Origin of the sequence: Algibacter miyuki, assembly GCF_030409805.1 — a bacterium.
Classification (GTDB): domain Bacteria; phylum Bacteroidota; class Bacteroidia; order Flavobacteriales; family Flavobacteriaceae; genus Algibacter; species Algibacter miyuki.
Map to the genome: position 1 here is coordinate 1252229 of NZ_JAUFQP010000013.1, position 57671 is coordinate 1309899.

The following is a 57671-nucleotide window of genomic DNA, read 5'->3' on the forward strand; positions in this document are numbered from 1 at the left end:
TATGTTCCCTAAATTAATTTTACCATTCTCTTCTGAATAAATATAATCGGACATGCGACCTAGAATTTGTTTAATCAAAGGGTTGTTATTACCACAACTACAAGTTTCTTCTTGAGGTAGTAATTCAATTTCGTCACCAATATCATATCTAATCAAAGGAGTACCATGGGTATTGAAAGCTGTAACTATTAGGCGGCCTTTTGTACAAGGCTCATCTTGATTATCTAAAACCTCAAACACTCCACTTTGCAACTCTAAATGCAGTTTTTTATTTTTACACTCAAAAATAAAAGGTGCCCCTTCGGAAGAAGCATATTGATTATATAGATTGGTTTTAAAGTAACTTTCTAAGATAACTCTAATATCTTCCGTAATGGTTTCTGCCGTGGGGAAAATAGCTTTTATTGTGTTTGAAGGGAAGTCAATGTTATTAGCAATACCAAATTTTGCAATTTCATATATTGTAGAAGGAAAACCAACAATGTATTCGGGTTTATATTTAATTAAGTTATTCAGATAATGCTTTAAATATTTACTGTGAATATGAAATGTGGAGTAATACCTTACATTGTAAAGTTTATCTGTTTTCCAAAATCTATTTTGTTTGATATCTCTCGAGTTTAACAAATTTTTTCCGCTAAACCAAGCTGTTTTTTTTCCTAATTCATACCCAAACCAATTTCTAAAGTTATCTAAAAGCGCAAACCTTTCTTGTAAATCGTTTGGAGTATAAAGCACTTCTAACGATTTTCCTGTGGTTCCTCCTGTTTTACTTAGTGTACCTTTTTCTTTTGAAATTGTATAAACGTCGTTAATATTATTTCTTAAATCTTCTTTATTTATTATTGGAAGTGTTCGTAAGTCGTTTAGACTAGAAATATCGTTTATATTAGCATCTTTGAATATCTTTTTGTAATAAGATGAGTTTGTGTTCGCATAGTCTAAGAATATTTTCAATTTTTCTAACTGGATATCTTGTAATTGAGAGCGCGTTAATCCATTATTAGATTTGTAATGGTTAAGAAAGGATTTATAGGCACCGCCGTACCGTGTTTTATAGGCACGATAATTGAAAAAACTAATCATAGATTCTTGCAGGAAAAGTGGGCTCTTTTCAAATATATTTTCGAGTATAGAATTCATTCTTTATTAAATTAGAAATATTAATGTAACAGCTAAACAAGTCTTTATTTATCTTGGTTCATGAGTTTAGCACTTAAAGAAGTCATAGTTTCACTTTCAAAACCATATTTTTTATGCAATTCTTGATAGTGAGTATATATTGCGGTTAAAATTTCTAGATTTTTATTTAAATCACTTCCAAAATTATGAGGGTGCCACCATAAATGGTATAATTCATTATGTTTAGCAGCATAAGTCATAGCTTTTTTAATTCTGCGTAATTTTAAAGGTTCTAAAAAAGAAAGCTTTTTTTTGTAGGGTCTTAGAAATCTTGAAGAAGGAAGATTTACGCAGTGTTTAAAATTATTTTTTAACTTTTGAATATTATAGGTGTGGTTGCCAAAAATTTTAAAGTAGCTATCTAAGAGTCTAAAAGCTGGTGCTAATTTATTAAAATTGGTATTTTTAAAAGGCCATGCGTTTTCTGTACCTCTATATGATGTAATTCCGTGTTTAGCACAAACATCTAAGTATTTATTGTTTACTTCATTTCTTGGAAAAATAATACTTTTGCAATCAATATCTAGTGCTGCACTAACCTTTACAGCAGTTTCAATGTCGGAATCAAATTGATCTATTGTTTGACCTGATGCTAAGCAATAGTAATGGCTATAAGTATGCGTGCCAATTTCGTGTAATTTGTTTTGTGCTATTTTTTCAATAATAGGTCTTGCAAAGTAGTATGGAGAAAGCGTTTTATAATTTTTATCAATAGTCTCAATTAAAGGGTATGGGTTAAAATTACTATTAGCGTAAGTCGGAAGATGTTCAGGGGTGTTTGCCTTTAGATCTATATTGTTTTTATTAAACAGAAATCCAACTATAGAAAAGGTTAACCTTACATTATATTGATCACTTAGTTTAAGTATTTTAGAAATGGCTTTTGGTGTATTTTGAAGATTGGTTTTATAGTCTTCTATGGATTTGGCGTCAAAAAGCCCCCAATGAAGCTCAAAATCTAATGATATTACAAATTTACCATTCATAGTAGGTGTTTTATATTTTAAAGGTTAGGACTGAGCTATGTGTATTGTGCTTAAAGTTTAATTCCTTAAATTCTTGTTTTATTTCGTATTGATAATTATTTGTGAAATCGCGTTTTTTCAAGCTCAAACCAGAAGTAAGGAGGGGCAATAAGACAAAATTAAGGAAAAAAATGAAAAAAGTAAATAAAGTCGCCATTTGTAATTTTTTCTTAGGAAAAGAGCTATTTATAATACTAAAAAACAATAGAGGTATTGCAATCCAACTATAACCACCAATCCTATCTGAATAAGGAATATTAAAGTTAAAAAAGAAAATTATCGATGCTAGTATATAGTATTTAAGATAAAATAGGTCTTGAGGACTTTTTTTAGGACTGAATTTAATCGCAAGGACCAGGAAGATCGTATTATATAAAACGAAATCAGGACGAAAGCCAACACGATACGTGGTTTCACCAACAGATGATAAACGCTCTAAATCATCACCACCCATACTCGCTAAAAAAGTAAGCTTATCGAAACCGAAGCCGGCGGCGGCGGCTAGTATACCTAAGGCATAAAGTGCTATAAAATATTTTAAATCAATATTCTTAGATTTTATGGCAAAAAAGACGCAGGCAATTGGAATAATAGCCGTGCGGTGAGATAAAAAAGCTAGTAAAAAAAACAATAATGTGTAATTTGTTTTCTTTATCATTAAATAGTAAATGCCAAAAAATATGTAAGGAATTGCTAATCCATTTCGAATGGTATTTGTTTGATGCGTAAAAAAAACAAAATTACAAGCGATTAACAAAAAAAGTAATAAACTACTGCCGTTACGACCATAGTTAGTATATTTTCTAACAAAAACATACAACATAGCGTTCATTATTGTGGCTACTATTACTAAAAATACTGTAAAATCCTTAAACATGAAGGCGAAGTAAATAAGAATCTCAAATAGTATATCGGTTTCAAAGAAGCTAAAAAATTCATAAACGTTCGAAATTCTAATTCCAGGATTAAAGTAAAAAACACGGTAATTGTAAGTATCTGTCCCAATTTTAAATCCTCGAGTTCCAAATAAAAAAATAATGAATACTACAAAAATTATTAATAAATTACGATCGGTTCTTAAATACTTATTGGTGTTCGTTTCTACATAACGCAAATTTAAAGAGCCAATAAGAATAAAAAGAAAAAGACCCCATGAAAATATCGTGGAATAATCAGATGTTGTGAAGTGTTCAAAGAGGAATCTCATATATTACAACTAGCTGTTTGTGTTATCTGAAATAATTGATTTAATTATTGATTGATGAAAATTAATATCTGTAGCTTTCATTTCTTCAGACCTTTTCTTAACGATTATAGGCATTAACCCAGTGTAATTAAATACAATATAAACCAAAAATTTCAATACTTTCTTAACAGAAATAATAAAGGTGTTTATCCCTCCTATAATGGATTTGTTTTTCCAGTATAAACGTAAAGCTTGTTTTGTTGATACAATATATTTTTTAAGAGATAAAGCACTTTCTTCTCTGTAATAAATTCCTAAATACTGCATTTTTGTAAAGGTACTTTGTCCAATAGTTCTAACCCATAAATCAAAATCTTCCGTTCTTGTAAGCTGTTCATCATATTGATGTTCTTTAAACCAGGATGCTTTTCCCATGATCGTTGGGTGAACGCACCATCCTTTATGAATTAAATCATGAATGGTATATTTCTTATTATCATTCGTTGTCCCTTTTCTAATTCCAATAATATTATTGTCTTTGTCTATTGCAACAAGTCCTGTGCCGACTAGATCGACTTCGGGATTCTTCAAAAGATATTCCAACTGTGTTTCAATTCTTTCGGGGCGCATTAAGTCATCCCCATCCATTCTAGCATAGAACTGACCATTGGCAAGCTGTGATAATTGGTTTAATCGCGTAGGTAAACCCTTATTAACTCCATCATTATGTAGTGTAATACGGCTATCACTGTTAGCAAATTCCTCGGCAATAGCTACTGAATTATCAGTGCTGCCGTCATTCATTAAAATAAGTTCCCAATTGGTATAGCTTTGTTTTAAAACGGATAAAATAGCGAGTTTTAAATATTTTTCTGTATTATAAAAAGGAATACCTATAGAAACTAAAATGTTATCGTTATATGTTTTCATAAAAGTGTTGTAATTTTTTAATGCTTAATTCAATATTGTAACCAGCTTGAGATAAGACATCATATCGTTTTTGGGGCGTTGGTAATTTTATGGTTCGAATTTCTTTTATTTTATCAAACCATATGCTTAAATCGTCTTCTAAGTCACAAAAATGAATAAGTCCAAGTCCCATATCAACTTCTTTTGAAATACTTGAGGATATTAAAGCAGGAATACCGCTGACTTGCGATTCAACAAGAACCACAGGAAAACCTTCAAAGTAAGAGGGCATAAGCATTAAATTGGCATTAGCAAGCACCGTTTCAATATCACTTCTAACCCCTGTAAATGTAATACAGTCCGTGAGTTTTAAGTCGGACACTTGTGCTTTTATTTTAGTTTCAAGAGGCCCGCCACCCACTATAATTAACTGAAAATCAATACCTTTTTTCTTAAGGAATTGTGCTAATTTAACAGAAAATTCATGATTTTTCACTTCGTTTAACCTTCCGATTTGACAGATAACAAATGTTTCATTTGTTATAGAAGGATTATTAAAAACCTGTCCAGCATTTGCTTTTGGGCTATTTAAAAACTTATCTAAGTTTACGGCGTTTGGCAATAACATGACATTTTCAACATTGGGAAACAAAAATTTACCCGCAGCATCGCCACACGCTATAAAATGTGTGCTATATTTTTTTATTAAAAGCTTAGATAAGCTGTGGTATATTTTACCTATGAGTTTGTCGCTATTGGCGTCACTGGTGTTGTGCGAATGTGAAATTCTCATTTTAACACCTGCATAATTAGCTGCTATTAAGTGTAAACCATTACTAAACATTTGATGGCATTGTACGGCATGAAAGGGCGCTTCTTTTTTGAGTAAGGTGTACAACGCCTTTGTTCTTGTAATAGGATTGCTACCTGAAACTCTAAATATACGTCCCCCTAAAGTCTCAATTTCTTGATCGTAATCACAGGTTTCATTAGTAAAATAAATAAAGTCAAACTGAAACTTCGTTCTATCTAATTTACGATATAAATTCATGATCATGGTTTCAGCACCAGCACGATTCATTTTTCCAACAATATGTAAAATTCTATTCATTTGGTTTTAGTTTTGCAGATAGGGTATAGGCATTTTTATAAAACAAGTGATACGCTTTTAAACTCAGTTGTACTAATTTAAAATCACGAGAGTTACTAGCTTGATACTGTTGTTTTTTTATTTTTTTTAATAAATTATGCGCTAGAGGCGTTAGTTTTAGCTTGCCACGTGCACTCATTTTTATGGTAGATAAATAGCCGTCGACAATAATAGGTTGTAATGCCTTAGCGTATTTTTCTGAAACCTCATCTGATGTTTCTAAATCTAAAATATTACTTAAAATTAAAAGACGGTCATTAATGGTTTTATCTTTTATATTTCCAATATTAGCAATGCTTCCAGATCGTATTAAGTAGTTGTAAAATACCTTTGGTATGGTGATGCAACTTGCAGCTTTATGCAGTGCACGTGGGGTAAATTCTAAATCTTCGTAAAGTACACCTTCTTTAAATTCTAATTGGTTTTCTGTAAGATAACTTCGTTTGTATATAAATTTCCAAATGTAAAACAACTGGTTGAGATGATCGCTTAAAAACGTTTCTCCCGAAATGGGGCTGTTTATCACTTGAGGTATGTATTGGTTAACCGACGCTTCGTTAAAAATAACATCGTGACCTATCCAGAAAAAATCTACAGCGTAGGTATTAATGGATTCAAAAATAGAGACTAAACAATCCGGTTCTAACCAGTCATCAGAATCTACAAACCAAACATATTTCCCTGTTGCCTGTTTCAACCCTGTATTTCGGGCACCACTTAGGCCTTTATTTTTTTGAGTTATAATTTTTAAATCTTGAAACTCGTGTTGTAAGTTTTCGCAAATCTCTAAACTGTTATCCGTAGAACCATCGTTTACAATTATAATTTCAAAACTATCGGATGGAACGTTTTGGTTGTAACAGCTACGAATACATTTTTCAACGTATTGAGAAACGTTATAAACCGGAACCACAATGCTTAACAGGAGATTGTTCATTATTTGTTATTTGGATTTATAGATTTTAATACATCCTTATAAAATGGCAGTAAGTTTTCTTTTGGACTCTTATTTTCTTTAAGTTTTAAAAAGGCTATTGAAGCTTTAATTTTTTCTTCAGAAAAATCCTCTATAAGGTGAATGTGCTTTGCTGTTTTTACCCAGTGAAAAGACGATTTAATTTTGTGGTTATTATTTAAGAAAACAAGGGCAGGGGTATTGGTGATGTAGCAAAATATCATACCATGCAACCTATCCGTGATTACCAGTTCGGCTGAACGGAAATCGCTCCATATAGAGTCTAATGCTTTTGTTCTTTTAAGTAATGGGAGTTGCTCGCCACCGATGTGCGTGTCTCTATTTGTTTTTTTGCTAAAATTACTATCGATAATGTTTAGTAAACTCTCTTCTTGGTTGGCATTAAGCTTTTTCTCTTTATCATTTCTTAAACAAATGATAACCCCAGAACGCTCGTGTATTGGTTTGGTTTTGTCTAGAGTTAATACTATATCGGGCACTAAAAAAGCCGTATTGGCTTTAAAATGTGTTTTAAAGAAATCAAATGTCTTTTTTTCTCTTGCGAGTAATATTAAATTAGGGTGATTGCTATAAACGCGAATGGCATTTTGTAAAGCTTTATTACCCGCAGTGCTATCTGTAAAGTCGACAGTTTGCGGAAAACAAATAACTTTATTGTTTTTAAAGTTACTTATAACGTGTTGCCTAAACGATTCGATCATTGGGTATAGATCACCCATATTTCCACCGCCTACAGTGGTGATGATATCGTGCTTTGAAATCACTTTTTTCAACAAAGCAATACCTTCTATAGTTTCACTTATAGGGATTTGTTGTACAACATGATTTGGAAAGTTATTCTGTAAAAATTTATGTTGTGCATAAGTAATAGCAACATCTCCTAAGTTACCATAATCTGCAGCTAAAAATATAAATACACGCTTATTAGTCGTGTTGTCTATTTTTAAAGAAAAATCTTCTATTTTTTTAAATTGAGATAAAAAAAGGCGAGCCTTTATTTTATGGTCAATAGAAACTATACTTTTAAGTTGAGAAATCATGAAAATTATTTTATATTTTTAACTCTATTATTTTACACCATTGAATATTCTATGTTTTAAATAGAACCAAATGGTTGGGTGTGTCCAGATTTTACTCTCAAGATTGTTTTTTATTGTTTTAGGACCATCATTAAGAATATCTGTAATTACTAATTTCATTAATTCACAACCTTTAGCCATTTGTAAATAGGTGTATGTGATAAAATTGTCTTTTGTTGTAGTCTCTATTAATCCCTGACGAAGTATGCCTCCAGTATCGATACCCTGATCTACTAAATGCACACTAACGCCACAATGTTCATCCTTATTTACTTTAGACCAATATCCACCATGAACACCTCGATATAAAGGTGTAATTCCCATATGTGTGTTAATAAATATTCCGGATATAGAATTAAGTACTTTTTTTGAAATTATTCGGGTACCATTTACAATTACAATATCTGGATTTATTTGTTGTAAATATTTTATACATTCTTCTGAATTTACCGAAGGGACATTTATTTTTTTGTCCAAGTCAAAATCTTCAAATTGTAACTGGTGTGTTTCTGTAATTTCATGCACCCTTTGTTTCGATTCCCATTTTAAAAAGGGTAATAAAAGCTTAGAGAAAAGAATTTGGCCAAATACTCGTATATACCCTAAACGCTTCACTCGTTTTTTTAGAAATGTTTTTATACTACCAGAACCTTCTACTATAACATGAGAAATATCAAAGTCGTTTTTTAGACCATTATACATGTTATATGATGATGGTCCATTACTGGTGAGCATTATTATTTTTTTTTTACTAATATTATCCATAAGTTTAAATATAGATTAATTGTTTTGAAATTTCTTCATGAAAGGTATTTTAAAAAAAACTGATTTTGTCAATGTTTTTTCATATTGTGTCATGACTAACACACAACAAAAACCGTAACAAACAGTATATATTAGACCTAGTATTAGATTACCTATTAAATTATCTTCAAATAAAAAAGAATCTAAAAGCAGGCAAGTGGAGGTTAATAAAAGACAACATATAAAAAGAGGAAGTATTTCTTTATAGTATCTATACATATCTAAGTTTGTTTTTTTTTGGTAATAAAAAAACATGACAACTCTTTCTATTAACATAAAAATTACCACAGAAAAAATCATTTCCATAACACCAAATGCTTTTAGTAAAAAATAACCTAATATAGTCCCTGTAATAGTTAATGATAACATTATTACACCTCTATATGCCAGTAAGTTTTTTGCTTCAAGTATATTATTCGCAAAGCCTTGAGATAAAATAGGAGTAAGGCCAATCATAATAACAACAGCATAGTAATACGCCATTTCAAAACCATTTCCTACCCATATATGAACAAAGTATTGACCACAAATGACAAATCCTCCAAAGATATATAGTAATACGATAAGGATGATTCTGGAAATTTTAATAAATGTGTTGGTTAATTCTTTTTTAGGCACATTTTGTACAGTCATTTTTATTGCTTTCGGTAAGAAAACAGAAGATATTGCACTCGAAAAAGCACCGTAATAATTTCCTAACGTTGACCCAATTGCATATACAGCAACAATAGATGTGGAATAAAACATACCTATCAAAAATTGACCGAATCTCCACCGAAGCTGATTAACAAGAGCAAAAACGAATAGCCATAACGAAAAACCTAAAATACTTATAAATAAACTTTTATTTATGTTGTGAAGACGGATACGAACTTTCAACACTTTAAAAACAATGTAGATATTTATTCCAATTACAACTATATTCATTATTGTGTCTAGTACTACTAAGCCTACAGAGTCTGCCCCGTATAATAAAATGACTAAAACTAAAATACTCCTAATAATATATTTTATAATGTTGGTTATTTTGGGTAAAATGAATTCTTCGTACCCAAAACAAATACCGCTAAAAGCTCCCCCTGGAAGAGAAATTGCTAAATTAAAGGTGAGGATTAACATCATCAGTTTAGCCTTTTCTATTTGTTCAAAGCTTAATGAATTTCTATAGAAATCATCTAGATTATAATACAAAATTACACCAAGAATGGTTACAAGTATAGAAATGCAAAAATAAATAATGAAACTATGTGCTAAAAAGTTTTCTTCACCATGTTTATCGTCTTCTAGTTTGTATTTTGCAACATATCTAATAATAGTATTATTTAATCCAAAATCTAAAACACTCATGTAGCCAACAAGAGCTCCAATCATGGTATATAAACCATATTCCGACTGACCAAGAGAACGTATTATAAAAGGGGTAAGTAGTAACCCAACAATATTCGTTAAAAATATAGTCACATAGGATAATGCGGCTCCTCCTTTAAGTTGGCTAATTTTCATTAAAGTCTTGTCCAGTTGCTGTCCTTAATAACTCCTTTAACATCATATAAAATACCACCTGGTTTTAATAAGCTTTTTAAATCTTCTTTTAAAAACTCATTATGAGCCACAGTTAAAATAATAGCATCATATTTTTCGGTAGGTAAGTCTTTTTGAGTGTCTAAACCGTATTCATGTCTCACTTCTTCAGGGTTAGCCCATGGATCGTAAATAGTAACTTCTGTTCCAAAACTTTTTAATTGATTGATAACATCTACCGCTTTGGTATTTCTAACATCAGGACAGTTTTCTTTAAATGTGATTCCTAAGTTTAATACTTTGGCATGTTTGATTTTAATATCATTACGTACCATAAGTTTGATGATTTCAGAAGCTACATATTGCCCCATACTATCGTTAACGCGACGTCCTGCTAAAATAATTTCAGGGTGATAGCCCACTTCTTGCGCTTTTTGAGCTAAATAATACGGATCGACACCAATACAATGTCCACCAACTAAACCGGGTTTAAATGGAAGGAAATTCCATTTTGTACCTGCAGCCTCTAAAACGGCATGCGTATCAATATCCATAAGGTTGAATATTTTAGCTAGCTCGTTCACAAAGGCAATATTAATGTCACGTTGTGAGTTTTCTATAACTTTTGCAGCTTCGGCTACTTTGATAGTAGGAGCGAGGTGTGTACCTGCGGTAATGATACTCGCGTACAAGGCGTCCACTTTTTTACCAATTTCAGGTGTAGAACCTGCAGTCACTTTTAAAATTTTATCTACGGTGTGTAATTTATCGCCCGGATTAATACGTTCTGGAGAATAACCTGCAAAAAAGTCTTGATTGAATTTTAAACCACTTATTTTTTCAAGAACAGGAACACACTCATCTTCAGTAACACCAGGGTACACGGTAGATTCGTAAATAACGATATCTCCTTTTTTAAGAACCTTGGCAACTGTTTCACTCGATTTATATAAAGGAGTTAAATCGGGTCTATTATTTTTATCAATAGGAGTAGGCACAGTAACTATATAATAGTTACAGTCTGCAATAGCATCTAACTGAGATGAAAACACTAAACCATTTTCATCATTTTGAGATGTTTTTAGAACTGCTTTTAAAACACTTTCTTCAACTTCTAATGTAGCATCATGACCTTGAGCTAATTCGTTAATTCGTTTTTCATTAATATCAAAACCAACAACGTTAAATTTAGTGGCAAATAATCGTGCTAATGGTAAGCCTACATATCCTAATCCTATAACTGCAATTTTATCTTTTTTCATAATTATTTATTGTCCAATTGAATAATATTCGAACCCTATGTGTTCCATGTTTGTTTTATCTAAAATATTTCTTCCGTCAAAAATGAAAGCTGGTTTTTTCATGTTTGCGTAGATTTTATGCCAATCGTAACCTTTAAACTCGTCCCACTCGGTCATAATAGCAATGGCGTGTGCCTCCTTTGTTGCTTCATACGGCGAATCTACACTTATAACACCTGCTTCATTTTCAGCTTCTGTACGTGTGTTTAAATAATTTAAATCGGTTTGCACTTTAGCATGCGGTACTTTGGGATCGAAAACCGAAATGTTGGCTTGTTCATTCAGTAAATGATCAGCCACATAAATAGCTGCTGATTCTCGTGTATCGTTGGTATCTTTTTTGAAAGCCCAGCCTAAAAGCGCTATTTTTTTTCCGGAAACGGTATTATAAAGTGTTTTTATTAAACGATCGGAAAAGCGTCTTTTTTGATGATCGTTCATAATGATCACTTGCTCCCAGTAATCGGCAACTTCATTTAAATTGTAACTTCGTGCAATATAAACCAAGTTTAAAATGTCTTTTTGAAAACAAGACCCTCCAAACCCAACAGAGGCTTTAAGAAATTTTGATCCTATACGAGAATCCATTCCAATAGCTTTGGCTACTTCATTCACATTAGCTCCGGTAAGTTCACATAATTCTGAAATAGAATTAATAGAAGATATACGCTGTGCTAAAAACGCATTAGCGGTTAATTTTGATAATTCTGACGACCATAAATTGGTACGTAGAATTTTATCGTCGTTAACCCAACTGCTATATACATTAGCTAGTGCTTCAATAGCTTCTTCGGATTCTCCTCCAATTAAAACACGATCTGGATTTAATAAATCTTCAATAGCTGTACCTTCCGCTAAAAACTCAGGGTTCGATAAAATATGAAAATTGATATTGTTCCCCGTGTTGTGTAAAATACTTTTAATGGCTTCGGCTGTTCTAACCGGTAAGGTCGATTTTTCTACGACTATTTTGTCTGTTTTGGCAACTTCAGCAATATGGCGTGCGCATAATTCTATGTATTTTAAATCAGCTGCCATCCCTTTTCCTTTTCCGTAGGTTTTGGTAGGTGTATTTACTGAGATAAATATCATTTCGGATGCATCGATAGCTTGATCAATATCGGTAGAGAAAAATAGATTTTTTCCACGAGTTTCCTTTATAATATCAGCTAAACCAGGTTCGTAAATAGGAAGTTTAGATAGATCGTCATTATTCCAAGCATCAATACGGTCTTGGTTAATATCTACAATAGTAATTTTTAAATGGGGATTGTTTTTTGCGATGACCGCCATAGTAGGGCCGCCAACATAACCGGCACCTATACAGCAAATATTTTTAATCAACATAATTTTATAGGTTTTCCCAATACCAAGAAACGGCTTCTTTTAGGCCGGTTTTAATATCGAATTTGGGGTCGTAATTTAATAATTCTTTTGCTTTATTTATTGAGGCCAGGGAGTGAGGGATGTCTCCAGCTCTGTTTTCTCTGTATTTTATTTCAACACTATTAATTTTTTCATCGTACTCTGATAAGTATGTTTTTAATAATGTTGTAAGTTCAGTTAACGTAGTGCGTTCGCCAAAAGCGACATTGTACACCGTATTTAGGGCTTCTTTATTGGTGGTTGTAAGAGCTCTTAAATTCATTTGAACCACGTTGTCAATATACGTAAAATCTCGAGAATAACTACCATCTCCATTTATAACTGGCGATTCGTGACTTACAAATTGTTGTACAAATTTAGGGATTACAGCGGCATAAGCACCATCTGGATCTTGGCGTCTTCCAAAGACATTAAAATAACGAAGACCAACAACATCTAAATTATAAGTGGTGTGAAAAATATCAGCATATAACTCATTTACATATTTAGTGATAGCATAAGGCGATAGTGGTTTTCCTATGGTTTCTTCTACCTTAGGAAGTGCTTCATGATCGCCATAAGTTGAAGAACTAGCGGCGTAAACAAAACGTTTAACTCCGGCATCTCTTGCCGCGACTAGCATGTTTAAAAAACCAGAAACGTTAACATCATTAGTCGTTATTGGATCATTTATTGAACGTGGTACAGATCCTAATGCTGCTTGATGTAAAACGAAGTCTATTCCGTCGCATGCTTTATGGCAATCTTCTAACTGTCTAATATCGCCTTCAATTAAATTGAAATTAGAATCAGATAAAAAAGGTTTTATGTTTTCTCTTTTGCCTGTAGCAAAGTTGTCTAGGCAGGTTACTTTAATGTTTTGGTTTAATAAAACTTCACATAAATTAGAGCCAATAAACCCAGCGCCACCTGTTACTAAAATGTGTTTATTTTTTAAAGTTTCAATGAAATCTAAGGTCATATAATTTTTGCTTTTTGTTTAGTAAGCGACAAATAAATAAAAAATTAATTTAAGTAGACCTGTAAACTATACTAAGGTTGTCTTTTTTCCGATTAAAGTCAGGAATATGTCAAAAAAGCCGATTAAATAGATTTTTTAATTTTGATTAAAGTTTTTAACGGAAATCAAAAATATCGGTGTTATTGGCTTTAATATACGTGTATATACTTACGTTTTAGATAGCAAAAACAACTTAGGAAAGAGTGGGTTAATCGACAAGCTACAAAGAATGCCTGTGAATTTATATGCTCCTTGTATTTAACCGATTTTAATAAAGGTTTTGGCGAAATATGTAAGAAGTCGCATTCCTACTTAAAAACTATTAGTAAATTTACAAAGTGAAAAACATACAAATTGGATTGATTAATAGCGAGTTAATTTAATATGTAAAAATATTTTTAAAATACTCTCAACGGTCTTTTTTAGAAATGTTTTATTAATAACGAGACGCAAAACTAGTCACTCGATATTTAATGTTGTTAAACGAAAAATGTAAATGCTAACAAAAACTAAAATTTATCTATCTTCACCTCACATGGGGGGAACCGAACAAAAGTTTGTAAATGAGGCTTTTGAAACAAATTGGATTGCACCTTTGGGGCCAAATGTTAATGGTTTTGAAGATGATATTAAAAGGGCTTTAGGTGGAAATCACGAAGTTGCTGTTTTAAGTTCAGGTACTGCTTCAATTCATTTAGCACTAGAGATCATTGGTGTATCCCAAGGCGATGAAGTACTGTGTCAAAGCTTTACGTTTTCGGCATCTGCAAATCCAATTCTTTATTTGGGAGGAACACCGGTTTTTATTGACAGTGAAAGAGATACGTGGAACATGTCTCCGGAATTGTTAGAAATTGCGATTTTAGATAGAATAGAAAAATATAAAAAACCTAAAGCCATTATTGCTGTACATTTATACGGTATGCCATATAAGGCTAACGAAATAAATGCTATTGCTGAAAAGTATGGTATTCCTGTTGTGGAAGATAGTGCTGAAGCTTTAGGTAGTAAATATAAAGGTAAAGCCTGCGGAGCACTTTCCGATTTTGGTATTTTGTCTTTTAATGGAAATAAAATAATAACAACTTCTGGCGGGGGTGCTTTAATTACAAAAACGAAAGGTTTAAAGGATAAAGCCGTGTTTTTATCAACCCAAGCCAGAGACGACGCGCCGCATTATCAACATTCTCAAGTAGGTTATAATTACCGAATGAGTAATGTTTTAGCAGGAATTGGACGTGGACAAATGGAAGTGCTTGATGCTAGAGTGGCGGCAAGACGTGCTAATTATGAATTTTATAAAGCACACTTAGCACAACTTGATACTATTGAATTCCTTGAAGAACCTACAGGCAGTTTATCTAATAGATGGATTTCATGTGTGAAAACAGATTCGTTTGAAACTCGTGAAAAAATTAGAATGGCCTTATTTGAGGATGATATAGAGTCTAGACCACTTTGGAAGCCTATGCACCAACAACCTGTGTTTAAAGATTGTTTACATTTTACAGATGGAACATCGGAAGACCTTTTTGAAAAAGGGCTTTGTTTGCCAAGTGGCTCTAATTTAACGGAAACTGACTTACAACGAATAGTGACCATAATTTTAAATACCCCAAACTCATGATTATAAACTACTTTGCTAAACATTCGCAGAAATATGCCTCTAAATGGCTTGTTTTTGCTATTGACCTATTAATAGTAATGGCTACTTTTTTTATAGCTTACTTTATTAGGTTTAACTTTTCATTCAATTTTAACGTTGGTCAATTTTGGTTACAAGTTCCTTTTATCTTTACGATTTCAGTAGCGAGTTTCTTAATTGTTGGATCGTTTAAAAGTGTAATTAGACATACCGGCTTTACCGATGTGGTTAACTTATTTAAATCTGTGGTATTAATTGCTGGAATTACAGGTTTATTGGTAACACTGAATAATAAATTTGGAGTAGTTTCTAACTTTACTGTTCCGGCAACTATAATTGCTTTTCATGCTATTATGAGTTTTACCGTGTTAAGTGCTAGCCGTCTTGTTTTTAAAATGGCTTTCAAGCATTTGCAATGTAAATTATTAGCAAGCAAACGTATTTTAATATACGGATCAGGTGATGAAGGGATTGTAACTTATAATGCCTTAGTGAATAATACCACGTTAAGTTACGTTGTTGTTGGTTTTATAGATGATAACACAAAAAAGAAAGGTAAGAATATTAATGGTGTGCCCATTATGTCTTTTGGTCAAGTTACACCTATTTTCGCGGCAAACAATGGTATTGATGAAATTGTGGTAGCTTCGGAAAGTGTTAGTTCTGGTAAATTAATTGCTTTGATAGAAAATTTATCTGTAGCAAATGTTAAAATAACAAAAGTACCACCTATTGATAATTGGATTAATGGAGAGCTAAGTTCTAAGCAAATAAAACAAGTACAAATCGAAGATTTGTTAGGTAGAGCGCCTATAGAAATTAATTCGCCTACCTTACAAAATGAATTTAGTGGGGAAACAGTTTTAGTTACTGGAGCTGCTGGTTCTATAGGTAGTGAGTTGGTAAGACAATTGGCTGAGTTTGATGTGAAACATTTAATTTTAGTGGATCAAGCGGAATCGCCTTTATATGATGTAGAACAAGATTTAAAAAGAGCAGGAAAGACAGATTATACTGCAATAGTTGCGGATATTAGAGATGGTTTAAGAATAGATAGTATTTTTCAGGAATATAAACCAACGATGGTTTTTCATGCTGCAGCCTACAAGCATGTGCCATTAATGGAAAAAACACCTTATGAAGCTATTAAGATCAACGTAAACGGAACAAAGCTACTTGCTGATACATCGTCACGATATAATGTTAAGAAATTTGTATTTGTTTCTACCGATAAGGCTGTTAACCCAACTAGTGTGATGGGAGCAACGAAACGTATGGCAGAAATGTATATTACATGTTTGCAAAAAGAAAGTAAAACAAAGTTTATTACAACAAGATTTGGTAATGTTTTAGGTTCTAATGGTTCTGTAATTCCTTTATTCAAGAAACAAATTGAAAATGGCGGACCATTAACGGTAACAGACAGCGAAATCACAAGATATTTTATGACTATTCCAGAAGCGTCTCAATTAGTATTAGAGGCAGGAAGTATGGGGAAAGGTGGTGAAATATTTATATTCGATATGGGTGAATCTGTTAAGATATTTGATTTAGCTAAAAACATGATTAAATTATCAGGTTTACGCTACCCTGAGGATATTGACATTAAGATTACGGGTTTAAGACCAGGAGAAAAACTATATGAAGAATTATTGGCTAATGGTGAAAACACTTTAGCTACCTACAGTAAGAAAATTCTAATTAGTAAAACACGTGAGTTAGATTATGAGCGCATTAAGGCTTCTATTGAAGAGTTGTGCATCACAAATCGTTTTCAGAATAATAATATCGTTCTAAAGATGAAACGCTTAATTCCTGAGTACAAATCAAATAATTCAGACTATGAAAGATTTGATAAGCGTGTACAAACTTATAAGAAAGTTAAAGGTATAGTTGACAATAAAGTGGATAAAAATATTGTTAACCGCTAATTGTCTTTAATATTTAATACCTTACTCCCAAATTTCTATTTTAATGATAACATCTTTTTTTAAAGGCAAATTTGTTTTTGCCACTATTGTTATGTCGTTTCTTTGTTTAACTTCTTGTCAAACAAAGAAAGATATTGTTTACTTTCAAAATGCTAAGAATTTTGAAACCATAGTAGATACAGATACGTTTAAAGCCAAACTAAAGTATGGTGATATCTTAAGTATTTATGTTTCAACGTTGGATTTGACAGTTACAAAACCGTACAATTTAGTTATGGAATCTGGTAGTCAAGGACAGTTTATAACTTACCTAATTGATACCGAAGGAAATATTGATTATCCCGTGCTTGGTAAAGTTAAATTGGTGGGCTTAACCATTGAAGAAGCAAAGGAATTATTTAAGAAAAAATTTGAAGAAGGCCAGCTTCTTAAAGATCCAGTCGTTATAATTACGTTTACAAATTTTAGAATTACAGTGGCTGGAGCTGTTAATAGTCCAGGAGTATATCCTGTATCTGGAGAGCGCATATCTATTTTAGAGGCATTGGGATTGGCTGGTGATTTAAATATAAAAGGTAGACGAGATAATATTTTGGTCATTAGAGATTTTAATGGGTCTAAAACTTACACAAGGGTAGATTTAACTAGTAAAGAAGTGTTTAATTCTCCTGTGTTCTATTTAACGCAAAATGATTATATTTACGTTGAGCCAAATAACTCTGCTGTAAGTGGAGCTTCCGGAGATAGTAGAATTGGAACTATTATTAGTATAACCTCTTTTGTGTTGACAACAGCACTTATTTTTGTAACTAGAAATTAGGCCTTTTTATATGATTTCAAATGAGAACAGATTAGATTCGGAACACGCAAGTTCGAATCATTTTAATTTAAAAAAAACAATAGGTTTATATACCAAACATTGGATTTGGTTTGTAATTAGCATATTGTTTTTTGGTGTTTTAGCTTATTTTCAAATAAGAACTACCATACCAAAGTATGGAGCTACGGCTAAAATTATGCTTCTTGGTGATAATGACGGTACGGGAGGGGCAAACGCATTGAAAGAATTATCTCTTTTTTCTGAAAATGAAGCTGCAGAAGTAGATGATGAAATTCAAGTAATGACTTCTAGAACATTCATGAAGGACATTGTTAAAAAATTGAATTTAAATATACAATATTTTGCAGCAGGTAGGGTGAATGAATATGAGTTATATAAAAGCAATCCATTTCATGTCAATTTTATTCTTTCTGATTCTATTGTTGATAATATAGATTTCAATTTTTATGTGGATGTTATTTCGGCAACAGAATTTAATTATAGAGTGTTAGAGGATGATGTTCCACAAAAAATGACTTTTGGAAAAAACATATCTACAATATATGGTAGTTTGGTTCTAATGCCTAGAGATGGTTATCAGGGGGTTTACACTACAACAATTAGAGTTAAAGTAACTCCTGTTATGACTGTGGCTACATTTCTTAATAATAACGTTTCGGTTTCTCCAATTGCGAAATCATCGAAAGTTTTATCTATTTATTATGAAGATAACGTGTTACAGAAAGCTAAAGACGTTATTAATACCGTTATAGAAACTTATAACAAAACAACTTTAGAGAAAAAAAATATACGATCAGAGAACACGGTTAAGTTTATTGAAAAAAGAATTGATTCTATAACTTACGACTTGGTTAATGTTGATAATAATATTGTTAGGTATAAAACCGTTAATAAAATTACAGATGTAGCCTCTGAAGCGGGGCAATTTTTAGCGTCAAGCACACTAAATGAACAACAAATTGATGGGGCTAAAACAGAATTAAGGAAACTTAATTATATGACAGAATCTTTAGGTGATGATAGTACATTTGCTCCAATTCCTTCTAATTTAGGATTGGGTGATGCTTCAATTAGTACACTGTCTTCTAAATATAATGAACTTTTAAGAGAGCGTGACAGTAAGCTGCAAAGTGCAGGTGAAAGAAATCCTATCGTATTAGAGTTAAATGAAACTTTAAAAGGGATAAAGAGTAATTTAAATAATAATATAAAGAATTCTAAACAAGCGTTAGATATACAAATTAATAGTCTTCAAAATCAATCTACGAGATTGAGTTCTAAAATTTATGCCGTACCAGGACAAGAGAGTAAACTTCGCTCTATTGAAAGGAAACAAGGTATTAAGGAACAAATTTATTTGTTTTTATTAGAGAAAAGAGAGGAAGCAGCTATTACGTTAACAGCAACTACACCTAATTTAAAAATTATTGATGATGCCTATTCCTATGGAGAGGTTACCATGGATGGTAAAGTGCTTTACATTGGTGCCTTATTTTTTGGTTTTCTAATACCGTTTGGATTTATCTACGCTAGAGATTTACTAGATACAAAAATCCACAATAGAGAGGATTTGCATAACGCTATTAAAAATATAACAATTCTAGGGGAAGTACCTAGGTTGGCTAAAAGTGATAAAAAATTAGTAGAACGTAATGATCGATCAGTATTATCAGAGTCTTTTAGAATTATAAGAACTAATTTTGATTTTGTTAGAAGAGGACGATCGGCAGAAAGTTACAATAATGTCATGTTTGTAACATCGACTATTAATGGAGAAGGTAAGTCTTTTTTCAGTATGAATATGGCTTTAACTTTAGCAAGTACAAATAAAAAAGTTTTACTTATTGGAGGAGATATTAGAAATCCGCAAATTTTCTCAACCATTAGGGATATTGAAGGAAAAGAAGAATCGAATGTAGGTTTTACCGAATTTATTGCTGATGAATCAATTCAATTAAATAATACCATTAGTGAACATGCCGTTAATGATATTAAAATAGATTTAATGTTTTCAGGTAAAATTCCACCAAACCCTGCTGAATTATTGATGAGTGATCGTGTTAAGGAATTGTTTGACACTGTTTCTTCAGATTATGATTATGTAATCGTTGATACGGCACCTTCTATGCTGGTTACTGATACTTTATTAATTAGTAAATACGCTGCTCATACATTTTACATTACTAGAGCAGGTTATACTGAAAAAGAAATTTTAAACTTTACCAAGGAAATTCATGCCGATGAAAAATTAAACGGAATGATGCTTGTTGTAAATGATGTTGATCAATCTAACTTCGGTTATGGTGCCAAGTATGGTTATTATGGTGCACCAAAGAAAAAGGGATGGTTTAGAAAAAACAAGGCATAATTAACCTTAAGATTTGTATTCTTAATTTATATTTTAAACAAAAAAACTTGTTTTAGTTGATTAGACTAAAACAAGTTTTTTTTTGTTACTTATTTTCTACTTTTGTAGAAAGGAGAATAATGTATATCAGAAATTAATTGGCGTAGAATTCAAAGGCATCCATAATTACGGTATCATCAACTAAACAGTCGATTTTAGTAACGCCAATAGCCTCAAGTAATACGAAGTTAATATTACCATGATTATTTTTCTTATCGTACTTGAGAAGATCTATAATCTCAGGTAGCTCACTTTTATCAATGGTTATTTTGCCATAATAGCTTACAAATAAATCTTTGATTTTTAAAGTTGTTTCTTTTGGAAATCCAGTAAGTTCAGTAGAAATATAGCAAGCTAAAATCATTCCTACAACAACAGCTTCGCCATGTAATAACGTGGTTTTTTTGGGGTGACTTAAAAAATAAGATTCAATGGCGTGCCCAAGGGTATGTCCAAAATTAAGTGTTTTTCTCAAACCATTTTCAAAAGGATCTTCTTCAACAACATTCTTTTTAATTAAAACGGACTCATAAATTAATCCGTCTAAATCATCGAGTGATAGTTTAGATAAATCTTCAAATTTACTCCAATAAGTTTCGCCGGTTATTAACCCATGTTTTAACATTTCTGCCAAACCCGAACGCATTTGGTTCGTTGCTAATGTATCCAGATATTTTGTGTCAATTAACACTAAATCGGGGTTGCTAATAACACCAACTTGGTTTTTTAAATGTCCTAAATCAACGCCGGTTTTTCCTCCAACAGAAGCATCAACCATAGAAAGTAAAGTGGTTGGAACATTAATGTATGAAATTCCACGCTTAAAGGTGCAAGCCACAAAACCACCTAAATCGGTAATAACACCACCGCCAATATTTATCAGTAAACTTTTACGGTCGGCATTTAATTCCGATAAGGTATTCCAAACGCCTACACAGGTATCTATAGTTTTATTTATTTCACCAGACTCAATTTCAATAATTTCGATTACAGCTTCAGTTTCAATTTGAGGAAGTAGTATAGGTAAACAATGCTCATGAGTATTTTCATCTACTAAAATAAAAATTTTAGAAAAATTGTTTTCTAAAAGATGTTTATTTAATGATGAATAACAAGTGTTATTAAAGTGTATTGTACAGTTTTTTGTGCTAATAGAATCCATAAAATATTTAAACTTTTTAAGAATGTGAAATTAAGGAGATTTTATATAAAATGATAACTTAGCTATAATTATATTTGCAAAAAAAAGGGCAAATGAATACGAATTTGATATTTAATAACACTAAAGTCGCATTTTCTTTAAAAAGTGATTCGGAACTTGAAAGAGCTTACTTTTTATTTAAGATGATTTCAATAGAACCCTTGGTGCGCATTGGAACAGTGGCAACTAATTTTGCTTTAAAAGCACATTTGCCTATTGAAGGATTAATTCGTTCTACAGTCTTCGATCATTTTTGTGGAGGTGTAAACGAAGACGACTGCTTACCTGTTATTGAGAAGATGTATGACAAGGGGGTGAGTTCGGTTTTAGATTATTCTGTTGAAGGAAAAGAAAGTGAAAAGGAGTTTGACGCGGCCTTAAATAAGTTATTAAAAATTATCGAATTCGCAAAAAACTTGCAAGCCATTCCTATTGCCGTTTTTAAACCGTCAGCCTTTGGTCGTTTTTATTTATATGAGAAATTATCGAAAAATGGAACTTTAACAATTGTTGAACAGGAAGAATGGGATAGAATTGTGAGCCGATTTGATCAGGTTTGTGCAAAAGCTAAGGCTTATGATGTCGCTGTTTTAATTGATGCCGAAGAAAGCTGGATGCAGGATGCAGCCGATAATTTAATAACCAAAATGATGGTTAAATATAATACGGAAAAGCCAATTGTTTATAATACGTTGCAAATGTATCGGCATGATCGTATGGCGTTTTTAACGTCTGAACATGCCAAAGCCAAAGCTGCTGGATATTTTCTGGGTTTTAAATTGGTACGTGGTGCCTATATGGAAAAAGAAAATGATAGAGCAGAAACTAAAGGGTATCCATCACCAATTTGTATTAGTAAAGCTGCTACGGATGCTAATTTTAATAAGGCTTTAAATTATATGTTAGAAAACATCAAGGACATGTCGGTTTTTGCTGGAACTCATAATGAGGATAGTTCGTATTTACTCATGGAACTTATGGATAAATTAGGGATTAAAAATAATGACGAACGTGTTTGGTTTGGCCAATTATACGGCATGAGCGATCATATTAGTTATAATTTGGCCCACGAAGGTTATAATGTGGCTAAGTATATGCCGTTTGGTCCGGTAAAAGATGTGATGCCGTATTTGATTAGACGCGCTGAAGAAAACACCTCTGTAGCAGGGCAAACAGGACGAGAACTCGCTCTTTTAAAGCAAGAAAAAACGAGACGAAAAGCAGAATAAATTAAAGGTAACTCATTAATATCTCCTTAACCTTTACTTGAGGAGTAAAAGCAGAAACTTTATTTAAGCGATCGAAAATTTTTGAATTAAATGGAGTAGAATTGTTTTTCTGAACAAGGAAAATTTGTTCATCCTCGGTGGCGAGAAGAGTTTCATTATTGGAGACTAAATGTTCATGAATTTTTTCGCCGTCTCTTAATTTTGAAAATCGAATATCAACAGATTCTATTTTACAAAATATCTGAAGCCGTTCAACTAAATGTTTTATTTTGATTGGTTTTCCCATGTTAAATGTAAAAAGGGCACTTGTATGGCTATCGTTGTTGGCTATTTTTAAAATGAGCTGACACGCCTTTTGCTTATTGATAAAATATCTTGAAATTTCTTTATGTGTTATAGTAAGCGTTCTATTGGTTTCAATATGTTTTTTGAATAAAGGAACCACCGAACCGTTAGAGCCAAAAACATTTCCGAAGCGTGTTGTTAAAAAAATACTAGGACTTGTTTTAGATAAAAAAGCGATATAATCTTCAGAAATACGTTTTGAAATCCCCATAACACTAATAGGATCTACGGCTTTATCTGTGGAAATAAAAATGAATTTTTTGACTTCAAAAGTTAAAGATAAATCGGTTAATAGTTTAGTCGCAAAAATATTGACTTTTATAGATTCAAAAGGATTAGCCTCCATTAAAGGAACATGTTTATAGGCCGCAGTATGAAAAACTATAGTAGGCTGGAAGGTTGAAAAAAGGTGCTGTAATGAATCTTTTTGGGTGATATTTAGTATTTGAAAATGAATGTTATGTTTATTCTCAAACTCCGACGCATTCATTAAATCGAACAACGGAGATTCGGCAATATCTATAAGAATTAATTTTTTAAAACGACAATTTGTGAGTTGTTTAGAAAGTTCGCTGCCAATAGAGCCAGCAGCACCTGTTATTAAAATGGTTTCTTCTGAAAAATTGAAGTTTACAATATTTTGGTGTGATGGTTTAACATCAGGGAACAGTCCAGAATTTATTAATAACTCATCTATATGTGCGGAAATTTCAGCTTTCATCTAGGTATAACGTCTTTATTTAAAGATTGTTTTGTTGCTATAATTTAAATGAAAAACAGTGAAAATTATAGCGGAATAAAGAGAAGGTATAGGGAAAGCGAAAATAGTTATTTTGTAATAACCTTGATCACGGTTAAGGCTATTAATTTTAGGTCGAAAAAGAAATTTCTATTCTTAATATATGCCTTATTGTATTTTAATTTATCAGGAATGATTGTTTTTATAAATAGTTCCTCAGGATTTTCGGCGGCTTCTAATAATTCTACTTCATTTCTATATTTTAAAGATGCAAGCCCTGTAATACCTGGACGAACTTTGAATATTTTCATATCGTCTTCCGTATAGAAATTAACGTAATAGCGTAATTCTGGCCTAGGCCCAACAAAACTCATGTCGCCTTTTAAAATATTAATAAGCTGTGGGAATTCATCAATTTTAAACCGCCTTAACAAATAGCCGACTTTGGTTATTCGCGCATCATGATTGCCTAAAGTTAGTAAGCCGCTTTTTTGCGATTTCTCGCGCATGGTTCTAAACTTATAAATATTGAAATCCCGATTATTTTTGCCAACGCGACCCTGAATAAATAGCACAGGACCTTTAGAATCTATTTTAATGATAATGGCAAGAATAAGGAGAAATGGAAAAAGAAAAATTAAACCAATTAAAGAAAAAAGAACATCAAAAGTGCGCTTTATCATGGCATCTTTTCAATTTTTAAATTGGTAATAGTTGCAATGCTATCGCAGTTTTCAACCGTTAAAACAACTTCTCTTTCATCTAATTCACCTTCAACAAAATAAACACCACAAGGTTTACGTCTGGTATCACTATCCGAGAAATTAATGTCGCCTTTTTTTAAAACGGTTCTAATTTCAGTAGAATCAATAATGTTTTTCGATATAAAATCGTTGATTACGGCATTATAAACAATGTTTTTTGAGTTAATGTTTTTTAAAACTCGGGCTTCCGGACCATAACTACAGGACGCTTTTTTTCCGTTTAAAAAGAATGTTAAAATAATTAACCCGATGGAAAATCCGCCAAGGTAATAGCCAATACGCTGAATAAGTTTCATTTAAATAATTTTGAGGTCGTTTTGGAGATGCTTCTTAAAAGATGAGCAAATTAATATCGCTATAATCTAAACCAAACCATTCTCCCACAGATTTACTAGTTAAAATACCGTGGTAAAAGTACAACCCATTTTTTAAACCGCGATCAAAACGTAAGGAATTTTCTAATCCGCCATCTTCGGCAATTTTCAATAAATATGGCGTAAAAATATTGCTTATAGACACAGATGAAGTTCTGGAATACCGTGCCGGAATATTAGGTACACAATAATGTACCACATTATGTTTTATAAAGGTAGGGTGTTTGTGTGATGTTACCTCGCTAGTTTCAAAACAGCCTCCCATATCTATGCTAACATCGATAATTATGGCACCTTTTTTCATGTGTTGCACCATATTTTCAGAAACCACAATAGGCGCTCTATTAGTGCCGCGAATGGCGCCAATAACAACATCGCAACGTTTTAAGGCTTTAGTTAAATTTTTAGGTTGAATAGTCGATGTGTAAACCGGACGCCCCAGATGGCTTTGTATGCGTCTTAATTTGGTTAATGAATTATCAAATATTTTAACATTTGCGCCAAGACCAATAGCGCTACGACTAGCAAATTCGCCAACAGTACCAGCGCCAAGAATAACAACCTCAATAGGAGGTACGCCACTAATGTTGCCAAACATGAGGCCGTTGCCTGTTTCAGAACTTGAAAGTAATTCTGATGCAATTAATACAGATGCCGTTCCAGCAATTTCGCTTAACGATTTTACCGCAGGGTAAGCATTATCAGAATCTCTAATAAACTCGAAAGCCAATGCGGTAATACGTTTAGACGCTAAAGTCTCGAAGTATTTTTTATGTTGTGTTTTTAATTGTAACGCAGAAATTAGTATGGTTTGCGGGTTTATAAGCTTAATTTGCTCTAAACTTGGCGGTTCCACTTTTAAAATCATTGGGCATGCAAAAACCTTTTCGGTGTCTTTTGTTATTTCTGCGCCAGCTTCACTATAATCTTTGTCGCTAAAATTGGCACCTTCTCCCGCGCCAGATTCTAATAAAACGCGGTGCCCGTTATTCACTAAAGCATAAACGGCATCGGGAGTTAAACAAACTCGTTTTTCCTGAAAAGCTGTTTCTTTAGGTATTCCTATAAATAATTCGCCTTTTTTCTTAAATATTTCAAGTGTTTCTTCTTGAGGTAGAAGTTGTTGCTTTGTAAAAGGTGAAAGTGGTTTGCTCATGCATTTTATTATTTTAATAAAAAATCAAATTACAAATAAATTTTGAAACTCAATTAAAAATAGGTCATCATTTTAACTTGTGCGAATAGTTTTCATAAATTTTAAGGTTAGACCGCAAAACGTATTCAATTATTTACTTTAGTTTTGCGTTAACTTAACAAATATGATTAAACAATTAGTATTAATTTTTATTTTACTTTTTTCTTTACATAGTCTTTCTCAAAGTATAGAAGTTACTGGAGAAATTGAAGACGCAAACAATAAACCTATAGCTTTTGCTAATATTTTAATTACGAGTAGTAAAGAGTATTCAAGCCCTGTTGGTACAACAACAGATGAATATGGAGTTTTTAAAATATCAAATTTAGAAGCGGGTTCTTGTGTTTTAAACATTAGTTATTTAGGATATAAAACTCAGATAATAAATCTAGTTTTAAATGAAAGTAAAACGCTTGATAAAATTATACTTGAAGACGAGCACCAAGAACTTGATGGTATTTTTATTGTTAGTAAGAAGCCAACGGTGAAGCGATTGGTAGATCGATTGGTGTTTAATGTTGAAAATTCTACGCTTTCTAATAATAATATGGCCGATGTTTTAAAACATACGCCAGGTGTTTTGGTTAATAATGATGAGATCACCGTTAAGCAATCTAGCCCAACCATATATATAAATGACAAAAAAGTACATTTATCTACAGCTGAAATTTTACAACTTTTAGAAAGTATGCCTGCTAATAATATTAAGGCTATAGAGGTTATTACGTCACCGCCAGCAAAATACGAAGCAGAAGGCGGAGCTGTGCTAAACTTTATCACTTCTAAAAATATTGTCTCAGGTTATAATGGAAGTGTTTTTGGTAATTTTGAACAAGGCTATAAATTTCCTAAATATTCGGTAGGGACGAGTCATTTTTTTAAGGGTAAAAAAATAAGTGCTTATATTAATTACAACATTAGCCCAAGGAAAGATTACAGACATAACGAGGAATTTGTTAATTTCTCTAACAGTAACGTTCCTATTTCTAGTTGGGAAACCGACTATAAACGCGTTCAAGAATCAACAAATCAAAATGTAAATAGTAACATAGATTATGAGATAAATGCAAATAATACGCTTAGTTTTTCGGCAAATTTATTGTTTTTGCCTCATTCTGGTAATGATAGAGATATCAATTCCTTTACAGAAGTTTTTGGTGCTACAGGAGTTTTAGATTCTACATTTAATACTCAAAATAACGTTATCGATAAGAAGACCAATTTGGCTTTTACGCTCGATTATATTCATAAATTCAAACAAGACGGCGAACAGGTTTCGTTTAGTGTACATCACACCAATTACGATTTTTCTAGTAATCAAGATGTGAATACCACTTATTTGTTTCCAGATGAATCCCTCATTAGAAATAATAGGTTTCAATCTTTTACCGGACAAAATATTGAGTTGTACACAGGGCAAATAGATTATGAACTCCCAATTTCTGATTCTGAATTTTTAGAAGCCGGGGTAAAAGCATCGTTTATTAATTCGGAAAGTTTACTTGATAGATATGTCTATGATAGCGGAAATAGGGAAGAAGATTTAGAGAATTCTGACGTGTTTTTGTATGATGAAACAAACTTAGCCATTTACGGAAGTTATTCTAAAGACTGGAATCGTTGGAGTTTGAAAACAGGAGTAAGAGTAGAGCACACCAATATTAAAGGGAATTCATTATCAACAAATGAAACGAATAAATCCGATTATATTAAATTGTTTCCAACCTTTCATTTATTACATGTCATAAATGAAAACAATGAAGTTTACGCCAGTTATAATAAACGTATCAGTAGGCCTCGATATGAGCAACTCAATCCTTTTAAATTGTATTTAAGTGATAACTCTTATACTACAGGAGATCCAAATTTAAAACCGGAAATAGACGATAATTTTATCTTGGGTTACACCTTGAAAGGTAAATATACGTTTGAAGTTTATTACAGAAATGAAAAAAATCCGTCGACTGAAATATGGTTTCAAGACAATGATTCTAAGCTGTTGAAAAACATTAATACAAATCTTGATAAAGGCGTTTCTTATGGTTTAGATTTTATGACGTATACTCCTGTTATTTCTAATTGGAATGTATACGCTTTATCTTCTTTGTTTTATTATGAAAATCATTTCTCTGCCTTAGAAAGTAATAATGCTTTATATACCACGGATAAATGGTCTCTGTATTTACAAATTGTAAATTACTTTTCTTTTCTAAAGGATAGAAGTTTAACAGCCGATGTGATGTTAAATTATATTTCGCCAATAGTTGATGGTCCTCGTGAAATTAGTAATAGAACAGGTTTAGATATTAATTTTAGAAAAACCTTTTGGGATAACCGCGCATCTCTAAGTGTAGGTGTTAGCGATATTTTTAACACCCAGAATTTTACTCAAACTACTAAATATTTAAATCAAGACATTCTATTGAATTCTAAAATGGAGAACAGATTGTTTACCGTTGGCTTTAATTATAAGTTTGGCAATTTTAGGTTAACTAATAACCAAAAAGACAAAGAGGTCGAGGAGCAATTAAGATTGGAGCAAAACACGAATTAGACGCTAGTTTTAAATAGGTTTTCTACCAAGTAACTGTGTTAGTTAGTTAGTTAGTTAGTTAGTTAGTTAGTTAGTTAGTTAGTTAGTTAGTTAGTTAGTTAGTTAGTTAGTTAGTTCGCCTGTAGAGGCTTTCTAATCGTTTTAGGAGACTTTATCAACTCGAAAACACTTTCCTTGCCTAAATGAAAAAACACCATAAAAAACGGTTAAGTTTAATATGATGTTCATTACACCTTAAATATATTTATTTTTAAATCTAACCGATTTAAAAGTATTCTTTTATTTTATCCCAACCTTTTCTTGGAGTTACTTTGAATTCGTCTTCTAATTCTTGTAATGATTTATTGGCGTTGTTAACTTTGTTGAAAATTTGAGCTCTAATAAGATAGATAGATGGAATTATAATACCCATTATAGGTAGTAGGTAAAATAATTGATTCGTATCTATAAACATAGTATCCTCATTTATAGTTGTGAAAATCTGGTAGATGTACATCGAGATTGGCACAAGTAGCGTATGATACCACCAATGACGACAAGTGAAAAACCAAATAAACAATAATAGTAGTGGTGTAGTTTTTCCCATAAGGGTCCAAACTAAAGTTTTCATACTACCATAGTAGGTACTGTCATATCTGAAAATAAAATTGTCCCAAACTGGTGTATGTGGGACAATTTCATATAAGTAAAATAAATAAGGGGTAGAAGCAATTATAGTGGCTATGATAGTCCCTATAATTAAACTTTTTCTATCCATGAGTGGGAATTTTAATTCTCCATTTTTCAATTTTTGCAGTTTGTTGCTCATCTTGGTTGATTGTATTAGCTGCATAAACTGTAACTGCCATTCCTCCGAAAATCGCAATAGCGATTAAATACTTTTTTGCTTTCATTCTATAGGGGTTTTTAATTATAATCCAAATTTAGATAAAGACTAAATTTAAAATCAAGCTCAAATGTTAAAATTATGTTAAAAACAATGTTTTTAAAAATTTCCCTTGAGGGTTTCCCGTAAAACTAATTTTATTTGATAAGTATTCGTGTTTTTGGCATGCTTATGAACTAATAATGTTAGGGTTGGTTGGTTTAATTTGCTACTAATTGTCGTGTGTTTTCTGATAATAGTTCTATGCTTATTATGTTTTCAGTTCCTGAGTATAGGGGTTCAAGAATTTCTGGCCATTCAATAATAATCCAATTATCAGAATCCAAATAATCTTCAATTCCAAAATTGTAAGCTTCCTCTAAATCGTTAATTCTATACAAATCGAAATGATATATTTTTTTATCATTCAATTGGTATTCATTAACAATAGAAAAGGTAGGACTGCTAACGTCGTCATGACTACCTAAAACCTTAATTATAGCACTAATTAGGGTTGTTTTTCCAACACCCATCTCGCCACGGAATAACAAGGTTTTAGACTTAACATTCTCAATGAGTTGTTTAGCAATACGTTCTACGTCTTTAAGTTGGTAAGTAACTTTCAATTTTAAAAATTTAATAACACAATAATAGTAAATAATTTTTAATTCCTACAAATAACAGCCACCCTAAAGCGCCTTTAGACTCAGTATTAACAATTACTTCGGATTAAATACGACAAATGGAATAACCATCTCCTCTAAAGAAACGCCACCGTGTTGATACGTGTTTCTAAAATAACTTACATAATGATTATAGTTGTTTGGGTAGGCGAAGAACAAGTCGTTTTTAGCAAAAATAAATGAACTGCTCATACTGATAGATGGTAAATGAATTTCTTTTGGGTTTTTAAACGCAACAACTTCTTTGTCTTCATAAGTTAAGCTACGCCCTGTTTTGTAACGTAAATTTAAACTGGTATCCCGATCGCCAATAACTTTCGATGGGTTTTTTACATTAATAGTCCCGTGGTCTGTGGTTAAAATTAGCTTAAAGCCAAGTTGTTGCGCTTGTTGAATCATTTCTAAAAGCGGTGAGTTTTTAAACCAACTGTGGGTTAAAGAACGATAAGCTTTATCATTAGAAGCCAATTCTTTTACAACTTCCATTTCTGTTTTTGAGTGCGAAAGCATATCTACAAAATTGTAAACTACAACGCTTAAATCATTTTTCTTTAAGCTTTTAAAATTGTCTACTAATTTTTTTCCTGCCTTTAAGTTTGTAATCTTGAAATATTCGTGTTCTAAATGGCTAAGGCCTAAACGTTTTAATTGCGTTTCTAGAAATTCTGCTTCAAAAAGATTTTTTCCACCTTCATCGGTATCATTTTTCCAGTATTTAGGAAATAATTTCTCCATATCACTAGGCATTAACCCAGAGAAAATAGCGTTTCTAGCGTATTGTGTAGCCGTTGGAAGGATGCTGAAAAAAGCATCTTCTGTTTCTTTTTTATAATAGTTATTAATAATAGGTTCGAACACTTTCCATTGATCGTAACGTAAATTATCAATAACCACAAGCAGTGTTGGCTGTTCTTTGCTTAGTTCTGGTGCAATTTTTTCTTTGAATAGCGTATGCGACATTATTGGAGCCTCAGTGTTTGGCTCAAACCAATCGGCATAGTTTTTTTCTATAAATTTACCAAAGTGCGTGTTGGCTTCATTTTTTTGAGATTCTAAAATTTCAAACATTCCGGCATCTTCAATATCTTCCAATTGGATTTCCCAATACACTAATTTTTGGTACAGGCTAACCCATTCTTCATAAGTGTTTACCATAGACAAGTCCATTGCAATTTTCCGGAACTCTTGTTGGTAATTAGATGTCGTTTTTTCAGAAATCAATCGGGAATGATCCAGATTTTTCTTTAAACTCAACAAAATTTGGTTTGGGTTTACGGGTTTTATTAGGTAATCGGCTATTTTATTGCCAATAGCTTCCTCCATTATATATTCTTCCTCACTTTTGGTGATCATCACCACCGGAAGGTTGTCTTTTTTCTCTTTAATTTCGTGTAACGTTTCTAAACCGCTAAGGCCTGGCATGTTTTCATCTAAAAACACGATATCGAAATTTTCTTCATCTAAAATATCGATCGCTTCTGAGCCACTATTGCATTTGGTAACTAAGTAATTTTTCTTCTCAAGAAATAAAATATGAGGTTTTAATAAATCAATTTCATCATCTACCCAAAGTATTTTTATTTTATTCATATGTATGTTTTTGTAAAGATTTTAAAGTTAAAATGAAGCGAAAAATGACAGCCTTTAAAATGTTAGTTAGGCTCATTTCATATCGCTATATTTGTAATATAATGTAAAAACTTAAAGTTTGAACAAACTTAAAATATTAAACGACCCAATTTACGGTTTTATTACTATTCCAAATTCGTTAGTTTTCGATTTAATACAACATAAATATTTTCAACGTTTACGCCGAATTACCCAAATGGGACTCTCATATATGGTATATCCGGGCGCACACCACACGCGGTTTCATCATGCTATTGGTTGCGTGCATTTAATGCAGCAAGCCGTGAATGTGCTTCGTTTTAAAGGGGTTATCATTTCTGAAGCAGAAGAAGAAGCGCTCTATATTGCCATATTATTGCATGATATTGGGCATGGTCCATTTTCGCATGCCATGGAACATAGTATTGTAGATAATGTATCTCACGAGGAAATTTCAATGCTTTTTATGGAGCGTTTGAATGTTGAATTTAACGGAAGTTTAACGCTAGCCATTGAAATTTTCAAAGGAAATTACCATCGAAAGTTCATGTATCAGCTTATTTCGGGTCAGTTTGATATGGATCGGGCCGATTATTTAAAACGTGATAGTTTTTACACAGGTGTAGCCGAAGGCAATATTAATAGCGAACGTTTAATTACTATGTTAAATGCTGTTGATGATGAATTGGTGGTTGAAGAAAAAGGCATTTATAGTGTTGAAAAATTCATTATTGCCCGCCGATTAATGTATTGGCAAGTGTATTTACATAAAACAGGTTTGGTTGCCGAGCAGTTACTAATTCGGGTTTTAAAACGCGCGAAAGAGTTAACCTTGAAAGGCGAAAAGTTGGAAGCTAGCAAACCGCTTCAGTTTTTTCTGAATAATGAAATTTCGATCAATGATTTTTCTGATGAAACCTTAAATATCTTTTCACAATTGGATGATTATGATATTATTTCGGCCATGAAAGCTTGGCAATTTCACGACGATTTTGTGTTAAGGCATTTGTGTGAAATGATTATTAACCGAAACTTATTAAAAATTAAGCTAAAGAATAAGCCAATAAAAAAACAAAATTTAGAAAAGCAAATTGAAATTTTTATTGGGCATCATAAAATTACTAGGGCAGAGGCTGAGTATTTTGTGTTCACCGGAAGCATTGCAAACCAGGCATATCAACTAAAACAGCAAGGAATTAACATTTTACATAAGTCTGGAAAAATTGAAGATATTGTAAAAGCATCCGATCAACTTAATTTAAAAGCGCTCTCAAAACCGGTAACCAAATATTATATATGTTACCCTAAGGTTAAAGTTTAACACATTTTTCCTATTTTTGCCTGAATCGAACAAAAAAACAATAAATCTTTAGTGTGAAGTTTACTGCACAACAAATAGCGGGTATTTTAGAAGGTGATGTCATTGGTAACCCCGATGTAGAAGTATCAAAGCTATCTAAAATTGAAGAAGGGTTTGAAGGGTCTTTGACCTTTTTAGCCAATCCTAAATACACCGCACATATATATAAAACAAAAGCGTCTGTAACTATTGTTAACAAGACGTTTAAGCCCGAAAAAGAATTAAATACAACACTTATTAAAGTGGAAGATGCCTATGTGGCATTTTCTAAAATACTAGAATATTACAATTCGGTAAAACTTAATAAAGTAGGTGTAGAGCAACCTTCGTTTATATCAGAATCTGCTAAATATGGTGATAATGTATATATAGGAGCCTTTAGCTATATTTCAGATAATGTGAGTATTGGTGAAAATGTAAAAATTTTCCCCAACAGTTATATTGGAGAGAATGTGGTTTTAGGCGATAACACGATCATTTTTGCAGGTGCTAAAATTTATTCTGAAACCATTATAGGTAAAAGCTGTGTGGTTAATTCTGGAGCTATTATTGGCGCAGACGGATTTGGGTTTGCTCCAAACGAAAATGGAGGCTATAATAAGATACCACAAACAGGAAATGTAATTATTGAAGATTATGTTGATGTTGGTGCTGGTACCACAATAGATAGAGCCACTTTAGGCTCTACCATTATTAGAAGAGGTGTTAAGTTGGATAATCAAATTCAAATAGCGCACAATGTCGAAATTGGTAAAAACACAGTTATTGCAGCACAATCAGGCGTTGCAGGATCTACTAAAATTGGCGAAAATTGCCAAATTGGAGGGCAAGTTGGTGTTGCAGGTCATATTACTATCGGTAATAACGTAAAAATACAAGCACAATCTGGTATTGCCAGACATGTAAAAGATAATGAAGTACTCCAAGGCTCCCCAGCTTTGGCTATTAGCGATTATAACAAATCGTATGTTCATTTTAAAAATCTACCAAGGATTGTTAAAAATATAAATGATTTAGAAAAAATAAATGGGAATAGTTAACACTGAAATCAAGCAAAAAACCATTCTAAAAGATGTTACTCTAACCGGAGTTGGTTTACACACAGGAAAAAATGTAACCTTAACTTTTAAACCAGCACCAGCCAATTCAGGCTTGTCTTTTAAACGTGTAGATTTAGAGGGAACACCTGTAATTGAAGCCGATGCCAATTATGTAACCAGTACACAACGTGGCACTTGTTTGGAGAAAAATGGGGTAACCATTCAAACGTCAGAGCATGTTTTAGCTGCATTTGTAGGTTTAGATGTCGATAATGTTATAATTGAATTAGATGCTGCCGAACCTCCAATTATGGACGGATCGTCTAAGTTTTTTGTTGAAGCTATCGAAAAAGCAGAAATTGTAGAATTAGATGCTTTTAGAGAAGTGTATGAAGTAACAGATGTTATTTCTTATGTTGATGAAGAATCGGGTAGCGAAATTTTAGTGATGCCAGCTAAAGAGTATCAAGTTACCACTATGGTCGATTTTGGAACTAAAGTTTTAGGTACTCAAAATGCAACATTAAACCAAGTTTCAGATTTTAAAGAAGAAATTTCAAACTCTAGAACTTTCAGTTTTTTACATGAAATTGAAATGCTTTTAGAGCATGGTTTAATTAAAGGAGGCGATTTAAATAATGCCATTGTTTATGTTGATAAAGAATTATCACCAGAAACCATGAAAAAATTAAGAGTTGCATTTAATAAAGAAAACATAGCCGTTAAACCAAACGGTATTTTAGATAACTTAACATTACATTATCCAAACGAAGCGGCACGCCATAAACTTTTAGATGTTATTGGTGATTTAGCTTTAATTGGTACGCACATTCGCGGAAAAGTAATTGCTAATAAACCTGGGCATTATATCAATACGCAGTTTGCTAAAAAATTATCTAAACTTATAAAAATAGAACGTCGTAATAATGTTCCAAATATAGATTTGAATCAAGCACCTTTAATGGATGTGAATCAAATTATGGATATGTTACCACACCGTCAACCTTTTTTATTAATAGATAAGGTTTTTGAGCTTTCTGAAAGTCATGTTATAGCCCAAAAAAACGTAACCATGAACGAGGAGTTTTTTAAAGGTCATTTTCCAGGAGCACCAGTAATGCCAGGCGTTTTAATAGTAGAAGCTATGGCGCAAACAGGTGGTGTTTTGGTATTAAACACAGTGCCAGATCCGGAAAATTATTTAACATTTTTCATGAAAATGGATAAAGTTAAATTTAAACAAAAAGTGGTACCAGGTGATACGTTAATCTTTAAATGTTCGTTAATCACACCTATTCGTCGTGGTATTTGTCACATGCAAGGGTATGCCTATGCCAACGGGAAACTTTGTGCAGAAGCCGAATTAATGGCGCAAATATCAAAAGTAAAGTAAATGGTGAATAGTTATAAATAACTAACATTCGCTTTAAGATTAAACTAAAAACTAAAAAATGAATCAACCATTAGCATATGTGCATCCAGGTGCCAAAATTGCAAAAAATGTGGTCATAGAGCCTTTTACTACCATTCATAATAATGTGATTATTGGTGAAGGCACGTGGATAGGAAGTAACGTAACCATCATGGAAGGTGCGCGTATTGGTAAAAATTGTAATATTTTTCCTGGTGCTGTTATTTCTGCAGTGCCACAAGATTTAAAATATAATGATGAAGATACCACTACTGAAATTGGCGACAATGTTACCATCAGAGAGTGTGTAACTATTAATAGAGGGACTACTGATAAAATGAAAACCGTAATTGGTAACAATTGTCTAATTATGGCGTATTGCCATATTGCACATGATTGTATTGTTGGTAATAACTGTATTTTTTCAAACAATAGTACGCTTGCAGGGCACATTACTGTTGGCGATTATGTGGTTTTAGCAGGTATGACGGCGGTTCATCAATTTGTATCCATAGGAAACCATGCCTTTGTAACCGGCGGATCGTTAGTTAGAAAAGATGTGCCTCCTTTTGTAAAAGCAGCTAGGGAACCTCTTTCTTATGTCGGGATTAACTCGGTTGGGTTAAGACGCCGTGGTTATACAACAGAAAAAATTAGAGAAATTCAAGATATTTTCAGAATCCTTTATCAGAAGAATTTTAATAATGCACAAGCTGCCGAAATTATTGAAGCAGAAATGGAGGCTACTCCAGAACGTGACGAAATTCTTCAATTTATCAAGAATTCACATCGTGGTATCATGAAAGGATACTTTAAATCAAATTAAATCGAGCTAGTCTTTTACAAAAAGGGCTAAAATCAAATATTAAATTACAAAATAAATTATGGTAACTACAAGTGATATTAGAAATGGCTTATGCCTTCGATATAACAACGATATATATAAAATCATTGAATTCTTACACGTAAAGCCAGGTAAGGGGCCGGCGTTTGTTAGAACCAAAATGAAAAGTGTAACAACTGGAAAAGTATTAGATAATACATTTTCTGCAGGACATAAATTAGAAGATGTTCGTGTTGAAACGCACAAATTTCAGTATTTATATAATGATGGTGAATTTTATCATTTTATGAATGAAGCTGATTATACTCAAATTCGTTTATTAGAAGCAGCTTTAGATAATCCAGGATTAATGAAAGAAGGCGAAGTAGTAACAGTATTAATTAATACTGAAGACAACTCACCACTTTCGGTAGATTTACCAGCAAGTGTTATTTTAGAAATAACAGCAACAGAGCCTGGCGTTAAGGGAAATACAGCAACAAATGCTACAAAACCGGCAACCGTAGAAACTGGAGCTACTGTTAATGTACCATTGTTTATTAACGAAGGTGATAAAATTAAAGTTGAAACAGCTAAGGGAACTTATAAAGAACGTGTAAAGGAGTAAACAACTTAACTGTATTCAATAAGTTACCTTAATATATGAAATTTCCAAAACCACATACTTTAGAACAAATAGCCACTTTAATTAGTAGCGAATTTGTTGGTGATGCGCATTATCCTGTTTTAGGGATGAACGAAATTCATGTTGTAGAACCTGGAGATATTGTTTTTGTAGATCATCCAAAATATTACGATAAAGCCTTAAATTCTGCAGCAACCATTATTTTAATAAATAAAGAAGTAGATTGCCCAGAAGGAAAAGTGTTATTGGTTAGCGACGATCCGTTTCGCGACTTTAATACATTAACCAATCACTTTAAACCATTTCAATCGGCCAATAGTGCTATTTCAGCAACGGCTAAAATTGGAAAAAACACGGTTATTCAACCCAATTGTTTTATTGGTCATAATGTTGAAATAGGAGATAATTGTATCATTCATGCTAATGTTAGTATTTATGATGATGCTGTAATTGGCAATAATGTCACCATTCATTCCGGAACTGTTTTAGGGGCTAATGCATTCTATTACAAAAAACGTCCTGAAGGTTATGATCGATTAAAATCTGGTGGACGTGTGGTTATTGAAGATCATGTCGATATTGGAGCAGCGTGCACCATTGATAGAGGTGTTACCGCAGATACACGTATAGGTTATGGTTCTAAATTGGATAATCAAATTCAAATTGGACACGATACTACATTGGGAAAACATTGTTTAATTGCTTCGCAAACAGGTATTGCTGGTTGTGTCGTGGTTGAAGATAATGTGGTAATCTGGGGGCAAGTAGGCGTAAAAAGTGGTATTACCATTGCCAAAGGCACCGAGATTTATGCACAGTCTGGTTTAGGACATTCTACGGATGAAAATAAAACATATTTTGGTTCGCCATCAGTAGAAGCTAGAGATAAATTCAAGGAAATGGCTTATATCCGGAAAATTCCGGAAATATTAGCTGAACTTAAAAAAAACAACAAAAAGTAATTCAGTTTTTACTTTAAAAATAGAATTCAAAAAATTACTTTTGTTAAGTAAATATAATAACGATAAAAAATCTTCTATGAGCGTTTTAGTAAACAAAGATTCAAAAATAATAGTTCAAGGTTTTACAGGTAGTGAAGGAACTTTTCACGCCAGCCAAATGATAGAATACGGAACCAACCTAGTTGGTGGTGTAACACCAGGTAAAGGTGGTCAAACCCATTTAGATAAACCTGTTTTTAATACAGTTTTAGAGGCTGTTCAACAAGTTGGAGCAGACACAACCATCATTTTTGTACCGCCAGCTTTTGCTGCCGATGCTATTATGGAAGCTGCCGATGCAGGTATTAAAGTTATTATTACTATTACTGAAGGTATTCCTGTTGCTGATATGATTACGGCAGCGAGTTACATTAAAAATAAAGATTGTCGTTTAATCGGCCCTAACTGTCCAGGTGTTATTACACCAGGTGAAGCTAAAGTTGGTATTATGCCAGGTTTCGTTTTCAAAAAAGGTACCGTTGGTATTGTTTCTAAATCAGGAACATTAACCTACGAAGCTGCTGACCAAGTTGTAAAACAAGGTTTAGGCATAACTACAGCTATTGGTATTGGTGGAGATCCAATTATTGGAACAACAACTAAAGAAGCTGTTGAATTATTAATCAATGACCCAGAAACTGAAGCTGTTGTAATGATAGGTGAAATTGGAGGTCAATTAGAAGCTGATGCTGCTAACTGGTACAAAGCAAGTGGTAGTAAAAAACCAGTTGTAGGTTTTATCGCTGGTGAAACTGCGCCTGCAGGTCGTACTATGGGACACGCTGGAGCTATTGTTGGAGGAAGTGATGATACTGCCCAAGCTAAGAAAGAAATTATGAGAGCTTGTGGTATTCACGTTGTAGATTCTCCTGCTGAAATTGGAAAGAAAATTGCTGAAGTTTTAGCAAAATAATGTGTTAAATCACAAATAGAATTACATAAAATTAATTCGTTAGCTTATTTTAGTTAACGAATTTTTTTTGCAATAATATTAAATTTAATTCGGCTATAAATTGAGGGAATCATTAAAATTGTTCTTTTAAAACAACATTAAACGATCGTAAGATAGAGCCCGAATTTTTATGCTGAATTTTAACTATAATTATTATCTTTGATTTTCGTTGCTTACCCAAGCAATCACAAGTTAAATTAAAAATTAAACCATAATAACGAATGATGTGAGACTTACCATATTGATGTTTTAATCATTTATGATTTAGATAAAAATAGTACTCATAAAGTCATTATAAAATAATAAAGTGAACAAATGAAATTATTAGAAGGAAAAACAGCCATAATCACTGGTGCCAGTAGAGGGATAGGAAAGGGTATTGCGGAAGTTTTCGCACAACAAGGCGCAAACGTAGCATTTACATATAGTTCTTCAGTAGAAGCAGCCAACGCTCTTGAGAAAGAATTAAATGCATTGGGTGTAAAAGCTAAAGGTTACCAAAGTAATGCCGCAAATTTTGAAGATGCTCAAAAATTAGCAGCAGAAGTTGCAGCAGAATTTGGAAGCATTGATATTTTGGTAAACAACGCTGGTATTACAAAAGATAACTTACTAATGCGTATTTCAGAAGAAGATTTTGATACCGTTATAGAAGTAAACTTAAAGTCTGTTTTTAATATGACCAAAGCCGTACAACGTACCATGTTAAAGCAACGCAAAGGTTCTATAATTAACATGAGTTCTGTGGTTGGTGTTAAAGGAAACGCAGGACAAACTAATTATGCAGCCTCGAAAGCGGGTATCATTGGTTTTTCAAAATCTGTAGCTTTAGAATTAGGTTCTAGAAATATTAGAAGCAACGTCGTGGCTCCAGGTTTTATTGAAACTGAAATGACTGCAAAATTAGATGAAGAAGTGGTTAAAGGATGGCGCGCAGGCATTCCATTAAAACGTGGCGGAACTCCAGAAGATATCGCTAATGTTTGTGTGTTTTTAGCGAGTGATATGTCGGCTTACATTACAGGGCAAACCTTAAATGTAGATGGCGGTATGCTAACTTAATTTTTAATTTCCATCACTTTGGAAAACTTATTAAAAATGGATTTAAAAGCTTAAATGCAAACAGACACATTAATTTACATTATACTAGCTGGAATAGTAGCGCTTTTGTTAGCTCTTTTTCAGTATATCAATAAAACGAAAAGCATGTCGAAAACGAACATGCTTTTCGCTTTTTTACGTTTTATTAGTCTGTTTTCGGTGTTTTTATTACTAATAAACCCGAAATTCGATCAAGTAACATTAACCGACGAGAGACCAAACTTAGTGATTGCGGTTGATAATTCTAATTCGGTAGCACACCTAAATCAAACTGAAAAAGCCAAGAGTTTAGTTGAAGCCCTTTCGGGGAATGATGCCTTAAAAGAAAAATTCAATTTAGAATTTTATACTTTTGGAGAACGCTTTAAGAATTCGGACTCGTTAAGCTTTGCAGAAAAACAGACCAATATTGATGAGGCTTTTTCTCAATTAGCTCAAATTTATAAAGGGCATACAGCTCCAACACTACTTATAACAGACGGTAATCAAACCTATGGAAACGATTACGAATTTGCGTTTTCAAAATACAAGCAACCCATTTATCCTATTATTTTAGGGGATACTATTACGTATACCGATTTAAAAATTCAGCAATTAAACGTCAATAAATACGCTTATTTAAAAAATAAATTTCCAGTTGAAACTTTTTTGGTTTATAACGGAAGTCAAAATATCACTTCTAAATTTGTGGTTAAAAAGGGAAATACAGTTGTGTTTTCAGAAACGATAAGCTTTTCAAAAGAAAACAATTCTAAGCTTTTAAACTTCAATTTACCAGCAGATCGTGTTGGCGTAAATACCTATCAGGCAACTTTATTACCGTTGGAAAATGAGAAAAATAAAGTTAATAATACCTATAATTTTGCCGTTGAAGTCATTGACCAGAAAACCAAAATAGCTTTAGTTTCTAGTTTTTACCATCCTGATTTAGGCGCGCTTAAAAGAAGTGTTGAAAGCAACGAAAGACGTGAGGTTTCTATTTTAAAACCAGAAGAGTTATTAGGTAAATTAAATGATTTTCAATTAGTTATACTGTATCAACCCAATGACAACTTCAAAAATGTATTAGCTGAATTAAATAAAGAAAACAAGAATAGATTCATTATTGAAGGCACAAAAACGGATTTAATTTTTCTAAATGAAAACAATAAAAGTTTCGACCATGAAATAACCGATGATTATGAAAATTATCAAGGGACTTTAAATACTAATTTTTCACCATTTTTAATGGATGATATTAATTTTGAATCTTTTCCGCCTCTAGAATCAAATTACGGATCTGTTATTTTTGCTGTGCCATTTCAAACCATATTGTATAAAACCGTGAATGGCATTTCAACAAACCAACCTTTGTTAGCCACTTTAGAAACTAATGGTAGGCGAGAAGCTGTTTTGTTTGGTGAGAACATTTGGCAATGGCGTTCACAGAGTTATTTAAATACAAAAGCCTTTAATCAATTTGATGATTTTATAGGGAAATTGGTGCAATATTTAGCGTCTAATAAAAAGCGAAATCGTTTGAATATTGATTATCAATCGTTTTACAATGGTAACGGAAATATCATTGTAAAGGCCGAGCTTTTCGATAAAAATTATGTTTTTGATGCTCGTGAAACGCTTCAAATTACGGTTACTGATAATCTTTCAAAAACATCTAAAACGTACCCTTTAATTCTGAAAAACAATAATTATCAGGTTGATTTAAGTCATTTATCGCCTTCAGAATATAGTTTTAAAGTAAGCTCAGGAAAGGAGAATTTATCAAAATCAGGACATTTTCAAATTTTAGAATACAACGTAGAACAGCAGTTTTTAAATGCTAATGTTGGTAAATTAGAACAGCTAGCTTCTAATAGTGAGGGAGATAGCTATTTCATTGATAATACAACGAGTTTGGTTGATGATTTGTTAGGTGATAATCGCTACAAAACCATTCAGAAAAGCCATAAAAATAGCCTACCTTTGATTGATTGGAAGTACTTACTGGCCATTATCGCATTGAGTTTATCTGCCGAGTGGTTTTTAAGAAAGTATAAGGGATTAATTTAATAGCTTCTCAATTTTATCATTACAGTATTAGCGCTTTTATTAGCTTTATTCACATGTGAAAATTGGAATAATTCAATATGAGATGTATGAATTTGTGTAAAATATGGAAAGAATAGAAACCATATATAAAAACTATGTTGATGATTTGTATGCTTACGGATTACATCTAGGTTTTAGCGCGAGTTCGGTTATGGACGCGATTCATAATGTGTTTCAAAAACTCCTTTTAAATAAAAACTTAAGTTACGCAGATAATGCAAAACCTTATTTACTGAAAAGTGTTAGAAATGAACTTTTAGATGAATATAAACGCAGTAAGAAGTTTTTAACTTATGAAATAGGTAATGAAGCATTACCCTTTAATTTAGATGTTAATGTTGAAGATGTTTTGCTCGAAAAAGAATCTAAATCTTTTTTAAAAACTAAAATTGATACCGCACTAAAAAGTTTAACGCCTAGGCAACGTGAGATTATTTACTTGCGTTATACACAGGATTATAATTACCAACAAATCTCCGAAATACTTAATATAACAGTACCTGCCTGTAGAAACCTCATTCTAAAAGCGCTTAAATATTTACGCCAAAATAACGCTGGAGAATTCTACTTGTTTCTATCCTGTAGCTCTAGCTAATATCTTTATTTTGTTACTTTAACATAATATTAACATTTAAGGCGGTGATACTTTTAGTGCTCCACAGTCTTGTAAGTGTATAAACTTTTTATGAAAGTTTAATTTTTAAATCACTTAGCTATTAAAATGACTGTAAAAGATTTTTTAGAGAATGATTATTTTATGTTACTCATGCTTATTAAGGATGATGAAACTAAAAAATATTGGGAATTATATCTTGATAAACACCCTGGCGACCGTGCCAATTTTGAAGCTGCCAAGGTTGAGTTTAGCAACGTAAAATTTAATTCTGAACGCTTATCATCAGATAATCGCGAACTTTTACACCAACGTATTTTTGAGAATTCAAATAAAGTTGTAAGAACGCATAAACTCCGAAAGTTTTATTACGTAGCTGCGGCTTGTGCTTTAATTTTCGTGTTTTTAGGGATTTATTCTACTTCAGATGAATTAGAAGTTCAGCAAATTATAGTTGAAAAAGCGACAACTGATACTTCCATTCAGTTAATTACAAAAGATAAAACTTTTTCACTACCCAATAACGAAGTGCTTACCGTTAGCGAAACAGGAATAACAAATGCGGAAGGTGAAAATTTAGAAACCAATACTGAAAATAGTTTTAACACGCTTAAAGTGCCTTTCGGAAAACGCTCTGAGTTAGTCCTAGCCGATGGTTCTAAATTATGGGTAAATTCAGGATCTACCGTACGGTTTCCTTCCAAATTCAATACAGATAATAGAACTATTCATGTTGAAGGTGAAATTTATATCGAAGTATTTAAAGATAAGACGAAACCTTTTAAAGTAGAAACATCGCGCTTTGATGTGAATGTTTATGGAACAACGTTCGATGTAAAAGCTTATGAAAACAGTAACGATCAAAGGGTTGTTTTGGTTGAAGGATCAGTGGGGGTTTCTACAATAGACAATATGGAGGCTGATATGGTTCCAAATGAATCGTTAGATATTTCATCATCACAATTGGTTAAGAAAAACGTGGATACCGAAATGTACACTTCTTGGAAAAACGGGTATTTAATATTCGATGACACTCCTATAGAATCCATTTTACTAGAATTATCTAGGTATTACAATGTTTCATTTTCGAATGTTGAAAATGATCTTAAAGGAGAAAGCTGCACAGGGAAAATTTATTTATCATCAAACTTAGAAGATGTACTAGAAACCTTATCGACACTTTCTAATAATACATTTAAAATTCAAAATAACGATACTAATTAGGCCGTATAATAACATCAATAGATCTCATTTACAATGAAAAAAACACTTTCAGAAAAACTCAAGCTGTATAATATGCCAAGCGTGAACAAAAAGCTTATAAGTATTTTAACTTTTCAATTACTAACTATATTGGCGAGTTTACATGCGACAACAGCAAATTCTCAAATAGGAAACATAACCTTAAATTTTGAAAACATTTCGATTAAAGAAGTGATTTCAAAAATTGAGAAAAAATCGGATTATGTTTTTATTCAATCAGGCTTAAATGATGCGGATTTAAACACCAAAGTAAGTTTAAATGTTGTTGATAAGGATATCAAAGAGGTATTCAAACTTATTTTAAGCGATACCAACATAAAATATAGGGTTATAAACAAACAGGTGGTGCTTTATAAAGAGAAAGAAAAGGCCTCTAAAAGTATTTTAAGTCAGTTATTGCAGAACTTATTAGACATATCTGGAGTTGTATCAGATGAGTCGGGCCAGCCCATAGCAAGCGTAACTTTAGTTTTAAAAAACGATCCAACCAAATGGTCTATTACAGATTTTGACGGAAACTTTTCTATTGAAGGAATTCCGGAAGGAAGTATTGTAAAAATTTCAAGTATGGGTTTTTTAGATCAAGAATTGGTGGTAACAACATCTTGGTTTAAAAATATTGTTTTAAAAGAAGATATTCAATCTTTAGATGAAGTTATTGTAACTAGTAATTATGGTACTACACAAAAGAAATCGAATTTAGTATCGAGTGCGTACCAAATAAAATCTAAGGATATTGCTAATTTACCACAGCAACGTGTAGATAAGCTTTTGGAAGGTATTATTCCGGGTTTAGAGCTTAATCCACAAAGTAACGGAGCTACAAGTTCAAGACCAAGATATTCGGTTACCATTAGAGGTAAAGCATCATTAACAGCTTCAAACGAGCCATTGTGGATTGTGGATGGAGTGCCTATTAATACTGGAGGTAAAACAAATTTAATTTCAGGAATACAAACAAGCGTAAGTCCGTTATCATTTATAAATCCAGATGATATTGAATCTATGACTGTGTTAAAAGATGCTTCAGCAACCACTATTTATGGTGCTGATGGGGCCAATGGAGTAATTTTAGTAACCTTAAAAAAGGGTAAAGCGAATAAACCACAATTAAATTTATCATTACGTTCAGGAGTGTCATTTATTAATAATAGTACAAAATTTAAGGTACTTGACGGGCAAGATTATTTAACCTTGGCAAAAGAAGCTTTTGTAAATGCTGGAAACGATTTAGCTCTATTTCCTTTTACAGATAATCCTATGAATAGTTACTCAACAACCAATACAGATTGGTATGATGAGTTTTTTGACATAGGATCGACCTCACAAATTAATTTATCGGCATCGGGTGGAAGCGAAAAATCGACTTACCGAATTTCGGGTTCGTATTTTGAAAACAACATGGCGTTGCAAGGCAATAAGCAACAACGTATGTCTTTGCGTTCTAATAATAATGTAAAGCTTTCTAATAAATTAAATTTAAATTTTTCTTTATCAGGATCTTATAACATCAACAGCACATTTTCGCCAGGAGATGAATACCATAGTAATATTCCTATTATCTCGCCTTACAATGCCGATGGCACGCTTAGGCAACTATATTCTATTATTGAAGGAACTAATACGGATGGCTCACCAAGATGGATAGAGAAAAAGTTTTTCAATAGTATTTCAGAACGTGAGCAAAATGATAACGGTCAAAACGCTTTTGCTTTTCAAGGATCGGTGCAGTTAAAATATGACATAAACGATATGTTTTCTTTTAGTTCTCAATTTGGGATAGATTATAATAATTATCAAGAAGATATATATCAATCCATGAAAAACTGGTCTGGTACTAGTTTAGAAGGCGTTCCAGAAGGTTATGCTTACGCAACGAGTGCTAACTTTTTAAACTGGAATACTATTCACAGATTAAATTTTAATAAAACCATGGGATTACACCAAGTTTCTGGTGTTGTTGGTTTAGAGTTGGGCTCTAATACATCTAAAACAATAAGCGCTAATGGATCTGGTTTTGTAAACGACCATATCCGATTGGTTGGTTTGGCATCATTTTCTGATGGAACTAACAGTGAATACATCACAAGGAAGGCGTCTGTTTTAGGGCAAATATCTTATAGTTATGATAATCGTTACAACTTATCTTTAAACGCTAGAAATGATGGAAATTCTAACTTCGGAAAAAATGTACGTCGTGCAAATTTCTTGTCTGCTGGTGCTTCTTGGAATATTCATAAGGAAGATTTTTTCAATAGTGATTTAATCAATGTTTTAAGTTTGAAAGGAAGTTACGGAACCAATGGGAATTCAAGGTTTGGTACTCAAGATCCGGAAGGGGTTTATGTTATTAATAGTTCTTATCAATACGGCGATTCATTAGGCGCAGGAATATCAACAGGAGCAAATCCAGATTTAAGTTGGGAAACTACGTATATGGCGAATTTTGGTTTACGTATAGCTTTACTAAATAATCGATTAGATATTTTAACTGAAGTTTACCGAAATAAAACCGAAAATTTAATTAGTGATTTAGATGCTTCTCGTACTACAGGAGTAACTACAATTGTAAGAAATGTTGGTGAAATTGAAAATAAAGGTATAGAAGTAACTATTGAATCTCAAAATATTGTTACTAAAAACTTCAATTGGCAAACGCGTTTGATAGCGTCTCACAATCAGAATAAATTATTAGAACTTTATAATGATCTTCCAAAGAATTTAGGAAAGAAACGTTTAGAAGTTGGTAAAAGTACAGATACTTATTATTTAGTAAGATGGGCTGGTGTAGACCCTAGAGATGGAAGTCCAATGTGGTATGATACCGAAGGTAATATCACTAAAGAATATAGTATTGATAATAGAGTTGCCGAAAAAGCATCAAATCCTGATGTATTTGGAAGTATGACTAATACGTTTTCTTATAAAAATAAATTCAATTTTAGCATAACAACAGGTTATACTGTGGGCGGATACAGTTTCAGCACCTTTGCTAGAAATGTAAATTCAGATGGTTTAAATATCAATAGTGATAACCAATCTGTAAATCAATTAGACCGTTGGCAATCCGAAGGCGATTTAGCTTTAGCTCCAAAACCTGTTTGGGGTGTTAGTACAGGATCTACTAGAGATTCTACAAGATTCCTATTCAGTAAAACCAATATTAAAATACAAAACGCCTCTTTTAGTTATGTTTTTGACGACCAATTAACAAAATCATTAGGTCTACAATCTATGGGACTTTCGCTTATAGGAAACAATTTATATGTGTGGACTCCGCATGATATAGACGGCAGAAACTCTTACAAAAGTAACATTGGTGGTTATCCTATTGAAACCGAAATTTCATTAGGATTAAACGTAACATTTTAAATAGAAAAGACATGAAATATATAAAAACAATAATTACTGTATTCAGTTTTATTTTGGTCACAAACTGCGATAGTTTTTTAGAAGTAGATCAAATTGGAAAATCGTCTATTCCTGTTTTCTTTTCAGATATGGATGGTATTCGTGGTGCTTTACCTGGCGCTTACAGTTCGGTTTATAAATACTATGGCGAAGAGTTGGTATTGTATCCCGATGTTGCCGGAGACATGCTTCAATTAGTTTCTGTTGGAGATAACCCAATGCTTTCTCAGTATAATTACAATTCGAATCCTCAGGATGAATTAACGGCCGTTGGAGGGATTTGGACCGATGCTAATGAAGCGTTAGTTAACGTGAATAATATTCTAGAATATCAGCCAGAGTTACTTGACGCATTTCCTGAAAGTGCCGATGAATTACGCATTATTAAAGCTGAAGCCTTGTTTTTACGCGCATTAATTCATTTCGATTTGGTTCGTGTTTATGCTCAACCTTATAATTTTACAGCAGATGCCAGCCATATTGGAGTTCCAGTAATTTTAAAAACACCGAGTTCAGACGATAATGTTGCTAGAAACACAGTAAAAGAAGTTTACACACAAATTATAAAAGATTTAAAAGAGTCTGAAACACTTTACGGAGACGAAACAGGTTCTGAATCGAGTTACTACGCTTCTAAAAGAGCTGTTTATGGCTTGTTAGCGCGTGCTTTTCTATACACAGAAAACTGGACAGAAGCTGTCAGCTATTCAACATTAGCTATTAATAGTACGCCATTAGCAGAAGGACAAGATTATTTAGATATGTTTTTAGAAGTTGAAGATGATGATGAATCACTTTTCAAATTAAACGGAAAATTAAAATCTCCAGAATTAATAAGTTTCTATAATTTACAAAGTCCGTTAGGTTATGCCAGTGAAAAACTAATGAATCTTTTAGATGAAAATCCAGACGATTTACGATTACAACTTTTAGAATTTAACTCCGGAGCTAATACCTATGGTACTTTAAAATATTTAAAAGAATCACTTCCTATTGCTGAAAAATATTACAACATTATCGTATTGCGAACTTCTGAAATGTATTTAATTCGAGCAGAAGCTAATAATAATTTAGACGCTTTGACTGAAGCTATCACCGACGTGAAAACCTTGTTGGCAAGAAACTATCAAAAAGACGTTAGTGAAATTACCATTACAGAAAACACGAAAGAAGCCGTAGCTGCTTTAATAGATGTTGAACGTACTAAAGAACTTTGTTTTGAAGGTCACCGTTTATACGATTTAACAAGAACCAAACAAGATATGGTTCGCGATGCAAGTACATCTTCTAATATTAAAGAAGTTTTGTACCCAAATAGCATGTTTATTTTACCAATTCCTCAAAAAGAAATGGATGTAAACACCGGAATGATACAAAATGAAGATTATTAAAACTTTTAGGTACACTCTAATTTTAAAGCACAAATCATGAAAAAAATAATATTGCCATTATTGGTTTTAATCATCACGCTAAGCTCTTGTAACAAAGAGGAAATTGATGTTTTCGACGAACCTTTTGTTCATCTAAATTTTAACGGACTCTCAACGGTAAATATCAATTCCAACAGAAAGGATATTGTTTCTTATTACATCTATTTAAGTTCTAAGCCGTTAGAAAAAGATATGCTTCTAGATTATTCTGTAATTATTGGAGATGGTTTACAAGCTGGTGTCGATTTTAATATTTTAACTACAGAATATCCACTGATTTTTCCAACAGGTATTTACAGACGACCAATTCAAATTCAATGGTTAGATCATGTTTTAGATTCAGAAAAAGATAACACCTTAACCATTAAGTTAGATTCTAACAATTTGGATATTCAAGTCGGGTTACCTGGACCCGACGGCAATCAAAGTGAATTAGTTTTACAAAAAATAAACAATTAATTAATGCGCATAACAATCTATTTTATATTGTTTTTTATGAGTCTGTCAAGCTTTTCGCAAAGTTTGGTTCAAGATTCGAGGCTTATAAAAAAGCAACTTGAAAATGGCTTAACTTATTATATTTATCCTACCGATAAAGTCGAAGGGCAGGCCTATTTTAGGTTATTTGTAAAGGTGGGGTCGTTGCAGGAAACTAAAAAACAACGTGGTTTAGCTCATTTTTTAGAGCATATGGCTTTTAATGGGATTGAACATTTTAAAGCGAATGAGTTAATTGCGTTTTTAGAAAAAAAGGGTTCTAAATTTGGACATGATTTAAATGCGCATACGTCTTTTGAAGAAACCATTTATAAGTTAAAAGTACCAACGAAAGAAGCTACTGTGGTCGATTCTACATTAACCATCATGTCGGATTGGGTTGATGGGATGCTTTTGGATCCTTTAGAGGTTGAAAAAGAACGCGGTGTTGTTTTGTCGGAATGGCTTTCTAAACAATCACCAAAAAATCAAAGCGGGCAAATATTTTTAAACACTTTATTAAATAATTCGAGATATTCTCAACGCACCGTGATAGGGGATACCGTTAGTTTAAAACACTTTAAGCATGAAGAATTAAAAGCATTTTATCAAAAATGGTATGATCCTTCTTTAATGGCAGTCGCTGTTTCTGGCGATGTAAATGCGGAAGATGTAGAACGTGCTATTATTGAAAAATTCGGAAACATTCCATCGAAATTTCCTGTGGCGACTTTAGGTGAAATTCCAAATTACACTAAAGATAGTTTGATTGTTTACAGTGATAAATGGACTAAAAAAACACAGCTCAATTACATTCAATTACAAGATGTTTTTAAGGATGTAGATAATGAAGCGGCCTATCAAAAATATTTAAAACGGAGTGTTTTAAATAAATTAACATCGGCACGATTGGCAAAATTGTCGTTTAATGATACCAAATATAATAAAGCAAGTATTAGTGTTGGGAATTTTTTAAAATCTAAAGGGGCTTTGGTGGCTACTATTGATTTAAAACCTGAAAATGCTTTAGAAGGTGTTAACGAATTCAACCGTTATTTTCAGCAAATTGCGCAGTATGGTTTTACTCCGCAGGAAATAGATAAGGTAAAGAAAACGATGCTTGGTGCTTTTAAGCGAGATTTAAACGATGACAAACCGGTGTCGGGATCTGGAATGATCAATCAGATGTATCAAGATTTCTTTTACGGAAACATGATTATTTCATTAAAAGATGAATATAAATTGATGGAAGATTGCTTTGCGGCATTAGATTCTATTCAAATTCTTAAAGCTGTAAAGGAAAATAGTAACACTAAAAATCCTTTTCATTATTTGCTAACCACGAATAATGAAGATGCAAGTCGTTTACCAAATAAAGAAGCGTTATTAGAAGCTGCTAAAAGTTTGAAATATCAAGAAGTAGTACCTTATGAAAATGATATTGATATTCCCAAAAAGTTATTAAGCACATCACCTAAGCCAGGAACGGTTACTAAAATTGTGGAGCTACCTAAAATTGATGCGCACGAAATTCATTTAAGTAATGGGGCTAAAGTGGTTTACAAAAAATCGATACTAGAAGGCGATAATGTGTTACTCGCAGGTTTTAGAAAAGGTGGTTTTTACGCGGTAGATAGTACGAACTACATCAACGCTCAGTATGCGGCAACTACGGTTTCTATGAGCGGTTATGGTGATTTTTCTAGAGAAGCTTTAAGTCATTTTTTAGCAGGGAATAGTGCGAAAATTCAATTCCTTATAGATAAAACGCGCTCCGGATTTTTTGGAAGTGCCGATGGTACTGATATAAAAACACTGTTTGAGTTATTCTACTTAAAGGCGACGCAACCAAAAGTAGATTCTTTGTTGTTTGATCAGTTAAAAGAAGCGGCTATTGAAAATATTTCAGAAAAACCAAAAACTAAGACAGAAAAATTTCAAGAGGAATTTAAATTTTTGGTTCGCGGAAAGGATTACACAAGCCTAAGACGAACAAAAGCATCGATAGAAAACGGATTAGATAAAGCAGCACTACTGCCCATTTATAATGATTTTTTCGGAGGCGCGAATCATTATGTGTTTACTATAATTTCAGATAAGGAATTAAACGAAATTTTACCTTTTATTAAAAGCTATATTGGTGCACTTCCGAAGGGGGATTTTGATAATTCATATCAATATAAACCACAACCTATTAATAAGAAACCTGTTGATTTTATAAAAGCGGGTGGCGATTCTCCAAAAGCGAGCTTCTCATTAGTTTTTCAACAAGACGCTCCAATAAAAAATGTGGCTAGTTTAGAGATTAAAAATGAAATTTTAGAGGCTATATTAAAATTAGAATTAAACAAGCGTTTAAGAGAAGATTTAGGTGTTGTTTATGGTGTAAGTGTTTCTGTAAGCGCAACGAAGCATCCAACATCATTAGGACGACAAACTATAGGTTTGGTTTGTAAACCATCGGATGTTGATCAAATTGCATCAGAAATTAAAACCATTTTAAATGGCTTAGCATCTGGTGAAATTAATTTCTCTGAAGATTTAGAAAAGGTGAAAACCAACCTTAATAATACTTTCAACATAAATAAACAGAAGAATTCATTTTGGACTAAGAGTATCCGAAATTATTACTTCAATCATTATAAAAACTGGGATTTTGTAACCGATTTCGAAAGTATGGTGAATAAAATTTCAAAGAAAGATATAGAAAAATTAGCAAAAAAATATTTTATAAAAACACCGCAAATAAAAGCGGTCTTATATCCCGAAAATTATTAATTAGAAACCTTTAATTTAAATTAGAATTATTATGAAAACAACTCTCAAATTTTTATTTGCTTTAACAGCAATTTTTTCACTAGCAGCGAGCTGTAGTAGTGATGACTCGGCTACAGAGCCAGAAGTACCTGCCGAAGTAGGTATAACCAGTTTTGGTTTTTATGCCGAAGATAATACAGGAACAATTTTTAACGATTATGTGGTTGAAACTGTAACAGGAACAGATATTAGTTTATCGGTGCCAAGTGAAACAGATTTAACAGCTTTAGTAGCGCGTTTTACTACAACAGAAGGCGATGCAGTGAAAATTGGTGCTGTAGTGCAAGTTAGCGGAACAACGGCTAATAACTATTCTGCAGCTGTAGAATATTTAGTAACAGAAGGTGTTACAAATAAAATTTACACGGTAACAGTGGGTAAATTAGCAAGTTCAGTTTGGAGCTTATTAAGTACTTATTCTGAAGATGCTATAACAGAAATCGCATTACAAATAAACCCAACTAACTCAATGCCTTATATTGCTTACATTAGCGATAGAGATAGTTCTAGCGATCAAAAAATGAACTTAATTAGTTATGATGGTACAACTTGGAATAGAACAGGAGCTACAGATTTTTCAGATTACAGAGCAAACTCTGTGGATTTAAAATTTAGCCAAACTGGAGTACCTTATATTAGCTTTTTAGAATACACAGATATTAGACAAGCATCTATTATGAGTTATGAGAATAGTGCCTGGAGCTATGTTGGAGGAAGTCCTTTTACAGATGTTAAAGCGGGAGCGAACACTGTGGCAATTACTAGCGATAACTCTATTTATGGTTTTTATACCAATGACGCTAGTGGAGATGATAACAGAAGAAGTGTTTTTGCGAGATCATACTCAGGAAGTGCTTGGTCAGATTTAACAATTTCTGGAAGAACTGGTTTAGCTAGAGTTTTAAAGACTAAAGTTATTGATGATGTTGTATATCTTGCTGTTTTAGATTACGGTGAAGGTCAAGCAGTTTCTGTATATAAATATGATGGCGGTGTATGGACTACACTTGCGGATAAAATGAAAGAAAGTGAAGAAAATACAGTTTATTATTACAACATCGCTATAGATGTAGATAAAGATGATAATGTATATTTAGCATATGCTGAAGATAATGGCGATGATACCGATTACCAATTACGTGTTAAAAAGTATGATGCAACAGCATCTACGTGGAGCACGCAAGGTGATTTAATTGTAACATCGAATACTAGAGATTTTGACCTTGCAGTTGATAAATATAATAACGCTATGTTATTTTATCAAGATGATAACAAAACGCCTGTATTTTTACCATTTGATAGCGATATTAATAACTGGGGTACTTCTGTAGTATTTACTGATGCAGATGCTAGTGACTTAAAAATTGAAGTAGCACCAAACGGATTATCTTACGCATCATACGTGGCTAATGATATCGTGAATTTATATATCTTTGATTCTCCAGAGAACTAAGAATAAATAATTTTAGTATAATATTTTTATAAATAAGCGGAGCCTAATAACTCCGCTTATTTGCTTTTATAAATTAAAGAAAATGACAACTACTTTTAAAATTATCGTTTTTTATTGCTGTTTAAGCATTAGTTTTTCTTCTTATGCACAAGCTATTAATACGTGGGTTTCCGGAACGGTTTCTATTCAAAATAAATCATCTCATAAGGGTTTAAAAAATATGATGGTTTCTAATGGAGATACCATTGTTACAACCAATAAAAAAGGAGTGTTTAAAATTCCTGTAAAAAAAGGGCAAGTTGTTTTTCCTATTCTGTCATCAGGTTATGGTTATGCGAATACTAAAAAATGGTGGTATAATATTCCTAGTGATTTTGAGAGTACGTCGGACCTTAAAATAGATTTCCAACTACAGAAAATACAGAAAAATAAAGCTTTTAAATTTTTAGCCATAGGGGATATTCAAGTGGGTGATAATACCGAATTATTACAAGCTACACAGTCCGTTTTAAAGGAACTGCTGAATAGAAACGATTATGATTTCAGTATATATTTAGGCGATTTAGTGAATGATGCTCCAGACTTATTTATGCCTCTAAAAAAACTGGTTGATGATGTGAAACAGCCTTCTTGGGTGGTTTATGGAAATCACGATAGAAATTTTAAAACAGATAAAGAAAATCAACCTAATCTTTTTAGAGATAATTTTGGTCCCGACACCTATGCTTTTTTTCGAAACGATGTATTATTTGTTGCTTTAAACAGTATTAAGCCAGAAGGGAAGTACGGTTATAAAGGTATATATAAAAAGAATCAAATAGATTTTTTATCGCAATTATTAGCCACAGTAGATGCTAATCAACCCATAGTTATTAGTCAGCATATTCCGTTTGTTGGTATGAAAAACAAAAAGGAACTCATAGAAATATTAAACCCTTTTAAAAACGTGTTATTTTTAACAGGGCACACGCATACTGCTTTTCGTAATACAATCAAAATGCCTTCAGGAAACATGATTCACGAATTAACCGCTGGTGCTGTTTGTGGAAATTGGTGGACAGGTCAAAAAGATTGGGAAGGTATTCCTTTAGCTTTAATGAGCTGTGGAACGCCAAAAGGATACTTCGAAATTGATTTTAATAAAGCAGATTACAAAATAAAGTATAAGGGGATTAACTTACCGAGCAACAAACAATTTAGTGTTTGGTTTGGTGATTATAATGGAGAGCCGTTATCATCATTAGCAGAGAGCAATGCATTTTATGTAAATGTGTTTTCAGGATCGAGTGATACAAAAGTCTCAGTGGTACTTCCTAATAAAAAAGTTGTTTTTCTGAAAAAAGAAGCGATACTAGATCCTTTTGTAAATTACATTAAACAAACCCAAAAGGAAGGTTTGACTCCAGATAAAAACAGTAAAAAATCAGCGTATTTAAGAACCAAATCGCGTCATATTTGGAAAGGTGTTATGCCTGATGAATTGGAAAAAGGATATCATAAAGTTGAAATTAAAATTGAGGATCCTTATTTTTCAACCATTAAAGACTTTTTATGGGTGTTAAAAGAATAATTTTAAGTTTTAATGATATAAATAAAGCCGTAAACCTTCATAATAATTGAAGCTTTACGGCTTTATTCTTTTGATTTTTTTTAGAATGATTATCCGCGTATTGATAATAATGGAATATCTAATCCGGACGACATAATTCGTGTTTTACTTTTATGAATTAAGGACGACCAAAAGCCGTATTCATAAGGAACCATAATTAGCACATCAGGTTTGTATTCTAACATTTCGTTTCTTATTTCGTCTATAACGGCTTCAGATTGCACGTTTTTGTAATAATACGACACTTCTTCTAAAGGTTTTAAAATTTCAGCATTGCTTTTTAGTTCCGATATTTTATTATTCACATGAAACACTCTCAATTCCGAATTAAATTTTTTGGTCGTTTTTTTTATTTGTTTCAGAATATTACCTGTTAAACCTTTTTCAAGATCGCAAGCAAATAAAATTTTGTCAATATTGTTAAATTGTGCTTTTAACGGAACAGCCAAAATAGGAATCTCAATTTTGTTAATCGCTTCCGATGTGGTGCTGCCTAACAAATCGCCTTCTATGGTTTTTGTGTGCATACCCATAATAATCATATCGGCATGATGTTCTTCAATAGCGCGCTGTAATTGCTTAAAGTATTCGCCCATGGCAAAATCGACTTTAATTTTAATGCCATAAGTTTCCGATAGTTTCTTAGCACGGTTTTCTATTTTAGTTTTTGCATAATCTATAGATAACAATATATTTTTATATGGCAATCTAGATTGTACCACATGTATAGATACAATGTGTAAATGAAATAGCACCAATTTAGCTTTTATTTTCTTTGCGGCTTTTATGGCATATAAAGTAGCGTTTTCAGATTCTTCAGAGAAATCGGATGATATGATAATCGTTTTCATAGGGATAAAATTTAAGGATTGAATTCTACCTTAAATTTAAGAATTTATAGGGAGATTTGCTATAAATTTAACAGTTGTTTTGTGGGGGTTATATTAGGGTTTTAATTCGTTAAAACTGTTTAAATAACGTATCTTCGTAGCTTAACAAAAAAAATATATTCATGGAAAAATTCCCAAAAATAGCATTCCCATTCATCATTATTGGTGTCGTATTAGTTATCTTATTATCAAAATCTGCCGTTACCATTGGGCCGGGAGAAGGCGGTGTAATGTTTGAACGTTTAGGCGATGGTATTGATGTAGAAAGAACCTATGGCGAGGGGTTTCATATTATTATGCCATGGAACAGCATGATTGTGCGTCGTGTGCGTCAGCAATCTATTTCAGATGAAATGAATGTGCTTTCTGTAAACGGATTAGAGGTTAAAGTGAATGGAACTATTTGGTACGAGCCAGAATTTGCTAACCTTGGTAAATTAATTAAAACCAAAGGACAAGATTACGAAAGAGAACTTTTAGATCCTGCCATTAACGCAGCGGCCAGAAGTGTTGTAGGACGTTATACGCCCGAACAATTATATTCTAGTAAAAGAGATGTTATTGAACAAGAAATTTTAGATGAAGTAACGAAGCTTTTAGAAGGCCAATTCTTAACCGTTAAACGTGTTTTAGTAGAAGATGTTAAGTTACCTGCAACAATTAAAGATGCCATTGAACGTAAATTGAAGCAAGAGCAAGAGTCTTTAGAATATGAGTTTAGATTGGTTACTGCCGATAAAGAAGCTCAAAAACAAATTATTGAAGCAGAAGGAAAAGCAGAATCTAACCGTATTTTAAGTGCATCATTAACTGATAAAATTTTACAAGATAAAGGTATCGATGCAACTATTAAATTAGCCGAATCACCAAATAGTAAAGTGATTGTTATTGGTTCAGGCGATAGCGGTTTACCAATTATTTTAGGAGATCAATAATTTGCTTTTAAAGATTTAGAGATTAAACTAATCAGTATTTTAAACCTTATTTTGAAGATTAATTAATCTTTTTTTAATAAAACTAAGGAAACTATAAATATTTAAAATTTAATTCTGAATAATTTGGCGTTTTAAACATATATTTTGCATATTTGTAACGTTATAAAAAACAAAAGACATGACTTTTATTCAAAACCATCATCATTTTCAAATTTGCTCTCAGGCGAAGTGAAAATGTATTGAATAAAATCAACATATATTTAAACCCGTTTGAGCCAATCAAGCGGGTTTATTTTTTTAAAACCAACGAGATTGTTTCAAACTCATAAAACAAATAAAATGAGTAACTTAAGAATTGCAGTACAAAAATCAGGACGTTTAAACGAAGACTCAATGGCGCTTCTAAAAGATATCGGTATTTCTATCGATAACGGTAAAGACCAATTAAAAG

The 57671-nt window shown here is 32.4% G+C and carries 47 protein-coding genes (2 of these 47 running past the window's edge); 25 read left to right on the top strand and 22 right to left on the bottom strand.

Going from position 1 to position 57671, the window contains the following annotated elements; translation table 11 throughout:
* The 12 genes in view from QWY92_RS17265 to QWY92_RS17320 are tightly spaced (at most 44 nt apart) and all read right to left on the bottom strand, a layout consistent with a single transcriptional unit that may run on beyond the window.
* Positions 1-1143: the 5' portion of a phenylacetate--CoA ligase family protein gene (locus QWY92_RS17265; RefSeq protein WP_290273606.1), read on the bottom strand. The gene continues 261 nt to the left of window position 1, outside the view; only the first 1143 of its 1404 coding nucleotides appear in the window; it begins with the start codon at positions 1141-1143; the stop codon falls past the left edge of the window.
* Positions 1144-1187: 44 nt separating this feature from the next.
* A complete protein-coding gene (locus QWY92_RS17270) occupies positions 1188-2168 on the bottom strand; it encodes a polysaccharide deacetylase family protein (protein ID WP_290273608.1) in 981 nt (326 codons plus the stop codon).
* 10 nt (positions 2169-2178) lie between these two features.
* Positions 2179-3414, bottom strand: a complete 1236-nt coding sequence (locus QWY92_RS17275) for an EpsG family protein (protein ID WP_290273610.1) — start codon at positions 3412-3414, stop codon at positions 2179-2181.
* A gap of 9 nt (positions 3415-3423) precedes the next feature.
* Positions 3424-4323, bottom strand: a complete 900-nt coding sequence (locus tag QWY92_RS17280) for a glycosyltransferase family 2 protein (RefSeq protein WP_290273612.1) — start codon at positions 4321-4323, stop codon at positions 3424-3426.
* Positions 4310-5413, bottom strand: a complete 1104-nt coding sequence (locus QWY92_RS17285) for a glycosyltransferase family 1 protein (protein ID WP_290273615.1) — start codon at positions 5411-5413, stop codon at positions 4310-4312. Before QWY92_RS17285 ends, QWY92_RS17280 begins: the two co-directional genes overlap by 14 nt.
* Entirely contained in the window at positions 5406-6389 is a 984-nt protein-coding gene (locus QWY92_RS17290; protein ID WP_290273618.1) for a glycosyltransferase, read from the bottom strand. Before QWY92_RS17290 ends, QWY92_RS17285 begins: the two co-directional genes overlap by 8 nt.
* Positions 6389-7468, bottom strand: a complete 1080-nt coding sequence (locus tag QWY92_RS17295; RefSeq protein WP_290273619.1) for a polysaccharide pyruvyl transferase family protein — start codon at positions 7466-7468, stop codon at positions 6389-6391. The genes QWY92_RS17290 and QWY92_RS17295 overlap by 1 nt, the downstream gene beginning before the upstream one ends.
* Before the next feature lie 27 nt (positions 7469-7495).
* Positions 7496-8272, bottom strand: a complete 777-nt coding sequence (locus tag QWY92_RS17300; protein WP_290273621.1) for a formyl transferase — start codon at positions 8270-8272, stop codon at positions 7496-7498.
* A 15-nt stretch (positions 8273-8287) separates the two neighbouring features.
* Entirely contained in the window at positions 8288-9814 is a 1527-nt protein-coding gene (locus tag QWY92_RS17305) for a lipopolysaccharide biosynthesis protein (protein WP_290273623.1), read from the bottom strand.
* The gene (locus QWY92_RS17310; RefSeq protein ID WP_290273625.1) at positions 9814-11094 is read right to left on the bottom strand and encodes a nucleotide sugar dehydrogenase; all 1281 of its coding nucleotides are present in this window, start codon (positions 11092-11094) and stop codon (positions 9814-9816) included. The genes QWY92_RS17305 and QWY92_RS17310 overlap by 1 nt, the downstream gene beginning before the upstream one ends.
* Before the next feature lie 6 nt (positions 11095-11100).
* Complete coding sequence (locus QWY92_RS17315; RefSeq protein WP_290273626.1) at positions 11101-12480, bottom strand: nucleotide sugar dehydrogenase; 1380 nt, start codon at positions 12478-12480, stop codon at positions 11101-11103.
* 4 nt (positions 12481-12484) lie between these two features.
* Positions 12485-13480 carry an SDR family oxidoreductase gene (locus QWY92_RS17320; RefSeq protein ID WP_290273628.1) on the bottom strand — a complete coding sequence of 332 codons (996 nt, stop codon included), beginning with the start codon at positions 13478-13480 and terminating at the stop codon, positions 12485-12487.
* Positions 13481-14015: 535 nt separating this feature from the next.
* Here QWY92_RS17320 and QWY92_RS17325 point away from each other — a divergent pair.
* The 4 genes from QWY92_RS17325 to QWY92_RS17340 are packed head-to-tail and all read left to right on the top strand — an operon-like array spanning position 14016 to position 20304.
* Complete coding sequence (locus QWY92_RS17325) at positions 14016-15146, top strand: DegT/DnrJ/EryC1/StrS family aminotransferase (RefSeq protein WP_290273630.1); 1131 nt, start codon at positions 14016-14018, stop codon at positions 15144-15146.
* The gene (locus tag QWY92_RS17330) at positions 15143-17095 is read left to right on the top strand and encodes a polysaccharide biosynthesis protein (protein WP_290273632.1); all 1953 of its coding nucleotides are present in this window, start codon (positions 15143-15145) and stop codon (positions 17093-17095) included. Before QWY92_RS17325 ends, QWY92_RS17330 begins: the two co-directional genes overlap by 4 nt.
* A gap of 43 nt (positions 17096-17138) precedes the next feature.
* Positions 17139-17915: a polysaccharide biosynthesis/export family protein gene (locus QWY92_RS17335; protein WP_290273634.1), complete on the top strand. Its 777-nt coding sequence runs from the start codon at positions 17139-17141 to the stop codon at positions 17913-17915.
* A gap of 10 nt (positions 17916-17925) precedes the next feature.
* Positions 17926-20304: a GumC family protein gene (locus tag QWY92_RS17340; protein WP_290273636.1), complete on the top strand. Its 2379-nt coding sequence runs from the start codon at positions 17926-17928 to the stop codon at positions 20302-20304.
* Positions 20305-20437: 133 nt separating this feature from the next.
* Here QWY92_RS17340 and aroB read toward each other — a convergent pair whose 3' ends face one another.
* A complete protein-coding gene (aroB, locus tag QWY92_RS17345) occupies positions 20438-21505 on the bottom strand; it encodes a 3-dehydroquinate synthase (RefSeq protein WP_290273637.1) in 1068 nt (355 codons plus the stop codon).
* A gap of 92 nt (positions 21506-21597) precedes the next feature.
* Between aroB and QWY92_RS17350 the strand changes: the two genes are divergently transcribed.
* Positions 21598-22773 carry a proline dehydrogenase family protein gene (locus QWY92_RS17350; protein WP_290273640.1) on the top strand — a complete coding sequence of 392 codons (1176 nt, stop codon included), beginning with the start codon at positions 21598-21600 and terminating at the stop codon, positions 22771-22773.
* Position 22774: 1 nt separating this feature from the next.
* Here QWY92_RS17350 and QWY92_RS17355 read toward each other — a convergent pair whose 3' ends face one another.
* The 4 genes from QWY92_RS17355 to QWY92_RS17370 form a co-directional block, all read right to left on the bottom strand.
* Entirely contained in the window at positions 22775-23839 is a 1065-nt protein-coding gene (locus QWY92_RS17355; RefSeq protein ID WP_290273642.1) for a polysaccharide biosynthesis protein, read from the bottom strand.
* A gap of 107 nt (positions 23840-23946) precedes the next feature.
* A complete protein-coding gene (locus tag QWY92_RS17360) occupies positions 23947-24540 on the bottom strand; it encodes a sugar transferase (RefSeq protein ID WP_290273646.1) in 594 nt (197 codons plus the stop codon).
* Positions 24537-24917: a hypothetical protein gene (locus QWY92_RS17365; protein ID WP_290273649.1), complete on the bottom strand. Its 381-nt coding sequence runs from the start codon at positions 24915-24917 to the stop codon at positions 24537-24539. The genes QWY92_RS17360 and QWY92_RS17365 overlap by 4 nt, the downstream gene beginning before the upstream one ends.
* A gap of 34 nt (positions 24918-24951) precedes the next feature.
* Complete coding sequence (locus tag QWY92_RS17370; RefSeq protein WP_290273652.1) at positions 24952-26151, bottom strand: alanine dehydrogenase; 1200 nt, start codon at positions 26149-26151, stop codon at positions 24952-24954.
* A gap of 163 nt (positions 26152-26314) precedes the next feature.
* Between QWY92_RS17370 and QWY92_RS17375 the strand changes: the two genes are divergently transcribed.
* On the top strand, positions 26315-28744 hold the full coding sequence (locus QWY92_RS17375; protein WP_290273654.1) for an outer membrane beta-barrel protein: 2430 nt from the start codon (positions 26315-26317) through the stop codon (positions 28742-28744).
* A gap of 265 nt (positions 28745-29009) precedes the next feature.
* Here the strand turns inward: QWY92_RS17375 and QWY92_RS17380 are convergent, their stop codons facing one another.
* The 4 genes from QWY92_RS17380 to porX all read right to left on the bottom strand — a co-directional run bounded on the left by QWY92_RS17380 (position 29010) and on the right by porX (position 31882).
* Positions 29010-29501 carry a hypothetical protein gene (locus QWY92_RS17380; protein WP_290273658.1) on the bottom strand — a complete coding sequence of 164 codons (492 nt, stop codon included), beginning with the start codon at positions 29499-29501 and terminating at the stop codon, positions 29010-29012.
* Complete coding sequence (locus tag QWY92_RS17385) at positions 29494-29637, bottom strand: hypothetical protein (RefSeq protein ID WP_290273661.1); 144 nt, start codon at positions 29635-29637, stop codon at positions 29494-29496. The genes QWY92_RS17380 and QWY92_RS17385 overlap by 8 nt, the downstream gene beginning before the upstream one ends.
* A 193-nt stretch (positions 29638-29830) precedes the next feature.
* A complete protein-coding gene (tsaE, locus tag QWY92_RS17390; RefSeq protein WP_290273664.1) occupies positions 29831-30235 on the bottom strand; it encodes a tRNA (adenosine(37)-N6)-threonylcarbamoyltransferase complex ATPase subunit type 1 TsaE in 405 nt (134 codons plus the stop codon).
* A gap of 93 nt (positions 30236-30328) precedes the next feature.
* Positions 30329-31882, bottom strand: coding sequence for a T9SS response regulator signal transducer PorX (gene porX / locus QWY92_RS17395; protein WP_290273667.1), 1554 nt, complete (start codon positions 31880-31882; stop codon positions 30329-30331).
* 118 nt (positions 31883-32000) lie between these two features.
* On the opposite strand from porX, the gene QWY92_RS17400 reads away from it, so the two are divergent.
* The 17 genes from QWY92_RS17400 to QWY92_RS17480 all read left to right on the top strand — a co-directional run bounded on the left by QWY92_RS17400 (position 32001) and on the right by QWY92_RS17480 (position 55356).
* Entirely contained in the window at positions 32001-33221 is a 1221-nt protein-coding gene (locus tag QWY92_RS17400) for an HD domain-containing protein (protein WP_290273670.1), read from the top strand.
* 53 nt (positions 33222-33274) lie between these two features.
* Positions 33275-34300 carry a UDP-3-O-(3-hydroxymyristoyl)glucosamine N-acyltransferase gene (lpxD, locus tag QWY92_RS17405; RefSeq protein WP_290273674.1) on the top strand — a complete coding sequence of 342 codons (1026 nt, stop codon included), beginning with the start codon at positions 33275-33277 and terminating at the stop codon, positions 34298-34300.
* Positions 34287-35693 (top strand): bifunctional UDP-3-O-[3-hydroxymyristoyl] N-acetylglucosamine deacetylase/3-hydroxyacyl-ACP dehydratase, encoded by a 1407-nt coding sequence (locus QWY92_RS17410; protein WP_290273677.1) that lies wholly within the window; start codon positions 34287-34289, stop codon positions 35691-35693. Before lpxD ends, QWY92_RS17410 begins: the two co-directional genes overlap by 14 nt.
* A gap of 58 nt (positions 35694-35751) precedes the next feature.
* Positions 35752-36537, top strand: a complete 786-nt coding sequence (gene lpxA / locus QWY92_RS17415; RefSeq protein ID WP_290273680.1) for an acyl-ACP--UDP-N-acetylglucosamine O-acyltransferase — start codon at positions 35752-35754, stop codon at positions 36535-36537.
* Positions 36538-36595: 58 nt separating this feature from the next.
* Entirely contained in the window at positions 36596-37162 is a 567-nt protein-coding gene (efp, locus tag QWY92_RS17420) for an elongation factor P (RefSeq protein WP_290273683.1), read from the top strand.
* Between the two features lie 35 nt (positions 37163-37197).
* A complete protein-coding gene (locus QWY92_RS17425) occupies positions 37198-38142 on the top strand; it encodes a UDP-3-O-(3-hydroxymyristoyl)glucosamine N-acyltransferase (protein WP_290273686.1) in 945 nt (314 codons plus the stop codon).
* Between the two features lie 76 nt (positions 38143-38218).
* Positions 38219-39094 (top strand): succinate--CoA ligase subunit alpha, encoded by an 876-nt coding sequence (gene sucD, locus QWY92_RS17430; protein WP_290273689.1) that lies wholly within the window; start codon positions 38219-38221, stop codon positions 39092-39094.
* A 354-nt stretch (positions 39095-39448) separates the two neighbouring features.
* Entirely contained in the window at positions 39449-40195 is a 747-nt protein-coding gene (fabG, locus tag QWY92_RS17435) for a 3-oxoacyl-[acyl-carrier-protein] reductase (RefSeq protein WP_290273690.1), read from the top strand.
* 144 nt (positions 40196-40339) lie between these two features.
* The gene (locus tag QWY92_RS17440) at positions 40340-42283 is read left to right on the top strand and encodes a VWA domain-containing protein (RefSeq protein WP_336622103.1); all 1944 of its coding nucleotides are present in this window, start codon (positions 40340-40342) and stop codon (positions 42281-42283) included.
* Positions 42284-42386: 103 nt separating this feature from the next.
* The gene (locus QWY92_RS17445; RefSeq protein WP_290273697.1) at positions 42387-42917 is read left to right on the top strand and encodes an RNA polymerase sigma factor; all 531 of its coding nucleotides are present in this window, start codon (positions 42387-42389) and stop codon (positions 42915-42917) included.
* A gap of 126 nt (positions 42918-43043) precedes the next feature.
* Positions 43044-44159 (top strand): FecR family protein, encoded by a 1116-nt coding sequence (locus QWY92_RS17450; RefSeq protein ID WP_290273700.1) that lies wholly within the window; start codon positions 43044-43046, stop codon positions 44157-44159.
* A gap of 33 nt (positions 44160-44192) precedes the next feature.
* On the top strand, positions 44193-47570 hold the full coding sequence (locus QWY92_RS17455) for a SusC/RagA family TonB-linked outer membrane protein (RefSeq protein WP_290273703.1): 3378 nt from the start codon (positions 44193-44195) through the stop codon (positions 47568-47570).
* An 11-nt stretch (positions 47571-47581) separates the two neighbouring features.
* Positions 47582-49000 carry a RagB/SusD family nutrient uptake outer membrane protein gene (locus tag QWY92_RS17460; RefSeq protein ID WP_290273704.1) on the top strand — a complete coding sequence of 473 codons (1419 nt, stop codon included), beginning with the start codon at positions 47582-47584 and terminating at the stop codon, positions 48998-49000.
* A gap of 36 nt (positions 49001-49036) precedes the next feature.
* Positions 49037-49498 carry a hypothetical protein gene (locus QWY92_RS17465; RefSeq protein ID WP_290273705.1) on the top strand — a complete coding sequence of 154 codons (462 nt, stop codon included), beginning with the start codon at positions 49037-49039 and terminating at the stop codon, positions 49496-49498.
* 3 nt (positions 49499-49501) lie between these two features.
* A complete protein-coding gene (locus QWY92_RS17470) occupies positions 49502-52294 on the top strand; it encodes a M16 family metallopeptidase (protein ID WP_290273707.1) in 2793 nt (930 codons plus the stop codon).
* Positions 52295-52325: 31 nt separating this feature from the next.
* Entirely contained in the window at positions 52326-53786 is a 1461-nt protein-coding gene (locus QWY92_RS17475; protein WP_290273709.1) for an SGBP N-terminal domain-containing protein, read from the top strand.
* Between the two features lie 82 nt (positions 53787-53868).
* The gene (locus QWY92_RS17480; RefSeq protein WP_290273711.1) at positions 53869-55356 is read left to right on the top strand and encodes a calcineurin-like phosphoesterase family protein; all 1488 of its coding nucleotides are present in this window, start codon (positions 53869-53871) and stop codon (positions 55354-55356) included.
* Between the two features lie 89 nt (positions 55357-55445).
* Here QWY92_RS17480 and QWY92_RS17485 read toward each other — a convergent pair whose 3' ends face one another.
* Positions 55446-56246: a universal stress protein gene (locus QWY92_RS17485; RefSeq protein ID WP_290273713.1), complete on the bottom strand. Its 801-nt coding sequence runs from the start codon at positions 56244-56246 to the stop codon at positions 55446-55448.
* 161 nt (positions 56247-56407) lie between these two features.
* Here QWY92_RS17485 and QWY92_RS17490 point away from each other — a divergent pair, with 161 nt between their 5' ends.
* Both QWY92_RS17490 and hisG read left to right on the top strand, forming a co-directional pair.
* Positions 56408-57220, top strand: coding sequence for a prohibitin family protein (locus QWY92_RS17490; RefSeq protein ID WP_290273715.1), 813 nt, complete (start codon positions 56408-56410; stop codon positions 57218-57220).
* A 339-nt stretch (positions 57221-57559) separates the two neighbouring features.
* A protein-coding gene (gene hisG, locus QWY92_RS17495; RefSeq protein ID WP_290273717.1) for an ATP phosphoribosyltransferase crosses the window boundary here: on the top strand, positions 57560-57671 show its start. Its footprint extends 746 nt past the window's final position; only the first 112 of its 858 coding nucleotides appear in the window; its start codon is at positions 57560-57562; the stop codon falls past the right edge of the window.

Bases quoted from the DNA above. Each gene is read 5' to 3' on its own strand.
- QWY92_RS17270 (WP_290273608.1), bottom strand. From the start codon at position 2,168: ATGAATGGTAAATTTGTAATATCATTAGATTTTGAGCTTCATTGGGGG.
- QWY92_RS17275 (WP_290273610.1), bottom strand. From the start codon at position 3,414: ATGAGATTCCTCTTTGAACACTTCACAACATCTGATTATTCCACGATA.
- QWY92_RS17280 (WP_290273612.1), bottom strand. From the start codon at position 4,323: ATGAAAACATATAACGATAACATTTTAGTTTCTATAGGTATTCCTTTT.
- QWY92_RS17285 (WP_290273615.1), bottom strand. From the start codon at position 5,413: ATGAATAGAATTTTACATATTGTTGGAAAAATGAATCGTGCTGGTGCT.
- QWY92_RS17290 (WP_290273618.1), bottom strand. From the start codon at position 6,389: ATGAACAATCTCCTGTTAAGCATTGTGGTTCCGGTTTATAACGTTTCT.
- QWY92_RS17295 (WP_290273619.1), bottom strand. From the start codon at position 7,468: ATGATTTCTCAACTTAAAAGTATAGTTTCTATTGACCATAAAATAAAG.
- QWY92_RS17300 (WP_290273621.1), bottom strand. From the start codon at position 8,272: ATGGATAATATTAGTAAAAAAAAAATAATAATGCTCACCAGTAATGGA.
- QWY92_RS17305 (WP_290273623.1), bottom strand. From the start codon at position 9,814: ATGAAAATTAGCCAACTTAAAGGAGGAGCCGCATTATCCTATGTGACT.
- QWY92_RS17310 (WP_290273625.1), bottom strand. From the start codon at position 11,094: ATGAAAAAAGATAAAATTGCAGTTATAGGATTAGGATATGTAGGCTTA.
- QWY92_RS17315 (WP_290273626.1), bottom strand. From the start codon at position 12,480: ATGTTGATTAAAAATATTTGCTGTATAGGTGCCGGTTATGTTGGCGGC.
- QWY92_RS17320 (WP_290273628.1), bottom strand. From the start codon at position 13,480: ATGACCTTAGATTTCATTGAAACTTTAAAAAATAAACACATTTTAGTA.
- QWY92_RS17325 (WP_290273630.1), top strand. From the start codon at position 14,016: ATGCTAACAAAAACTAAAATTTATCTATCTTCACCTCACATGGGGGGA.
- QWY92_RS17330 (WP_290273632.1), top strand. From the start codon at position 15,143: ATGATTATAAACTACTTTGCTAAACATTCGCAGAAATATGCCTCTAAA.
- QWY92_RS17335 (WP_290273634.1), top strand. From the start codon at position 17,139: ATGATAACATCTTTTTTTAAAGGCAAATTTGTTTTTGCCACTATTGTT.
- QWY92_RS17340 (WP_290273636.1), top strand. From the start codon at position 17,926: ATGATTTCAAATGAGAACAGATTAGATTCGGAACACGCAAGTTCGAAT.
- aroB (WP_290273637.1), bottom strand. From the start codon at position 21,505: ATGGATTCTATTAGCACAAAAAACTGTACAATACACTTTAATAACACT.
- QWY92_RS17350 (WP_290273640.1), top strand. From the start codon at position 21,598: ATGAATACGAATTTGATATTTAATAACACTAAAGTCGCATTTTCTTTA.
- QWY92_RS17355 (WP_290273642.1), bottom strand. From the start codon at position 23,839: ATGAAAGCTGAAATTTCCGCACATATAGATGAGTTATTAATAAATTCT.
- QWY92_RS17360 (WP_290273646.1), bottom strand. From the start codon at position 24,540: ATGATAAAGCGCACTTTTGATGTTCTTTTTTCTTTAATTGGTTTAATT.
- QWY92_RS17365 (WP_290273649.1), bottom strand. From the start codon at position 24,917: ATGAAACTTATTCAGCGTATTGGCTATTACCTTGGCGGATTTTCCATC.
- QWY92_RS17370 (WP_290273652.1), bottom strand. From the start codon at position 26,151: ATGAGCAAACCACTTTCACCTTTTACAAAGCAACAACTTCTACCTCAA.
- QWY92_RS17375 (WP_290273654.1), top strand. From the start codon at position 26,315: ATGATTAAACAATTAGTATTAATTTTTATTTTACTTTTTTCTTTACAT.
- QWY92_RS17380 (WP_290273658.1), bottom strand. From the start codon at position 29,501: ATGGATAGAAAAAGTTTAATTATAGGGACTATCATAGCCACTATAATT.
- QWY92_RS17385 (WP_290273661.1), bottom strand. From the start codon at position 29,637: ATGAAAGCAAAAAAGTATTTAATCGCTATTGCGATTTTCGGAGGAATG.
- porX (WP_290273667.1), bottom strand. From the start codon at position 31,882: ATGAATAAAATAAAAATACTTTGGGTAGATGATGAAATTGATTTATTA.
- QWY92_RS17410 (WP_290273677.1), top strand. From the start codon at position 34,287: ATGGGAATAGTTAACACTGAAATCAAGCAAAAAACCATTCTAAAAGAT.
- lpxA (WP_290273680.1), top strand. From the start codon at position 35,752: ATGAATCAACCATTAGCATATGTGCATCCAGGTGCCAAAATTGCAAAA.
- efp (WP_290273683.1), top strand. From the start codon at position 36,596: ATGGTAACTACAAGTGATATTAGAAATGGCTTATGCCTTCGATATAAC.
- QWY92_RS17425 (WP_290273686.1), top strand. From the start codon at position 37,198: ATGAAATTTCCAAAACCACATACTTTAGAACAAATAGCCACTTTAATT.
- sucD (WP_290273689.1), top strand. From the start codon at position 38,219: ATGAGCGTTTTAGTAAACAAAGATTCAAAAATAATAGTTCAAGGTTTT.
- fabG (WP_290273690.1), top strand. From the start codon at position 39,449: ATGAAATTATTAGAAGGAAAAACAGCCATAATCACTGGTGCCAGTAGA.
- QWY92_RS17440 (WP_336622103.1), top strand. From the start codon at position 40,340: ATGTCGAAAACGAACATGCTTTTCGCTTTTTTACGTTTTATTAGTCTG.
- QWY92_RS17445 (WP_290273697.1), top strand. From the start codon at position 42,387: ATGGAAAGAATAGAAACCATATATAAAAACTATGTTGATGATTTGTAT.
- QWY92_RS17450 (WP_290273700.1), top strand. From the start codon at position 43,044: ATGACTGTAAAAGATTTTTTAGAGAATGATTATTTTATGTTACTCATG.
- QWY92_RS17455 (WP_290273703.1), top strand. From the start codon at position 44,193: ATGAAAAAAACACTTTCAGAAAAACTCAAGCTGTATAATATGCCAAGC.
- QWY92_RS17460 (WP_290273704.1), top strand. From the start codon at position 47,582: ATGAAATATATAAAAACAATAATTACTGTATTCAGTTTTATTTTGGTC.
- QWY92_RS17465 (WP_290273705.1), top strand. From the start codon at position 49,037: ATGAAAAAAATAATATTGCCATTATTGGTTTTAATCATCACGCTAAGC.
- QWY92_RS17470 (WP_290273707.1), top strand. From the start codon at position 49,502: ATGCGCATAACAATCTATTTTATATTGTTTTTTATGAGTCTGTCAAGC.
- QWY92_RS17475 (WP_290273709.1), top strand. From the start codon at position 52,326: ATGAAAACAACTCTCAAATTTTTATTTGCTTTAACAGCAATTTTTTCA.
- QWY92_RS17480 (WP_290273711.1), top strand. From the start codon at position 53,869: ATGACAACTACTTTTAAAATTATCGTTTTTTATTGCTGTTTAAGCATT.
- QWY92_RS17485 (WP_290273713.1), bottom strand. From the start codon at position 56,246: ATGAAAACGATTATCATATCATCCGATTTCTCTGAAGAATCTGAAAAC.
- QWY92_RS17490 (WP_290273715.1), top strand. From the start codon at position 56,408: ATGGAAAAATTCCCAAAAATAGCATTCCCATTCATCATTATTGGTGTC.